The 57,336-nt window shown below is 55.6% G+C and carries 59 protein-coding genes (2 of these 59 cut by a window edge); 19 read left to right on the plus strand and 40 right to left on the minus strand.

Going from position 1 to position 57,336, the window contains the following annotated elements:
- Positions 1–977 carry the 3' portion of a tyrosine-type recombinase/integrase gene (locus FY550_RS08125; protein ID WP_084388002.1) on the plus strand. Its footprint begins 232 nt before the window's first position, so the window shows 977 of its 1,209 coding nt (coding positions 233–1,209); the start codon falls outside the window, past its left edge; it ends in the stop codon at positions 975–977.
- A 28-nt stretch (positions 978–1,005) separates the two neighbouring features.
- Complete coding sequence (locus FY550_RS08130; protein ID WP_070977457.1) at positions 1,006–1,416, plus strand: SufE family protein; 411 nt, start codon at positions 1,006–1,008, stop codon at positions 1,414–1,416.
- An 18-nt stretch (positions 1,417–1,434) separates the two neighbouring features.
- On the opposite strand, the gene yidD is transcribed toward FY550_RS08130, so the two are convergent.
- The 7 genes from yidD to FY550_RS08165 all read right to left on the minus strand — a co-directional run bounded on the left by yidD (position 1,435) and on the right by FY550_RS08165 (position 5,983).
- A complete protein-coding gene (yidD, locus tag FY550_RS08135) occupies positions 1,435–1,770 on the minus strand; it encodes a membrane protein insertion efficiency factor YidD (RefSeq protein ID WP_325062984.1) in 336 nt (111 codons plus the stop codon).
- Positions 1,703–2,155, minus strand: a complete 453-nt coding sequence (gene hisI, locus FY550_RS08140) for a phosphoribosyl-AMP cyclohydrolase (protein ID WP_070977458.1) — start codon at positions 2,153–2,155, stop codon at positions 1,703–1,705. Before hisI ends, yidD begins: the two co-directional genes overlap by 68 nt.
- On the minus strand, positions 2,152–3,012 hold the full coding sequence (locus tag FY550_RS08145; protein WP_070977459.1) for a metal ABC transporter permease: 861 nt from the start codon (positions 3,010–3,012) through the stop codon (positions 2,152–2,154). The genes hisI and FY550_RS08145 overlap by 4 nt, the downstream gene beginning before the upstream one ends.
- Positions 3,013–3,021: 9 nt before the next feature.
- The gene (locus tag FY550_RS08150) at positions 3,022–3,747 is read right to left on the minus strand and encodes a metal ABC transporter ATP-binding protein (protein WP_070977460.1); all 726 of its coding nucleotides are present in this window, start codon (positions 3,745–3,747) and stop codon (positions 3,022–3,024) included.
- A 22-nt stretch (positions 3,748–3,769) separates the two neighbouring features.
- Positions 3,770–5,104 carry a dihydroorotase gene (locus tag FY550_RS08155; protein WP_070977461.1) on the minus strand — a complete coding sequence of 445 codons (1,335 nt, stop codon included), beginning with the start codon at positions 5,102–5,104 and terminating at the stop codon, positions 3,770–3,772.
- Positions 5,105–5,177: 73 nt separating this feature from the next.
- Positions 5,178–5,615, minus strand: coding sequence for a Fur family transcriptional regulator (locus FY550_RS08160; protein WP_070977462.1), 438 nt, complete (start codon positions 5,613–5,615; stop codon positions 5,178–5,180).
- Positions 5,616–5,785: 170 nt separating this feature from the next.
- Positions 5,786–5,983, minus strand: coding sequence for a hypothetical protein (locus FY550_RS08165; RefSeq protein WP_070977463.1), 198 nt, complete (start codon positions 5,981–5,983; stop codon positions 5,786–5,788).
- Positions 5,984–6,555: 572 nt separating this feature from the next.
- Between FY550_RS08165 and FY550_RS08170 the strand changes: the two genes are divergently transcribed.
- Positions 6,556–7,068 carry an acyl-CoA thioesterase gene (locus FY550_RS08170; protein ID WP_070977464.1) on the plus strand — a complete coding sequence of 171 codons (513 nt, stop codon included), beginning with the start codon at positions 6,556–6,558 and terminating at the stop codon, positions 7,066–7,068.
- Positions 7,069–7,129: 61 nt separating this feature from the next.
- Here the strand turns inward: FY550_RS08170 and FY550_RS08175 are convergent, their stop codons facing one another.
- From FY550_RS08175 to gorA, 4 genes are all read right to left on the minus strand, one after another.
- Entirely contained in the window at positions 7,130–7,525 is a 396-nt protein-coding gene (locus FY550_RS08175; RefSeq protein ID WP_070977465.1) for an ectoine synthase, read from the minus strand.
- A 111-nt stretch (positions 7,526–7,636) separates the two neighbouring features.
- Positions 7,637–8,902, minus strand: coding sequence for a diaminobutyrate--2-oxoglutarate transaminase (ectB, locus tag FY550_RS08180; RefSeq protein ID WP_070977466.1), 1,266 nt, complete (start codon positions 8,900–8,902; stop codon positions 7,637–7,639).
- A gap of 20 nt (positions 8,903–8,922) precedes the next feature.
- Positions 8,923–9,498: a diaminobutyrate acetyltransferase gene (ectA, locus tag FY550_RS08185; RefSeq protein ID WP_070977467.1), complete on the minus strand. Its 576-nt coding sequence runs from the start codon at positions 9,496–9,498 to the stop codon at positions 8,923–8,925.
- Between the two features lie 321 nt (positions 9,499–9,819).
- Entirely contained in the window at positions 9,820–11,181 is a 1,362-nt protein-coding gene (gene gorA / locus FY550_RS08190) for a glutathione-disulfide reductase (RefSeq protein ID WP_070977468.1), read from the minus strand.
- 192 nt (positions 11,182–11,373) lie between these two features.
- On the opposite strand from gorA, the gene can reads away from it, so the two are divergent.
- Together can and FY550_RS08200 are read left to right on the plus strand one after the other, a co-directional pair.
- Positions 11,374–12,033, plus strand: a complete 660-nt coding sequence (can, locus tag FY550_RS08195) for a carbonate dehydratase (protein WP_070977469.1) — start codon at positions 11,374–11,376, stop codon at positions 12,031–12,033.
- 141 nt (positions 12,034–12,174) lie between these two features.
- Complete coding sequence (locus FY550_RS08200; protein WP_070977470.1) at positions 12,175–13,197, plus strand: hydrolase; 1,023 nt, start codon at positions 12,175–12,177, stop codon at positions 13,195–13,197.
- Between the two features lie 27 nt (positions 13,198–13,224).
- Here the strand turns inward: FY550_RS08200 and msrA are convergent, their stop codons facing one another.
- The 4 genes from msrA to FY550_RS08220 form a co-directional block, all read right to left on the minus strand.
- Positions 13,225–13,860, minus strand: a complete 636-nt coding sequence (gene msrA, locus FY550_RS08205) for a peptide-methionine (S)-S-oxide reductase MsrA (RefSeq protein WP_070977471.1) — start codon at positions 13,858–13,860, stop codon at positions 13,225–13,227.
- A 23-nt stretch (positions 13,861–13,883) separates the two neighbouring features.
- Positions 13,884–18,035 (minus strand): autotransporter assembly complex protein TamB, encoded by a 4,152-nt coding sequence (gene tamB / locus FY550_RS08210; RefSeq protein WP_149054469.1) that lies wholly within the window; start codon positions 18,033–18,035, stop codon positions 13,884–13,886.
- A complete protein-coding gene (tamA, locus tag FY550_RS08215) occupies positions 18,035–19,957 on the minus strand; it encodes an autotransporter assembly complex protein TamA (RefSeq protein ID WP_084388005.1) in 1,923 nt (640 codons plus the stop codon). The genes tamB and tamA overlap by 1 nt, the downstream gene beginning before the upstream one ends.
- Before the next feature lie 83 nt (positions 19,958–20,040).
- Entirely contained in the window at positions 20,041–20,823 is a 783-nt protein-coding gene (locus FY550_RS08220; protein ID WP_070977474.1) for a hypothetical protein, read from the minus strand.
- A 250-nt stretch (positions 20,824–21,073) separates the two neighbouring features.
- Between FY550_RS08220 and FY550_RS08225 the strand changes: the two genes are divergently transcribed.
- Positions 21,074–21,655 (plus strand): superoxide dismutase, encoded by a 582-nt coding sequence (locus FY550_RS08225; RefSeq protein ID WP_070977475.1) that lies wholly within the window; start codon positions 21,074–21,076, stop codon positions 21,653–21,655.
- 72 nt (positions 21,656–21,727) lie between these two features.
- On the opposite strand, the gene FY550_RS08230 is transcribed toward FY550_RS08225, so the two are convergent.
- Positions 21,728–23,026, minus strand: coding sequence for a nucleotide sugar dehydrogenase (locus tag FY550_RS08230; RefSeq protein ID WP_070977476.1), 1,299 nt, complete (start codon positions 23,024–23,026; stop codon positions 21,728–21,730).
- Between the two features lie 2 nt (positions 23,027–23,028).
- Positions 23,029–23,919: a UTP--glucose-1-phosphate uridylyltransferase GalU gene (gene galU, locus FY550_RS08235; RefSeq protein ID WP_070977477.1), complete on the minus strand. Its 891-nt coding sequence runs from the start codon at positions 23,917–23,919 to the stop codon at positions 23,029–23,031.
- A 169-nt stretch (positions 23,920–24,088) separates the two neighbouring features.
- On the opposite strand from galU, the gene FY550_RS08240 reads away from it, so the two are divergent.
- The 3 genes from FY550_RS08240 to FY550_RS08250 are packed head-to-tail and all read left to right on the plus strand — an operon-like array spanning position 24,089 to position 26,903.
- On the plus strand, positions 24,089–25,513 hold the full coding sequence (locus tag FY550_RS08240) for a TRZ/ATZ family hydrolase (protein ID WP_233350303.1): 1,425 nt from the start codon (positions 24,089–24,091) through the stop codon (positions 25,511–25,513).
- An 11-nt stretch (positions 25,514–25,524) separates the two neighbouring features.
- Entirely contained in the window at positions 25,525–26,229 is a 705-nt protein-coding gene (gene ubiG, locus FY550_RS08245; protein WP_070977479.1) for a bifunctional 2-polyprenyl-6-hydroxyphenol methylase/3-demethylubiquinol 3-O-methyltransferase UbiG, read from the plus strand.
- Entirely contained in the window at positions 26,226–26,903 is a 678-nt protein-coding gene (locus FY550_RS08250; protein ID WP_070977480.1) for an HAD family hydrolase, read from the plus strand. Before ubiG ends, FY550_RS08250 begins: the two co-directional genes overlap by 4 nt.
- 64 nt (positions 26,904–26,967) lie before the next feature.
- Here FY550_RS08250 and ybgF read toward each other — a convergent pair whose 3' ends face one another.
- The 13 genes from ybgF to FY550_RS08315 form a co-directional block, all read right to left on the minus strand.
- Positions 26,968–27,768 carry a tol-pal system protein YbgF gene (ybgF, locus tag FY550_RS08255; RefSeq protein ID WP_070977481.1) on the minus strand — a complete coding sequence of 267 codons (801 nt, stop codon included), beginning with the start codon at positions 27,766–27,768 and terminating at the stop codon, positions 26,968–26,970.
- Positions 27,769–27,786: 18 nt separating this feature from the next.
- A complete protein-coding gene (gene pal / locus FY550_RS08260) occupies positions 27,787–28,308 on the minus strand; it encodes a peptidoglycan-associated lipoprotein Pal (protein WP_070977891.1) in 522 nt (173 codons plus the stop codon).
- Between the two features lie 48 nt (positions 28,309–28,356).
- Entirely contained in the window at positions 28,357–29,652 is a 1,296-nt protein-coding gene (gene tolB, locus FY550_RS08265; protein ID WP_070977482.1) for a Tol-Pal system beta propeller repeat protein TolB, read from the minus strand.
- Positions 29,652–30,824, minus strand: coding sequence for a cell envelope integrity protein TolA (gene tolA, locus FY550_RS08270; protein ID WP_149054470.1), 1,173 nt, complete (start codon positions 30,822–30,824; stop codon positions 29,652–29,654). Before tolA ends, tolB begins: the two co-directional genes overlap by 1 nt.
- A gap of 3 nt (positions 30,825–30,827) precedes the next feature.
- Positions 30,828–31,271, minus strand: a complete 444-nt coding sequence (gene tolR / locus FY550_RS08275) for a protein TolR (protein ID WP_070977484.1) — start codon at positions 31,269–31,271, stop codon at positions 30,828–30,830.
- 10 nt (positions 31,272–31,281) lie between these two features.
- Positions 31,282–31,956 (minus strand): protein TolQ, encoded by a 675-nt coding sequence (gene tolQ / locus FY550_RS08280; RefSeq protein WP_199287864.1) that lies wholly within the window; start codon positions 31,954–31,956, stop codon positions 31,282–31,284.
- Between the two features lie 37 nt (positions 31,957–31,993).
- On the minus strand, positions 31,994–32,401 hold the full coding sequence (ybgC, locus tag FY550_RS08285; RefSeq protein WP_070977486.1) for a tol-pal system-associated acyl-CoA thioesterase: 408 nt from the start codon (positions 32,399–32,401) through the stop codon (positions 31,994–31,996).
- Complete coding sequence (gene ruvB / locus FY550_RS08290; RefSeq protein ID WP_070977487.1) at positions 32,398–33,438, minus strand: Holliday junction branch migration DNA helicase RuvB; 1,041 nt, start codon at positions 33,436–33,438, stop codon at positions 32,398–32,400. The genes ybgC and ruvB overlap by 4 nt, the downstream gene beginning before the upstream one ends.
- Positions 33,435–34,064, minus strand: coding sequence for a Holliday junction branch migration protein RuvA (gene ruvA, locus FY550_RS08295; RefSeq protein WP_070977488.1), 630 nt, complete (start codon positions 34,062–34,064; stop codon positions 33,435–33,437). Before ruvA ends, ruvB begins: the two co-directional genes overlap by 4 nt.
- A gap of 119 nt (positions 34,065–34,183) precedes the next feature.
- Complete coding sequence (gene ruvC / locus FY550_RS08300; protein ID WP_070977489.1) at positions 34,184–34,720, minus strand: crossover junction endodeoxyribonuclease RuvC; 537 nt, start codon at positions 34,718–34,720, stop codon at positions 34,184–34,186.
- A gap of 35 nt (positions 34,721–34,755) precedes the next feature.
- Positions 34,756–35,511, minus strand: coding sequence for a YebC/PmpR family DNA-binding transcriptional regulator (locus FY550_RS08305; protein ID WP_070977490.1), 756 nt, complete (start codon positions 35,509–35,511; stop codon positions 34,756–34,758).
- A gap of 86 nt (positions 35,512–35,597) precedes the next feature.
- Complete coding sequence (gene aspS, locus FY550_RS08310; protein ID WP_070977491.1) at positions 35,598–37,370, minus strand: aspartate--tRNA ligase; 1,773 nt, start codon at positions 37,368–37,370, stop codon at positions 35,598–35,600.
- A gap of 111 nt (positions 37,371–37,481) precedes the next feature.
- A complete protein-coding gene (locus tag FY550_RS08315) occupies positions 37,482–37,742 on the minus strand; it encodes an FmdB family zinc ribbon protein (protein WP_084388006.1) in 261 nt (86 codons plus the stop codon).
- 229 nt (positions 37,743–37,971) lie between these two features.
- On the opposite strand from FY550_RS08315, the gene FY550_RS08320 reads away from it, so the two are divergent.
- From FY550_RS08320 to FY550_RS08335, 4 genes are all read left to right on the plus strand, one after another.
- Positions 37,972–38,922, plus strand: coding sequence for a D-2-hydroxyacid dehydrogenase (locus tag FY550_RS08320; protein ID WP_070977492.1), 951 nt, complete (start codon positions 37,972–37,974; stop codon positions 38,920–38,922).
- A 125-nt stretch (positions 38,923–39,047) separates the two neighbouring features.
- Complete coding sequence (locus FY550_RS08325) at positions 39,048–39,998, plus strand: nucleoside hydrolase (RefSeq protein ID WP_070977493.1); 951 nt, start codon at positions 39,048–39,050, stop codon at positions 39,996–39,998.
- 93 nt (positions 39,999–40,091) lie between these two features.
- Positions 40,092–40,853: a trehalose-phosphatase gene (otsB, locus tag FY550_RS08330; RefSeq protein WP_070977494.1), complete on the plus strand. Its 762-nt coding sequence runs from the start codon at positions 40,092–40,094 to the stop codon at positions 40,851–40,853.
- A gap of 73 nt (positions 40,854–40,926) precedes the next feature.
- Positions 40,927–42,324, plus strand: coding sequence for an alpha,alpha-trehalose-phosphate synthase (UDP-forming) (locus FY550_RS08335; RefSeq protein WP_070977892.1), 1,398 nt, complete (start codon positions 40,927–40,929; stop codon positions 42,322–42,324).
- A gap of 31 nt (positions 42,325–42,355) precedes the next feature.
- Here the strand turns inward: FY550_RS08335 and yccX are convergent, their stop codons facing one another.
- The 7 genes from yccX to FY550_RS08370 form a co-directional block, all read right to left on the minus strand.
- The gene (yccX, locus tag FY550_RS08340) at positions 42,356–42,673 is read right to left on the minus strand and encodes an acylphosphatase (protein WP_233350182.1); all 318 of its coding nucleotides are present in this window, start codon (positions 42,671–42,673) and stop codon (positions 42,356–42,358) included.
- Complete coding sequence (locus tag FY550_RS08345) at positions 42,663–43,580, minus strand: LysR family transcriptional regulator (RefSeq protein WP_070977496.1); 918 nt, start codon at positions 43,578–43,580, stop codon at positions 42,663–42,665. Before FY550_RS08345 ends, yccX begins: the two co-directional genes overlap by 11 nt.
- 33 nt (positions 43,581–43,613) lie before the next feature.
- On the minus strand, positions 43,614–45,035 hold the full coding sequence (cls, locus tag FY550_RS08350; protein ID WP_149054471.1) for a cardiolipin synthase: 1,422 nt from the start codon (positions 45,033–45,035) through the stop codon (positions 43,614–43,616).
- A 97-nt stretch (positions 45,036–45,132) separates the two neighbouring features.
- Positions 45,133–45,960, minus strand: coding sequence for an endonuclease VIII (gene nei, locus FY550_RS08355; protein ID WP_070977497.1), 828 nt, complete (start codon positions 45,958–45,960; stop codon positions 45,133–45,135).
- Between the two features lie 36 nt (positions 45,961–45,996).
- Complete coding sequence (uvrB, locus tag FY550_RS08360) at positions 45,997–48,027, minus strand: excinuclease ABC subunit UvrB (protein WP_149054472.1); 2,031 nt, start codon at positions 48,025–48,027, stop codon at positions 45,997–45,999.
- Positions 48,028–48,162: 135 nt separating this feature from the next.
- A complete protein-coding gene (locus tag FY550_RS08365) occupies positions 48,163–48,570 on the minus strand; it encodes an OsmC family protein (protein WP_070977498.1) in 408 nt (135 codons plus the stop codon).
- A 59-nt stretch (positions 48,571–48,629) separates the two neighbouring features.
- A complete protein-coding gene (locus FY550_RS08370; RefSeq protein ID WP_070977499.1) occupies positions 48,630–48,830 on the minus strand; it encodes a heavy-metal-associated domain-containing protein in 201 nt (66 codons plus the stop codon).
- Between the two features lie 148 nt (positions 48,831–48,978).
- Between FY550_RS08370 and ygfZ the strand changes: the two genes are divergently transcribed.
- Entirely contained in the window at positions 48,979–50,028 is a 1,050-nt protein-coding gene (gene ygfZ, locus FY550_RS08375) for a CAF17-like 4Fe-4S cluster assembly/insertion protein YgfZ (RefSeq protein ID WP_084388007.1), read from the plus strand.
- A 1-nt stretch (position 50,029) separates the two neighbouring features.
- On the opposite strand, the gene FY550_RS08380 is transcribed toward ygfZ, so the two are convergent.
- The 3 genes from FY550_RS08380 to FY550_RS08390 all read right to left on the minus strand — a co-directional run bounded on the left by FY550_RS08380 (position 50,030) and on the right by FY550_RS08390 (position 53,008).
- Positions 50,030–50,794, minus strand: coding sequence for a TatD family hydrolase (locus tag FY550_RS08380; RefSeq protein ID WP_070977500.1), 765 nt, complete (start codon positions 50,792–50,794; stop codon positions 50,030–50,032).
- 10 nt (positions 50,795–50,804) lie between these two features.
- Positions 50,805–51,299, minus strand: coding sequence for a large conductance mechanosensitive channel protein MscL (gene mscL, locus FY550_RS08385; RefSeq protein WP_070977501.1), 495 nt, complete (start codon positions 51,297–51,299; stop codon positions 50,805–50,807).
- A 122-nt stretch (positions 51,300–51,421) separates the two neighbouring features.
- A complete protein-coding gene (locus FY550_RS08390) occupies positions 51,422–53,008 on the minus strand; it encodes a peptide chain release factor 3 (protein WP_070977502.1) in 1,587 nt (528 codons plus the stop codon).
- A gap of 240 nt (positions 53,009–53,248) precedes the next feature.
- Here FY550_RS08390 and FY550_RS08395 point away from each other — a divergent pair, with 240 nt between their 5' ends.
- From FY550_RS08395 to FY550_RS08415, 5 genes are all read left to right on the plus strand, one after another.
- Positions 53,249–53,434 (plus strand): hypothetical protein, encoded by a 186-nt coding sequence (locus tag FY550_RS08395; protein WP_070977503.1) that lies wholly within the window; start codon positions 53,249–53,251, stop codon positions 53,432–53,434.
- 185 nt (positions 53,435–53,619) lie between these two features.
- Positions 53,620–54,900 carry an ATP-binding protein gene (locus FY550_RS08400; protein ID WP_070977504.1) on the plus strand — a complete coding sequence of 427 codons (1,281 nt, stop codon included), beginning with the start codon at positions 53,620–53,622 and terminating at the stop codon, positions 54,898–54,900.
- A gap of 22 nt (positions 54,901–54,922) precedes the next feature.
- Entirely contained in the window at positions 54,923–55,462 is a 540-nt protein-coding gene (locus tag FY550_RS08405; RefSeq protein ID WP_070977505.1) for a response regulator transcription factor, read from the plus strand.
- A 38-nt stretch (positions 55,463–55,500) separates the two neighbouring features.
- A complete protein-coding gene (locus FY550_RS08410) occupies positions 55,501–56,319 on the plus strand; it encodes an inositol monophosphatase family protein (protein ID WP_070977506.1) in 819 nt (272 codons plus the stop codon).
- A 78-nt stretch (positions 56,320–56,397) separates the two neighbouring features.
- A protein-coding gene (locus FY550_RS08415; RefSeq protein WP_070977507.1) for a monovalent cation:proton antiporter-2 (CPA2) family protein crosses the window boundary here: on the plus strand, positions 56,398–57,336 show its 5' portion. The gene runs 882 nt beyond the window's last position; 939 of the gene's 1,821 nt are visible here — the first part of the coding sequence; its start codon is at positions 56,398–56,400; its stop codon lies beyond the right edge, outside the window.

Here is a 57,336-nt window from a genome sequence, read left to right on the forward strand (position 1 = left end):
GGCAGCATCTGAATGAACTGCGCCGGGATGAGCTTGATGCCTTCGAAGCCTTTCTCGCCGATCCTCAGCCCAGGCAACACTGGATAGGCCCACCCCGACCGCGTCACAGCCCGGAGTGGCGTCCATTTCGACAACCGTTATCCGCAGCCAGCCGTCGACAGTCACTGGTTATCCTGCAGGGCATGATGAGCTGGCTGGTTGAAGCCGGGTGGCTGACCCACAATCCTTTCAGGCTGATGCGCAACAAGCGCCAGCGCATGGATAATCGTCATGAGCGGGTTGAGCGCTATCTGGAGCGGCCCCTGTGGCAATGGTTCTGGGGGTATCTGGACACACCGGAAGTCGAACAGAGCAGGCGCCAGCACTATGAGAGGGCACGTCTGCGTTTCATCTTCGCCTTCGCTTACCTGTTGGGACCACGGATCAGCGAGATGGCCGCTGCACGCATGAACGACTTCATGCAAAGGGAAGGACAGTGGTGGTGGCAGGTCACGGGCAAGGGCGGGCGTACCAGTCGCATCCCTGTTACGCCGGCGTTAATGGACGCACTGATCGAATGGCGAAAAGTACTGAAGCTGTCGGAGTTGCCACAGCCGGAAGAAGCGACGCCCCTGATCAGAGCACTTGATGGCCAGCGAGGCATTACGGATAACCAGCTCTATCGGCTGATTCGAGCTACCTTTTCCCGGGCGGCGGAAGCACTGGCAGGCGATCATGCAACGTCATTTTCCGAGACAGAACGTTCACGGATGGTCGTCCAGCTGCGTCAGGCAACACCTCACTGGCTGCGTCACACGGCCATCACCCATCAGGCACAACAGGGGGTAGAGCTACGCTACCTCGCCAGTACGGCGCGGCATGCCCGACTGGAAACCACAGCACGTTACCTGCATGAGGAAGATCGTGAATGGCACGCTCAGATGCAGCGCCACACTCTGCCATCCATCACCGACGATGAGGGTAATGACGCGTTATAATGAGCCGTTCACCATTTCAGGAGGCGGAATGACCCCGCAACAGGAGCAAGCCGAACTCATCGACGAGTTCAACATGTTCGACAACTGGATGGACCGCTACCAGTACATCATCGACATGGGTCGTCAACTTCCGGAATTCCCGGAGGAGTGGAAAAACGATCAGACCCGGATCGAAGGCTGCCAGTCCAGAGTCTGGATGCATCATGAGCGTCAGGGAGAGCAACTCCATTTTCAGGCTGCTTCCGATGCTGCCATCGTCTCTGGCCTGATCGCCGTACTGATGCGTATTTATAATGATCGCACTCCTGGCGAAATTCTGGAGACTTCCACGGACTTTTTGGGCGAACTGGGGCTGGATAAGCATCTCTCGCCAACACGCAGCAACGGTCTGCATGCCATGCTGGAACGTATCTATACCACTGCCCAGCGCCACGTCTGAGCAAGTGGGCAACGACATTCAATCGCGCCGGTCGCGAGGTGGGGGGACCGGATCAACGCCGCCTTCATGCCAGGGGTGACAGCGGCTGATTCGGCGCAATGCCAGCCAACTGCCACGGCATACGCCATGAGCCTGAAGAGCTTCAACGGTGTATTGCGAGCAGGATGGCCAGAAGCGGCAGCGGGGCCCCATTAACGGGCTGATACCATACTGATAGAGTCGAACAACGCCTACCAGCAGCAGGATAACTCCTCGCCGTATCAGCCCGGCGCACCTGCGAAGCAGGCTACTTCGAGTTGCCATAAAGGATCTCGGGATCCACCAGCGGCGCGTCAACGACTTCACCCTTCTCATGGGTAAGCCGCGTATAGAAGCAGCTGCGTCGCCCGGTATGGCAGGCCGCACCCTGCTGATCCACCAGCAGCAGCAGGGTATCGCCATCACAGTCGAGCCGCATTTCGATCAATCGCTGCTGCTGGCCCGAGGATTCTCCCTTGCGCCAGGGACGATTGCGCGAGCGCGACCAGTAGCAGACACGCCCGGTCGATAGCGTTTCATGCAGAGTCGCCTCATTCATCCAGGCCATCATCAGCACCTCGCCACTGTCATGCTGCTGAGCAATAGCCGGTACCAGCCCCAGATCATTCCATTTCATGTTTTCCAGCAGATGGGGCAGTTGTACCGTTGTACCCGGTGAGGCAGTTTCCAGCTCTCGGAATAATTCAGCTCCATGACTCATGATTGGCTCCGCTCGGATTTGGAAATTGCCTGACGACGTCTGATCATTCGATGCAGGCGATGGCCGGCCAACGAGACGATATAACCGATGCCGGTCAGCAGTACGATAGTAGCCCCCGCAGGCAGATCGACCTGCCACGCCACCCCCAGGCCAGCGCTGATGAAAGCCATGCTCACCAGTGAAGCCACCAGCATCATTCCGGCCAGCGAACGCACATGGTGTCCCGCCAGTGCCGCGGGCAGCGTCAGCAAGGCGATCACCATGATCAGCCCTACCGCTTGCAACAGTAACACCACGGTGATGGCGACCAGACATAGCAGCAGCAGATAGAGCGCTCGGGTCGGTATACCGCGTAACCGGGTGAACTCCTCATCGAAGATCACGGCCACCATTGGTCGATGTATCAGCCAGAGAATGACCGCCAGTCCGGCCACAATACAGCCCAGCCCAACTACCATAGCGTGGGTCGACAGCATCAGGTTGCCGAATAGAAGGCTCATCAGATCGCTGCGATAGCCTGGGGTCTGGCTGATGAATAAAAGCCCGACGGCCATGCCGATCGCCCAGAAAGCGCTGATTAATGTATCTTCCTGATCAATACCACTGAGACTGATGCAGCCAATCAGTAATGCAGCGATGATGGCGCAGACAAAGGCACCAACCAGCGGGGCACCCCCCAGAAAGGACGCGATTCCCAGACCGGCTAGTACTGTATGGGCAATACCACCGGCCATGTAGCCAATGCGCTTGACCACGACATAAGGGCCGATCAGCCCGCCGGCAACGCCAGCCAGAATTCCTACCAGCAAGGCCTGCTGCAGAAAGGGCTGCTCAAGCAGGGCGGCAAAAAAATCCATGATATGAACTCAATGATGATGGTGCACCATGCGCACCTGCTGACCGTAAAGCTGGGCAATGGTGTCAGCCGTAATGGGCTCGGCCGTATGATCGACCAGGGTGCGGTTGAGGCAAACCACACGATCGACATGATCGCTGACGAAGCCGAGATCGTGTGAAATCAGCACAATGGTCATGTCCTGGCGAAGGCGAGCAAACAGATCGAAAAGCGCGCGCTCCCCATCGGTATCAACGCTTGCCGTGGGCTCATCGAGAAGCAGGATGGAAGGCTGACAGGCGAGGGCCCGGGCGATCAGCACACGCTGCATCTGACCACCGGAGAGTCCCTCGATGCGCCGATGACGAAGCGATTCGATCTCGAGGGTAGCCAGAACGCCATCCACGGCCCGCCGATCGCGCCGTCGCCACGGCCCCCACCAGCGTCCATGGCCCAGTTGTCCCATCAGCACTACATCTTCCACCGAAATCGGGAAGGAGCGGGTAAAGCGAGTGAATTGAGGCACGTAACCCACCGAGTGCGCTGCCTGCCGCGGTGAGCGCCCCAGCAGACGCACCTGACCGGTATCAGGACGCAGCAATCCCAGCATCAGTCTCAGCAGGGTGCTTTTGCCACCACCGTTGGGGCCGATCAGCCCCAGAAACTGCTTGTGAGGAACACTTAACGAGACATCCTCGAGAATCGACTGCCCCTCCAGGGCGAGGCTGACATGCTCCAGATCAATGGCGGACTCCATGCTACTGCTCTCCGTCAACGGTTCAGGAACGCCGATAAGTGAGACGCTGACCAGCCGGTACGCCGACCAGCTGCTGGCCATCCCATACACGCTGACCGTTGACAAACGTCGCCTCGATTCGCGCCCGGAAAGTCGTCCCCTCAAAGGGACTCCAGCCACACTTGTAGAGCAGGCTCTCTCTTTCAACATGGGTGTCGCGTGTCATATCAACCAGTACCAGATCGGCAAAACATCCTTCACGGATGAAACCGCGATCGGCCACTTCGAATCGACGCGCAACATTATGACTGGTCTTCTCGACGACGGTCTCCAGCGTAAAATTCCCCTGATGAACCTGCTCGAGCAGGGACAGCAGGGCGTGCTGAACCAGTGGCATGCCGGAAGGCGCAGCAAAATAGGAATTGTTTTTCTCACTCAGGGTATGCGGGGCATGGTCGGTCGCAACGATATCGATGCGGCCTTCATTGACCGCAGCACGGATGGCATCACGATCGGCAGGCGTCTTGATTGCCGGATTGCACTTGATGAAAGAACCCAGGTGATCATAGTCTTCGTCACTGAACCAGAGGTGATGCACACAGGCTTCTGCCGTGATCTGCTTGTTCTCCACCGGGCCAGGTTCGAAAAGAGCCATCTCTTCGGCCGTGGTGAGATGCAGAACATGCAGTCGGGTCCCGTGCCGACGTGCCAGGTCAACGGCCATGCCTGAACTCTTCAGGCAGGCTTCGCGCGAGCGGATTTCGCCATGCAGTCGAAAGGGAAGATCTTCACCGTAACGCTCCCGATACGCCTGCTCACGTGCCTGAACCATCGGCGTATCCTCGCAGTGCGTTACGACCGGGATGGATGCGTTGGCAAAAATCGATTCAAGTGTCTGCGGCGCATCTACCAGCATGTTACCGGTCGAAGCTCCCATGAAGATCTTGATGCCACAGGTCGTTGAAGGGTCCAGTGCCTTGATGGCTTCCAGATTGTCGTTACTGGCGCCGTGGTAGAAGGCGTAGTTGGCCCAGGCCCGCTCCCTGGCAAGCTCATATTTGGCTTCCAGAGTAGCTGCATCCAGCGTCGGTGGCCTGACATTGGGCATTTCCATGAAACTGGTAATACCACCTGCTACTGCGGCAGCCGACTCGCTGGCCATATCGGCCTTGTGGGTCAGTCCCGGCTCACGAAAATGCACCTGATCGTCCATCATACCAGGCAACAGATGCCGACCATTGGCATCCAGCGTTTCTCGTGCCGGCTGATCGATGTGTGATGCCAGGCGTTCAATACGGCCATCCCGGATACCTACATCCAGGGTCTGTACCTGACCCTCATTGACCACGCGGGCGTTGGTAATCAGCAGATCCAGCACGCCAAACCTCCTAACTGAATGTTATATTATAACTTTTAAAACCGAAAAAACAGCTGTCTGACATGATAAGGAGCTATTCCCGGCACTCATGGCAAAGACCTGACAGTTCAATGGTCTGGCGCTCAATCCGGAAATCATGGCGAGCTGCAATCTGCTCAAGCAGATTGACGACCTCATGCTCATGCAGTTCTTCCACGCGCCCACAATGGCGACAGATCATCAGTTGGAAGCCGCGCGCATGCTCCGGACAGGGGCAGGCAATATAAGCGTTGCGAGACTCTATACGATGAATCAGTCCCTGTTCGCTCAAAAAATCAAGCGCCCGGTAAACCGTGGGAGGCCTGGCTGAAGCATGCTCGTTCGACAGCCGATCCAGCAGTTCATAGGCCTTGAGCCCACCCGGACTGTCGCTGATCATTTCAAAGACACGTCGACGAATCGGGGTGAAACGAGAGCCATTATCCTGGCAGCGCTGTTCGGCTATTCGGACCAGAGTATCCGTATCGCTCATAATCACTCATCACAGAAGGGCCACCCGACACATGCACGGTGAGCATGAATTCTATCATACAGCACCGACTCTTCGGCTTCGATGCGACTGATCGGCTGGAAGCGGGGCCAGACTCGAAATTGAGCAGGTGAGCTCAACCACTGCACCGGAGAGTCAGCTGGCGAGGCACTTCATTGTCTGTCATCCGGCAGGGAATCACGTATGGCGCGTTGAGCCGCGCCCGGATCGGTGATCCGTTCGATTTCCAGGCGAAACAGCTGGCCATCATAAAGGAATGTGCGCGCTACACGATGCCGATCATGGAGCAAGAGCCTGACCAGCACCGAGAGGGTATCCGGTAGTTTTTGCTGTCGGTTTTCCTGCATCATGATGACACCTCCCGCGTTCGTTAAGCTGTCATGCAATGGACTCGGCTCCTGAATAAAAGACAGGTTTGCTCCCCGGGCCGGTCCGAACCTGCTCCGTTACAGCATGCAGCATGATGGTCTTGATGCGCTTGCTGCTGTGCCGGTTCTGTTATTGTTATCTACCAGTTTTGACATCACGACTATCAGTAAAGCAATCAGGGCCGACCTTGATTTGAGACAAAAGCGCTTTCGGTCACAGCGACGGAGCGGAGTTGATGGGGATCGCGCAAACACTACTGGGTGATGTCGGAAGCCAGCGATGGCATATCCCTGGGGGTTGCTGGTAAATGTAAAACAGGCTCAGCGTGATAGTGCCGGGCTTGTCATCGCGCGCCTGTCAAAATACACGGGAGTGGACACGCCAGTGAGTTCAACACTGGCCAAACGCTGCATTTAACATAATATATATTATGCGAAATAGAACAGCAGCTTACCTGACGCATTTGCTCCAGCAAGCCCTGGCATCTGATGTCCGGTCCATAGAGCATGTTTTACTCTGATACCTGACGAGCCATCTCATCAGGAGCTTTCGCATGTCACAGACCCATGAAGCATCACATGAAATAACGCTTCGCTTTCTCGCCGAGCCCAATGAAGTCAATTTCGGTGGCAAGGTCCATGGCGGTACCGTCATGCGCTGGATTGACCACGCCGGCTATACCTGCGCCTCGGGATGGAGTGGTCATTACTGCGTCACCATCTATGTCAGTGGTATTCGCTTTCTTTCGCCTATCGCCATTGGCGACCTGGTGGATGTACATGCCCAGCTGCTGTATACGGGTCGCAGCAGCATGCATATCGGTGTCGATGTCCGGGCGCGCAACCCGCGCGGTGCCAAAAGCCGTCTGACGACACACTGTATCGTGGTGTTCGTAGCCCTGGATGAGAGTGGTAACAAGGTAGAAGTTCCTCATTGGGAACCGGGTACCGAACGGGAAAAAGCCATGCAGGCTTATGCCATGCGCCTGATTGAGCTGCGCGAAACCATCCAGGAAGAGATGTCGGAATTCCTGACTGATGATTCGGGTATTGTTCCGGGCAATTGATCATGTATCACGACATCAGGCCGCATGAAAGCGGCCTGAGAAAGGTTCAAAACCCTTCGAATCAATCTTCGGGCGGTGCGTAGGAGCCATCTGCCTGGTGCACTTCCCGACCGGTCAACGGCGGATTGAAAACGCAGGCTACCGTCATGCCCTGCTCCTTGCCGCGCAGCCAATGTTCATCATGCTGATCAAGCAGGTACATATCACCAGCGCGAATGGTGTATTTCTTGCCATCGGCAATGGTCTCCACTTCACCTTCACCTTCATAGCAGAAAACTGCTTCGATATGGTGCTTATAGTGAATGTGCGTTTCCGTGCCGGGCCGAATGCGTGTGATATTGAAAGAAAAACCACACTTGTCATCTTCCAGCATCAATCGAGTGCTATCCCAGTTACCGTTCTCCGCTTCGACAAAACGGTCCGTCTTGCGGCACTCTTCCAGATTACGCACGATCATATTGCTTCCTCACTTGCTGCTGTCGGTATCAGGGGCTCGCCAGGAACCCGATAATCGGAAAAAAAGTGCCGGCTGAAACCGGCACTTCATCAGCTTGAATCGCCTGCAGTATCAGCTGCCTACAACTTCCCGGACACTGGCTTCGAGCATGTCGAGGCCTGCGTTGAGCTCTTCATCAGTAATCGTTAGCGGGCAAAGGCACTTGACTACTTCGCCTGCCTGACCACTGGTTTCAATCACCAGGCCGCGCTCGAAAGCGCCATGGGTGATGCGATCGGCCAGATCACCGTTATCAACGTCAAGGCCTCGCATCAGGCCACGGCCACGCTCACTGGCGTTATGGCCAGCCTGATTGAGCATTTCAGCCATCTGCGCAAAGCGCTCACGCACGATTTCACCCTTGCGCTGCACTTCGCGCTCGAATTTGTCGTCGCTCCAGTATTGGCGTAGCGCTTCGGCCGCCGTCACCATCGCCAGATTATGGCCGCGGAAAGTGCCGTTATATTGACCAGGCTGCCAGATATCCAGATCGCGTCGCATCATCAGCATGGCGAACGGCAGACCATAGCCGGACAGCGATTTCGAATTGGTCACCATGTCCGGCTTGATACCGGCATGTTCAAAGCTGAAGAACTTGCCGGTTCGCCCACAGCCCGCCTGGATATCGTCGGCAATAAACAGAATGTCGCGCTGCTTGCAGATATCGTAAAGACGCTTGAGCCAGGCGTCGGAAGCGGTATTGATACCGCCCTCACCCTGAACGACTTCGACAATGACCGCTGCCGGATGATCCAGCCCGCTGGAACCATCATCAAGGGCTTTCTCGATGTAATCCAGCGTATCAACGCCCTCGCCCATATAGCCGTCATAAGGCATGAACTGTGCGCCTACAGCCGGAACACCAAGATTGTTGCGGAACTTGGCGTTACCGGTTGTCGCCAGTGCTCCCATGGTGACGCCATGGAAACCATTGGTGAACGACAGGATATTGTGCCGGCCGGTCACCTTGCGAGCCAGGCGAATGGCAGCCTCGACAGCGTTGGTGCCCGTCGGACCCGGCAGCTGAATCTTGTAGTCCAGCCCGCGCGGCTCAAGAATCAGCTGTTCGAGCGTACGATAGAAATCCTGTTTGGCATCCGTCCAGAAATCGAGTCCATGAACGATTCCATCCCGTTCGATGTACTCCAGCAGTTTGCCTTTCAGATTCGGGTTGTTATGGCCGTAGTTGAGCGTGCCGGCACCCGCGAGAAAATCGATGTATTCAGTGCCATCGGTCGTCCAGAGCTTTGCCCCCTGAGCCCGATCAAAAATCGTCGGGAAGGATCGGGAATAGGTACGAACCTCGGATTCAATGTGTTCGAAAAACTGGGTATCCATTTGACGTACAGCTCCCGTTTTCAGATGTTTTGAGGATCGAACGGTCCAATGCGGACCAGATTTTCCGGATCGTGCTCACCGCCGAGCTGCTCTTCAGAGAAATACTCTCGACTGTTGAGCGGTGCCTGCCAGCGCTGGGCGAGACGGCGAAACAATCCCCATGAAGCTTCGTTATCCGGCGTAATGGTCGTTTCCAGATGACGAACATCAGCCTGATGTTCGCGTTTGAGTACCGCCTCCACCAGGCGTCGTGCCATGCCCTTGCCACGCGCCTTTTCGCCTACGGCAACCTGCCAAAGGAAGTAAGTGTCCGGGGCATTGGTTTTCACATAGCCCGAAACAAAACCGACAATTTCGCCGTCAGTAGTGGTGGCTACTGCGCAACGATCACGAAACTGGGTTGCCAGAAGGAGATAGGCGTAGGCCGAATTGACGTCCAATGGTGGACAGGATTTGATCAGTTCATAGATACCCCACCCGTCATCCGTACTGGGGGGTCGGATGAAAAGCGGGATGTCGCCTTCGACCATGGACTCTGCCATGACCTGATGTGCCATCTCCGAAGACGATGTAAATGTCTGATTGGGTGTACTCATGAACACTTCGCTATCGGCGAATTAGTTAATAACCATAACAACGCCCGGGATTTTGCGCAAACCCTTGTTTTATCGAAACCCACAATTCCCATAACCTTTATTTATGGGAAGATATGGCGCTGCGACGATTGGCAAATGCCCTCGGTAACCACTGAATGCATGGCTATGCCATGACAATATAGTCAGTCTTGTCGAATTCAGCCCGGGAAATCCCGGCCAGGCAGACGTGGATGTATGCCACCCTGATGAAAAGACATGAAAAAAAGGCAGGGTGCCAGGCGCCCTGCCTTTCGGATCATGCTGCTCTCTGCCCTGATGCGTTCAGGTGCGTGTTACCTGCCTCAGTGTCACGAATTCTTCAGCACTGGTGGGATGCACACCAACCGTCGCATCGAAATCATGCTTGGTCAGACCGGCCCGCACGGCAATCGCCAGACCCTGAATCAGCTCACCGGCTTCCTCGCCCACCATGTGGGCACCAAGTACACGGTCACTGTAATCATCGACGATCAGTTTCATCAGACAGCGTTCGTCGCTACCCGAAAGAGTATGGCGCATGGGACGGAAATTCGTCGTATAGACACGGATCTGCTCATGCTGCTCACGCGCTTCTTCTTCGCTCAATCCCACCGTACCGATGTTGGGATGGCAGAAAACCGCCGTAGCGACGCTGTCATAGTCGATGGGCTCAGCTTCGCCTGAGCCGAAATGAAGCTCTACCAGCCTCATGGCATCTTCAAGAGCTACTGGCGTAAGCTCCGGACCTTCAGTGATGTCTCCCAGCGCCAGGATGGAAGGTGTAGCGGTCTGATAGCGATCGTCTACACGCAGCTTGCCGTTGGTTTCGAATTCTACCTCGACATTTTCCAGCCCGAGTCCCTCGAAACGTGGGCGCCGCCCCGTAGCCCCCAGCACTACATCCACTTCAAGGGTCTTACCATTACTGAGCGTGACGTCATAGACGTTATCCCGCGCCTCAACCTGATCAATAGTGGTTTCGAAGTGCAGGTTGACGCCTTTCTTGAGCATCTCGTCACGGGTGAACTCACGGATCTCGTAGTCGAAGCCGCGCAGGAATAACGGGCCGCGGTAGACCAGGTGGGTCTCGGCGCCAAGCCCATTGAAGATACTGGCAAACTCGACGGCAATATAGCCGCCCCCCATTACCAGAAAACGTTTGGGGAAGCGCTCGAGGTTGAAGATACGATCGGAATCGAGCAAATGATCGCGACCTTCAAACTCGGGGATCCAGGGTTGCCCACCGGTGGCAATCAGAATTCGCTCTGCACTATAACGCTGACCGTTGATTTCGATCCCGTGCGCATCGACGATTTGTGCACGACCTCGGATCAACTCGACGCCGGCATTAACCAGCAGCTTCTCGTAGATGCCATTGAGACGCTCGATTTCACGGGTCTTGTTATCGCGCAACGTAGGCCAGTGAAACGTCGGAGCCTGCTCGAATTGCCAACCAAAGCCGGCACTATCGTGAAAGGCATCAGAGAAATGAGCAGCATATGAATACAGTTTCTTGGGTACACAGCCGACATTGACGCAGGTGCCGCCCAGATGGCGATCTTCGGCAATGGCAACACGCTTGCCATGCTGCGCTGCCGTTCGGGCCGCACGCACTCCTCCGGAGCCCGCACCAATGACAAACAGATCGAAATCATGATCCGACACGCTGATCTCCCGCTATCAGTTGCATGCAATAATGAGTTTGAAATGTCTCCAGGCTTTCATGCATGGAGACGAAACATGGGTGCCTCAATGTTATCAGGGCGCACCAGGTTACGTGGGCAGCCTTGACGCATCAGGGCGGTCGGATGATAGTAGCTGACGCCAATTGTCATAGCGGAGCTCAGTCTCAGTCTCATGCACTTTTCCGATGATCCCGATATCCAACAGCTACTGGACCAGAATCGTCGCTGGTCAGAAGCGATGCAGGCCGAAGATCCCGAGTTCTTCAGCCGCCTCTCCAGTCAACAGAATCCCGACTACCTCTGGATCGGCTGCTCGGACAGCCGGGTACCGGCCAATCAGATCATCGATCTTCCGCCCGGGGAAGTCTTTGTCCATCGCAATGTCGCCAATATACTCCACCACAATGATATGAACGCCCTTTCCGTGGTGCAGTTTGCCGTCGATGTATTGAAGGTGCGGCATATCATGATCGTGGGCCATTACGGTTGCGGCGGCGTTCGTGCAGCGCTTTCCGAGGACGATCACGATAACGGCCTTGTCGACTACTGGCTGCACTCGATTCGAGCGCTTTATCAGCATCATCACGATCAACTCGCCCACCTGACCATGGACGAACGTGTTGATCGTATGTGTGAGCTGAATGTGAAGGCTCAGGTCCGCAGCCTCTGCTCAACGCGTATTCTACAGCGTGCCTGGCAGCGCGGTCAGTCAGTGGCCGTCCACGGTTGGTGCTACAGTCTTGCGGATGGGTCCATCCGTGATCTGGACTTCAGCGTCAATGATCAGCATCAGGCGGCTCGACTGTGGCAGATTGAAAGCCTGACCGGCTGAGACCTCTCCAAAGCGTCTCCGATTCCTGACAGCCATGACAGCGATAATCAAGGACGTGATCGCTGTCATGGCTGTATCATGTCACTATAATCCTCGATTCTGCTCACGCCCGGTCACTCGGGGGAGTCGTTCGGATACCCTATGCTGTTCGCTGCCGATTTCCATGCCCCTCATGGTCTGAGCAATCCTCATGTTCAGACCCTGCTACCGCAGCTGATGCCGCGAGCTTCACTGCGCTATGAAACCGAGCTGGTCAATTTACCGGATGGCGATTTCGTGGAACTGAGCTGGGCCCTGCCCGCTCCGGAACACCCGCGTGCACCGATCTGCCTGCTCTTTCATGGACTGGAATCCTCGGCTCAGTGCCCTCGCGTGCGCACATTGCTGGCTACAGCCTCGCGCATGGGTTGGCGGGCCGTAGTGATGCATTTCCGTGGCTGTGGCAAGGTGCCTCATCGTGGCTCACGTACCTACCACGCTGGCGCAACTGCTGATGCTTACTGGGTAATCAGCCAACTGGCCAGCCGCTACCCGAATGCACTCAAGGTGGCTATCGGCATTTCATTGGGTGGTAACATGCTATTGAAGCTGGCCGGCGAACAGGGCGGCGATGGGCTCGATCTGGCGGGCGCGATCGCCATCAGCCCACCTCTTGATCTGGCAGCTTCCGCTGACGCATTGAACATCGGTTTTTCCAGAGTCTATCAGCGCCGAATGCTGACGAGCCTGAAACGCAAGCTGGCACGTTTCGAATCAAGCCATGACAATAGTGACCCTGAGCCTACTGGCAACAAACGGCGACGACTCGATACCTTCTGGGCATGGGATAACGAGATTACAGCGCCCATGAACGGTTTTGAATCGGCAACCGATTACTACCAGCGCGCCTCTGCGGGACGCTGGCTCGATCGGATCGAGCTGCCGACGCTGATCCTGCACGCCGAAGACGACCCTTTCATGCCCCGTCAGCTTTTTACCAGGCTACCTGATCCTTCCGCCTGTGTGCGGGTAGAAATTGCAGAGCATGGCGGTCATGTCGGTTTTGTCGAGCGGCGTGGCGGGCTACTGCGATCATGGCTGGCACACCGAGTCGGAGAGCAACTCAGGTCATGGTCCCGTGTCCCTGCCCTGAGCGCTCTTGATTACCGCGTGCCCCGCACCTGATCATAAAGCGGGAATGCACCTACCCGCTCAGAAGATCGGGCAACTGACTCCTGTTCCGCGGAGACCACAGTATCCGGCCGGATTCTTGCTCAGATACTGCTGATGGTACTCTTCTGCGTAGTAAAAGGTTTCAAGATCGTGAATTTCGGTGGTAATGGTACCGTTTCCGCTCGCCTGAAGCGCTCGAGCATATTCATCACGACTCTGTTCGACCAGCTGACGTTGTGCCGGACTGGTAGTCAGGATTACCGAGCGATACTGAGTCCCGAGATCATTTCCCTGACGCATTCCCTGAGTCGGATCATGTGACTCCCAGAACAGCCGCAACAATTCCGGTGTGCCGATCACGGTAGGATCATAGATGATGCGTACTACTTCGGCGTGTCCGGTCATGCCGGAGCATACCTCTTCATAGGTCGGATTGGGCGTTATCCCGTCGGCATAACCGGCAGCCGTGGCATAAACTCCCGGCAACGACCAGAACAGCCGTTCTGCCCCCCAGAAGCACCCCATGCCCAGCACCAGTTCCTCACTGTGAGGTGGGAATGGAGGGACAATGGAATGCCCCGTAACATGATGCTCTCCACTGATATCAATCGGCCGATCGCGACCCGGAAGTGCCTGACTGGCATCAGGTAGGCGAGTTTTATCTCTTCCCAGCATGAATCGGTTCTCCCGGAGAATAACTACTCTCCATTATTGCGGTTTTGAACATCTTTTGCCCTGGTATGGCCAAGGCTGAAGGTATACAGAATATCCAGCGCCTGATTGGCTCCGGACACAGCCTGCAAATACAGGTTCTGTACCAGCTTGTAGCGCAGGGTCAGTTCGGCGATGGGAGAAAACAGACCTACGCCATAGCTGATTTTAAGACGGTCGAACAGATAACCACTGACCTTCACCTGACTCTCTTCACCACTACCACTGCTTTCCAGAGAGAGGTCCTGTACCCCAAAGGTTTCGCCCAGGGCTCCGATGGCTCGACCGCTGCGTGACAGTGACAGGCCTACCAGCGCCGAGGTCAGTGCATCACTGCTGGAACCTCCCTCAGCGTCCGGTGCGCGCCCACGTAACAAATACGAAAGCGCACTGGATTCATCCATGGTCGGCTCAGAGAATATCTGCAACTCAGGGGCTGATGCAGGCCCTTTGACACGCAATCCGGCGATGACATCGTCTTCGGTATTCTCCGGATTACGAATGGCCTCGAACTGCAGATAAGGCTGCGAAGGCGGCCCGCTGAAAATGACCTTGCCCTGACGAATGACCAGATCCTGGCCAAAGGACTGAAAGCGACCATCAACCAGTGAAACATCACCGAACACCTGCAATGCCCCTGCATTCTGCCGCACATTGAGCGTGCCTTCCAGGTTGGTCTTGAGACCATAGGCTTCCAGATGCACGTCATCGCCTATGATCACTCTGACATCAATATTGACTGCCATGCCCGCCTGTTCCAGTGACTGGGCACTGGTACTGGCCCATTCCGGAGTTGCGGATGGCTTCCCGGTAGCGGCATCGCGAGCAGCCTCGTCTTCTTCACGCGTAATGATGATAGCGTCGGAAGAAGGTTTGATCGCTGAAGGAGGCACCTGGCTGACTTCAAGACGCGCCCAGGGGAGCCGAACACGCCCCCCGATATTGAGCTGCGAAGGGTCAGCAGCGACCTCGATATGGGGTGCTACTCTCAAGCGCCCATATTCAGGCAATGCAATTTCCAGGGGTGAACCACCACCATCAAGCGTCAATCGTGCCTGCCAGTCAGCAGTAGTAGGCCAGCTGGCATTGCCTGACAGGGCCCAGCGAGCTTCCCCGGAATCGAGATGGCCTTCAAGGCTCCCCTGATCTCCATTCAGATTCAAAGTAATACGCGCATCGTCCAGACTCACCGGTAATTGCGAGCCACTGGCACGTACATCCGAAAGTGCCAGTGTGCCATTCAGCAAGGGCTGACGCAGATTACCCGACAGGGAAATATCACCATTCAGCGCCCCATTGAGTTGTTCCAGTCCCAGGACCAGTGGGCGATAAGGTGAGAGAATAATCTCGTTGATCTGCAATCGCCCTGTGATTCGGCGATCCCCCAACGGGTCTTCTACCCGTGTTTGCAGCTGAAGAGTACCAGCATCATCCAGTGCCAGTCTGACCCGGGCCTCGGCAGTCTCGGGAGAGAACCGGGCATCAAGCTTCAGGTCGGCCGCTGGCAGAGACAGAGGTTTTCCTCTGGCATCCTGACCCTGCACCCTGGCAGTACCTTCAAGCTGCAAATCAGCCTGCCAGCTGGTGCCCCCTGCTGACCAACCTGCATCCAGGTGTGCATCACCACGGCCACTGACCTGCCATGGTCTGGGCAAATAATCATCAAGCAGCGCCAGTGGTAAATCACGCAGGGCCAGTGAGGCCTGGCCGGAAGCGGCACTCGCGCGAAGCTCACGAATCGAACACAATTCACCGCCCTGCTGTCTTGTCAGGCAGAAAGGTTGTGCTACAACCCGGCTATTGGTGAGATCAGCGGAAAGGGACAGCGGCTCCTTGAGCGCTATCTGACCCACCTGACTCAGATCGGCAGAGAGATGCGTCAGCTGTCCCTGATAGCGTTGTGTGACACGATTGAAATTTCCATCCAGCACCAGCGCAGCCTGCTGAAGAGGCATTGCCTCACCCCCGGTAACATCCAGTGTGAGATGATGCTGACTGAGTCTTCCTGTCAACGTCAGACCCAACTGTTGAAGCTGCTGGCCGGCGGCTTCCAGGGCGCGGGCATCGAGTTTCAGATCAAATCGTGGATCTTCCAGCCCCTGACTTGTGGCTTTCAGGGAAACAAGCCCGATGCGGTTATCAGCGTAATGAACATGACGGCCGTCCAGGGCAATGTCGGCATCGGGCTGTTTGAGCGTGCCATCCAGCCTGATGTGACCACGCAGACTTCCCCCCAGTTGCGGTAGTACGGAATTCAGCTGAGGCGCATCGATATCAGCCTTCAGCGAAAGGTTCTCGCCCACGCTACCCTGGGCAGACACATGGTTGCGTCCCTGCCGCAGATCCAGTTGTCGGATATGCCATACCATGTCGCTGTTACCATCCAGCTGCGCCCGCATGGACAAACTGCGTCCCTGCAGCGTGCCGTTGATGGCCAGATTCGGCACAGCCAGCGCCCAGCCACGCTCATTCTGATCGAAACTACCCTTGAGAGTGCCATTGAATGTCCCCGAGATCTGATCAGTTACATCCTGCAAACGGAACTTCTCCAGGGTCAGCTCGGTCTGTGCCGCCACCCCATTTGTCCAGGTGACATTACCCGTGCTGGTGAGACGGCCGCCATGGGTTGTACTGACACTAAACGGCGCCCAATTGAAGTGACGCATATCTCCCACGCCCTGAAGCGCCAGGTCCAGTGGGCCGAATGAAGGACCGCGCGCCTGCGCCTTCATTGTCAGCTGATAATCGGCGAGACTACCGGTCAGATCGACACCGAGATCACGTACATGATAGGCGGCCTCCTCACGGCTCTCCAAAGGCCATTTCAATGCTGGCGCATCCAGATGCAGCGCCAACGGAAGATCAGGTGCCAGTAAATCTGCATTCACACTGAGTGATGCCGCTACCGTACCTGAAGCATCCAGTTGCAATACAAGCTGACTCAGCGAACCAGTCATGCTCAAGGCCAGTTTCTCCCGCCCAAGAGGAGCTCGCTGCATGTCACCATTGAGTGAAAGTGACAGTGGATAATCGCCCGACAGTGTGACCGAGGCGGCCAGGTTCAGATGCCCATCGGGCGAGTCGACCTTCAGCTCGGAGAGTGTCACCTGATCATCCCGCAGGCTGGCCGCAAGATGTACATTGTTGACCTTCAGGGGATTGGGGCCGACCAGGCGAAAGTCATCGATGACGACATTCGGAATATCGACATTCAATGGTAACTGAATGGCCGGCATCCTGATCCGACCTTGCTCATCGGTTTGGCCAAGCAGCGTGGCCAGGGGGTTGGCCGGCCCCTGACCATCCAGCATGGCAATCAGCAGAGGGTTGCGTGACGCGCCTGCATTGCCCTCCTGGGCGTTCAGCTCGATGATCCCCGGAGCCAGCACGCTCTGTTCGATGATTGAGGCACGGGCTGCCTGTTCGGCTAACCGAGTCATGACATCATCAGAACCTTCGGCTGCCGATTGCGCAGCAATTTCCCGGGCACTCTTGATTGCTTCAAGCGTCACGATATCGACATTGACCACCCGCCGCGCCGTACGGACATCCACGTCGCTGCTCAATGGATCAGGAGTATCCAGGCTCGCCGGCACTGGCAGAATGACATAAGGCGACTGCCAGTGGAGTTGTCCCAATTGCAGTGTATGACCGCTGAAACTGAAAGCTCCCTGTAATGTCTGCCAACCTGCCCGAGTCCCGTCCGGCAGGAACAAAGTGACATCATTCAGGGCCAGGTGGCGCAGCTCAAGCGGAATGGGGGTCTCGATCCGGGGTATGCTGCCATCCGGCTTGGCTGTCTGCTCCGGTTGCGCATCACTTGAATTCAGCTTGAGGTGTATGCCCCTGCCTTGCAGCTGATCAATACAAAGGCGCCCTCGATAGAGACAGTCACTGGCCCAATTCAGCTCGATCTCTCTGGCATCAAGTGTCATTGCAGGCAGTTCCAGATGCAGCCCACTGATATGAAGGTCGTCCAGCGGCGCTCCAGTCACTCTTTCGAAGCTGATCAGCCCGCGTGATTGGGCCTGATCCATCAACCAGTGTGTTCCCCAGGGGGAGAGTGCTACCCCCGAAAGGATCATGACCACCGCAACCAGCCATGCCATCAACCAGAAAATGAAACGCAAGAGCCTCATCAGAATTCTGGTCCGATGCCGAAATGCAAACGCCAAGATTTTTCCTCGTCATCAAGGGGATGGGCAATGTCCAATCGAACCGGCCCTACTGGTGATATCCATCGCACACCTGCGCCAACACTCTTTTTCAGCTCGTTGGGCCACCAGTTGTCAAAGGCATTACCGGCATCAAGGAAGGTAGCCCCCCACCATTGACCGACAACACGCCTCTGATACTCGATGGACCCCACCAGAAGATGGCGCCCACCCAATTGATCTCCATCGCTGTCTTCCGGAGAGAGGCTCTCATACGAATAGCCTCTGACACTGCGGTCCCCACCGGTAAAAAAGCGCAGTGAAGGCGGCATGTCATGAAAATGGGAAGTGGCAGTCGCCCCAATGGTACTGCGAGCCACAAAGCGGTTGTCATCGCCAATACTGTCAATCCATTGAGTATCCAGGCGTGTGCGGGCAAAGGTGACATCAGAACCCCAGCGTTTATCCGACACTTCGACCAGCAGGTCCTGTCGGTTACCGTGCATGGGCAGGGTGGGATCATCGGTTTGTGAATGCGTCCAGCTCATGCCGGGTACAAACAGTAATGCGGTACCACTGTCATTACCCTGGGTGAAATCTTCATAGGTGGTACGTAAATAGGCATTCTGGGTCCAGCCATTTTCAAAGTTCCACTGCCGGCCGAACTGCACCGAACTTTCAAAACTGTTGGTGTCGCTGGTGTCCTGGTTGGTCTGGCTGAACCCATACTGGATGTTGTAATTACCCCGCTGAGGATTGGCCAGTGGCATATTGTATTTGCCACTGAATTCCTGCTCCGGCCCGGAGAGCGTCAGGTCATTGGTCAGGCTGTCACCCTGGTCATTCAGCCAGGGCATATTCACCGAGAAGCGCACTCGCGGACCAAGGTCAGTGGCATATCCGACACCGGTTTCGAACTGATAACGGTCGGCCGGGATGACATGCACATCGATCGGCACCCATTTCAGCTGCTCAGCAGCTACTTCGTGATAGATATCCGCGATTTCTGCGGGCGCATCATGCTTATCTCTACTGCGTTGAGCCGATGCTTCGGGGACGTTTCCATTCGGGGGAGTCTGCGGTGAAGTCCGATCGGCTACCCTGGCGTCCGGTGAAGGCGCCTGAGCACTGATGCGGTCAATGCGGGGTTGAACACCGATACCACGAAACCAGTTGGAAGAACTCAGACGCTGATTATAGGTGGCCAGCTGGCCGGCGTCGTAGTAATCCCCGGGTTTGAAAGGTGCCATGTTACGCAAGCGATTATCGCGGATCTGACTTCCTTCGAACCGAATCTGTCCAAACCGATAGCGTTCGCCGCTGTCCATGACCAGAATGATGCGAGCACTGCTCTGCCAGGGGCGCACTTCAATGCGGTGGGTCCTATAGCCAGCGTCGAAATAACCCCTTTGCAATGCCAGTGAAGTCAGGCGCGATTTCAAGGCTTCATAACTGGCATGCCGCAAGGGCTCACCTTTCATCTTTTTCAGAGCGCTGTCATTGATCGCCTGTTGAAAGACATCGTCATCCCCGGCCCCACCCGTAACCCGGATATCAAGTGATTTGACAAGTACCGGCTCGCCCGGCTCGATAGTAACGTCCACATGCTTGCGATCGCGAAATCCCAGCGCAATGTCGGCGTTATAGTAGCCCAGTGCGCGAAGTGCTTCCGTGACTCGATGTCTGACATCCGGTGCATAGCTTTCGACATCTGCACCCGCGGGGATCGAAACCGGCTGCAACCAGGTCGTCACATTCCTGCTCAGCTCCCCTGAAACACCACTGACAGAAGCTTCAATGGCCAGTGCAGGTGGTGGCATAAGGCTCAGAATCACGCCAAAGGCAATCAGCGAGATCGCTGCCGGTAACTGCTTTTTTACCGGTGGTGCTCCGAAGCGTGATTGCATCCATGTCAATTTGGAGGGAGTAGCCGGCCCTCTCACAGGTGCTGTCCTGTAGGCAAGAGCACATCCATGTCATTCTCCCGCATCTATTGTGCATCCCCGCTATTGATCAGCCCCTGAATGGAAGCCTGAGTGGCCTCAAGTGAGGTCTGACGCTGTTTCAGGTCGCCAAGCTGGCGGTCCTGCTTTTGCACATGATCTTCCAGTTGACTCACCCGATCAGACAATTTAGCCAGCTGTGACGGCAATTGATCCAGCTGATCAATAGTCGATTGCTGCTGAGCCATTCGTTGATTGAGGGCATCCAACCGCTGATCCCGGCTATTGGCAGCACTGGAGAGCTGCGATATTCCATTTTGCAGGTCCCCTAACTGATCCTGAGTGCCCTGCTGTCTTCCCTCCATGAGGTCATGAAGCTGACTGATACTCTTGTCCAGCGACTGCTGGGATTGCTGCAGGGCATGTAATGTTTTATCGCGTTGCGCGCCGGCCTGTTGCAGCTGTTTCAGCTGGCCGGGGTCAACCTCGGGTTGGGATTGTTGTGCCGCAGCCAGGTTGGACAATTGCTGGCGCTGCTGCTCGACCTGCTGCGAAAGTTGATCCAGTTGCTTTCCAAGACCGGTTCGAGTGCTGCTTTGCTGGCTCAATTGCGCATGCAGGCTCTGACGATCCTGCCAGTAGAGGTAGACACTGCCACTCAAGGCCAGGGCCAGCAGCAATATCAGAAAATAAAGGGGCCAGAGAGGACGTCGACGTGTCATGGACATGCGTTGGCGACCATGCCGTGATGATTCGGAATCATGGCTCGTCAAGTGATCGTCCTGACCGGGCACAATGGCTCGGGGGTTGCGATAGCTGTCATCAGACATGGGATTTTCGAATCCGAATTCGCGCCTCAGCGGCTTGCAGATAAATGATCATCGCGTACTCAAGGCGAATGCTACGATGCAATCCACCCTCGAGACCAGTCCGGTTCGAGCACAACCAGGGGCAATGCCCCAATGATGCCAAAGCGCGCACTCTGTTCCAAAACGGGTCCATTCGTTCCAATCGCCTGATATGCTGGGGTCTGCGCGATAAAGAATCGATTCCTCGTCTCATCATCAGTTGGAGACCCAAGTGGCGTTCGAGCTACCTCCATTGCCCTACGCTTACGATGCATTGCAGCCCTCCATATCGGAAGAAAACCTGCGTAGCCATCATGAAATATATCATCGTGATCTTTTAAGGCGTCTTGATCGACTGACTGCAGGGACACCAGCCGAATCGCGCTCTCTTGAAGAACTGATGCTTACAGGCACCGGGGAAATCCAGGCCTGCGCCTCTCAGGCATGGAATCATACCTTCCTGTGGCAATGCCTTTCGCCCTGGGGAGGTGGAATGCCAAAGGGGCAATTGGCCGAAGCGATCAAACGGCAGTGGGGAAGCTTTGAAGACTTTCAGAATGTTTTCGAACGTAGTGCCCTTGCCCATTTTCAATCCGGCTGGACATGGTTGGTCAGACGCGCCGATGCGCAGCCCGATATTGTCAATATCAGTGACGCAGGATCACCTTTGCTGCGGGGATTGACCCCATTATTGGCGATAGACATGTGGGAACATGCTTATTATCTCGACTATCGCATGGACCGGTACAAGTACGTTCAGGGCTTCTGGAAGCTGGCAAACTGGGCATTTGCCGAACAGAATCTTGGGGCATGAAAGATGTTGAACCGAAGAGGATCGCCTTGACGATCCTCTTCGGTTCATGTCGCGCAAGAAAGCACACGATACCTATTCCGATTCGGAAACAGGATCAGCCTTGCGCCCCACCCCCCGGTAAACCAGTCCATGACCGGCAACGAAGCCGGGATCGTAAATGTTACGACCATCCAGAATCAGAGGGCTGTTCAAAAGCGTTGCCAGGCGACGCCAGTCCGGATTCCAGTAACATTTCCACTCGGTCACCAGCATTAACGCATCAGCGCCCTCACAGGCCTGGTAATTGTCATCAACCAGTGTCAGCAAGGGGTGTTCGCCGTAGTAACGCGACAGCGAAGGCAATGCTGCGGGATCATGTACTCGAACATGAACATTCTGTGCCCAGAGTGCCTCGATCAATCTCAGCACGGGCGCCTGGTCAATTCTGGCGGTATTGGGCTTGAAGGCTGCGCCCCAGATAGCAACGGTCAGATTATCGATCTGACCATCATGGTACTGCCAGAACCTGCGAAACAGGGTTTCCTGCTTTTGCGCATTAACATCGATAACCTGCTTGAGTAGTGCCGAATCACGATTGCTCTGTTCGCCAATACGAGACAGCCGATGGAGATTACGAGCAAAACTCGGCCCACCGAAGCCACTGCCGGGATAAAGATACTCATGACCAATACGGCGATCGGCCCCCATACCCTGGCGAATGGTTTCGATATCGACCTCAAGATGATCCGCCATATCGGCCAATTCGTTCATATAGCTGACTCGAGTAGCCAGCATGCCGATAATGGCCAGTTTGGTCAGCTCGGCTGCACGCCGCGGCATCAGCTGGAAGACATCTTCGCGCCGATTGAAGGCCCGCAGCAGCTCACGGATCTGACGTTCCGCCCACTCATTTTCGCTGCCCAGCATCCAACGCTCGGGACGCATGAACATGCCAAGCGCCCTGCCCTCCTCGAGCATGTCAGGCAGCGCTACGGCAACCTGTCGGTCACGACGAACCAGTTCCTCGAGCTTTTCGGTATGCCCAATGGGAAAAGTGCTGTTGTTCACCAGGACGAAATCGTGGGATTCCTTGCTCAGCGTACTCTCTACCCATTGATCGGCATCATGGCGCTGATCAGCCGATAGACCAAGCCAGTAGATATCAGCTGCTGGCAGCGAACGTGGAGAGTCACAAAGCTGAAGCGTGCCCTCAGCAATATTCTGCTGCAGCTGATCAAGCAGGCCAGGCTCACTTTTCAGCCAGTCCGACTCACTCAGTGCTGACCAGGGCTGTGCAGGATGAGGCCACCAGTAAACCTGGTGGCCGACGGTTGCAAGAGCAGCGGCCGCAGTAGCCGCGCTCAGTTCACTACCATGAACGACAACCTGCATGCTCAGGCCTCGCCGCTGTAGCGTTGCAGCAGTTCACGAAAGCCTTCACCGAATTTGGGATGCCGCTTCGCGAAGGATATTGTGGCTTCCAGATATCCCAGCTGATGGCCACAATCATAGGTGTCGCCCTTCATCCGGTAGGCCGCCACGTCCTGTTCTTCGCGCAGCCTATCGATGGCATCAGTAAGCTGAATTTCATTACCAGCACCCGGACCGGTTTCGGCCAACAGCGGAAAGATGCGGCCCGGCAGCAGGTAGCGACCAATCACGGCCAGTGTGGAGGGCTCTTCACCGGTTGCAGGCTTTTCTACCATACCGGTAATACGGGCACTCTTGCCTGCTTCCGGGGTTTCACCTTCCAGTGCCACGATGCCGTACTTGTAGGCCACGTCTCTCGGAACATCCTCAACCATGATCTGGGCATGGCCAGTGTCCTCGTAAGCTTTGATCATGCCTGCCAGATCATTTTGCGAGAGCCCATCACCATCGACCAGCACATCTGGCAACAGGACGGCAAATGGTTCGTTGTCACCCAGTACGGGGCGTGCACACATGACCGCATGTCCCAAACCGAGCGCTTCATGCTGGCGAACGCTGACAATCGATACATCATTCGGAATGATGTCCCGGATTTCGCGCAGCAATTCGTCCTTGCCCTTGGCTTCCAGCTGGGATTCGAGTTCGTAATGTTTATCGAAATGGTTTTCGATCGCCGCCTTGGACGAATGAGTCACCAGCACAATTTCCTTGATGCCTGCTGCGACCGCCTCTTCAACAACATATTGAATGACCGGCTTGTCGACGATCGTGATCATTTCCTTGGGAATGGCTTTGGAAGCTGGCAGGCAGCGTGTTCCAAAACCTGCAACAGGCAATACGGCCTTACGAATCATTCCCTGAATCCTTTTTCAGCTTGGTGTACGTCTATCGTAGTATTGAAACGCTGATGATTACTGCTTGAAAAGCAGTTTCAACCTTTCGATTTGTGGTGTTTTGTATCCAATTTGATGTTTCGTTGGCTTTCAGATTTCAAAATCTAAAAAGATAACGGTATAAACATCAATGGCTATCCAGCCAGGCAGTCAGCATCCATACCTGACGACACGTTACTATCAGGTTAGGATAGCTGAATTTTTCAGGGAGTTTTACATGTCTGCCAGCTATTCCGTCTCTGCTGATCTGCTTATTGAATGTCGTTGGCTGTTACCCATGACTGACGATCTGCCGGTGAAGGAATGGCAGGCAATTGCCCTGCACGATGGCATTATCGTGGGCATCTGGCCCATCGAGGAAGCCAGAATCAGGGTACATGCACAACAAACCCTGCGTCTGACACAACATGCCCTGATGCCAGGACTGGTCAATGCGCACAATCATGCAGGCATGACCATGATGCGGGGCTATGCCGATGACCTGCCTCTGATGACCTGGTTGAACGATCACATCTGGCCGGCCGAAGCCGCTTTCATGCAGCCGGAATTCGTGGCTGATGGCACACGCCTTGCCATCGCCGAAATGCTGCGTTCAGGCACTACCCTTTTCTCTGACATGTATCTGTCGCCAGAGACAGCCGCAGAGCTGGTGGCAAGCTCCGGCATCAGGGCCCAGATCTGTACGCCATTGATTGATTTTGCAACGCCCTGGGCCAGAGATTTCGCCTCGGGTATTGAATTAAGCGAGGCCCTGCTGGCTCGATACCGGGGACATGATCGTATTTCCATCGCACTTGGCCCTCATGCGCCTTATACGGTCGGCGATGAAAGTCTTGAACAATTATGTCAGGCCCGTGACCGGCTGAATGTCCCAATACAGATGCATGTCCACGAGACACGTGATGAAGTGGATACAGCTGGCATTCGCCCCCTTCAAAGGCTGCACGCTGCCGGGTTGCTGGATAACCGCTTCCAGGCCGTCCATATGACCCAGCTAACCGATGAAGAGATTCAAATGGTGGCCGATAGCGGTGCCTCCGTGATTCATTGCCCTCAGTCCAATCTCAAACTCGCCAGCGGCTTTTGCCCAGTGGCTCGACTCCTCGACGCAGGCATTCCTGTCGCTTTGGGTACTGATGGCGCCTGTAGCAACAATGATCTCAACCTGTTCGATGAAATGCGTCAGGCCGCCCTGCTGGCGAAAGGATTCAGTGGTGACGCAGCAGTACTTCCAGCCATGGCGGCGCTGGCCATGGCAACCATCGAAGGCGCTCGAGCCCTGGGGGTGTCAGATCGGACAGGATGCCTGCAGACAGGCATGGCAGCTGACATAATTGCCGTAAACCTGGACAGCCTGGAAACCCAACCCGTTCATCATCCCGAATCTGCTCTCGTCTATGCTGTGAACAGCCGTCAGGTATCACATGTCTGGGTAGCTGGCCAACTTCTGCTTGAAAATGGAGTGCTGGTTAACGAGGACGAGGATGAACTGCTTCAACTGGCACGGCATCGCCAACGACAAATGGCCGATGCAGCGCCTCATTATTCATCATGAAGGAGTCAGCAATGCCCAATGTGGATCAGGGCGAAATCGCCAAGTTCGAGTCACTGGCCAATCACTGGTGGGATCGAGAAGGCGAATTCAAACCGCTGCATGATATCAACCCTCTGCGACTGGATTATATTGATGAGCATGCGGGCCTGGTAGGGAAAAAGGTTATCGATATCGGCTGTGGTGGCGGAATACTGAGTGAAGCCATGGTTCATCGTGGCGCACGTGTTACCGGAATCGATCTGGGCGAAACACCTCTGGCAGTTGCTCGTCTTCACCAGCAGGAAAGCGGTGTTGATGTGGATTATCAGTGCATCAGTGCCGAAGACATGGCACATGCTCATCCCGGGGAATTCGATATCGTGACCTGCATGGAAATGCTGGAGCATGTACCGCGGCCCGAGAGCATTGTGGAAGCCTGTGCCCGGCTGGTTAAACCTGGCGGTCATGTTTTCTTTTCAACCATCAACCGTTGCCCGAAGTCGTGGTTGCTTGCAATCTTTGGTGCGGAATATGTTTTAAAGCTTCTACCCCGCGGTACACATGAGTACAAACGCTTTATTCGGCCATCCGAACTGGCACGCTGGGCACGCACCAGCGAACTCCAGGTTCGTGATATTACCGGTATGATTTATAACCCGGTAACGCGTCATTATCGACTTTCGGCAGACGATACCGATGTCAATTACCTGATGCACACACGACTGGATAACGCATGACCTCACACCCGTGCATTATTCCTGTTCCACGGGCCGTGCTATTCGATCTTGATGGCACACTGGTAGACACCGCTCCGGATCTGGCCCATGCCACCAATGCCTTGCGTCAGGCGCATGCCTTGCCCCCACTCCCCTATGACGTTATCAGGGCCGAGGTTTCACACGGGGGTAACGCACTGGTCACACTGGCACTCGGCTACTCGATCGAGCATCCCGAGCATGCAGTCGCACGCCACTGGTTGCTCGAAGCCTATGGACGCAATGTTGCCGAGGCGAGTCGTATATTCGAAGGGCTTGAAAGTGTTTTAAAGCGCTATACCGAGCAGAGTCGCCCCTGGGGCATTATCACCAACAAGCCCCGGCGTTATGCCGAGCCATTACTCAAGGCACTGAAACTCGTACCGGATGTACTGCTCTGCGCCGACGATTTACCAGTCAAAAAACCCGACCCCGAACCTCTACTGGAGGCAGCAAGACGCTTGAATGTCTTGCCGGAAGAGTGCTGGTATATCGGCGACCACCAGCGAGACATGGAAGCTGCCATGGCTGCCGGAATGACTGCTGTAGCAGTGCATTACGGCTATCTGCGAGACGGCGATGATCCCATGCAATGGCCAGCGCATCAGCATTTTGATACGCCTTCCGAGCTGGCAGCAATGCTACTCAGTCATTGAACATGACTCTGAGGCAGCCTTGTACATGAGCGCGTGCCAAAGACATCACGCTCTGGCCGGATTGTCAGCCACTGGTCTTGTCCAGAAAGTCCTGGGCAAGGCCGGCAGCATTGCTATCAGGATACTCCTTGATAACACGCTGTAATAATTTCTGCGCCTGATCACTCTCTCCCTGACGAGCCCGAACAAGCCCCAGCTTGTAGATGGCATCTGACACCTTGCTACTTTTGGGATAATCATCGATGACCGTCTGGAAGGCCCGAGCTGACTTGTCCAGTTGAGACTTGGCCGAATAAAGCTCTCCCAACCAGTAGTATGCATTGCCTTTCAGCGGCGTATCACTGTACTGCTGATTGAATTTTTCGAAAGCATCGATGGCCTGATCGAACTGGCGTTGTTGTACCAGAGCAAAGGCATCCTGATAAGCTTCTCGAGCATCCTTGTTATTGTCCCCTGCTGACGCATTACTACTGTCACCGGAGGAAGTCGGCACATTTCCGGCGCCAGACTGAGCGGCACGCGTAATGGGGTCATTACTGGTACTATCGTTTTCGTCATTACCAGCACCGCCTGCAGTCCCCTTGCTACTGGAGATGCGCTCTTCCAGATCAAGATAGCGCTGCTTGGAGAGCTGCGTCTGCTGGGCAAGATCATGTTCGAGCTTCTCGATTCGACCGCGTAATTCATTGATCGCCTGCTGCTGATCCTGCAGGCGATTGAACAGCATCATGGTGCCGCCACCGGTAGATGTCTGGTCATAAATCGAGTTGCTCTGTGCGGAAAAATCCGTCCCGGACTCGGCCATAACGGACAGCGGGAGCACCAGGGCTCCCGCGCCGCACAGTCTGATAAGACTGTGTTTCATCAGTCGTCTCCGAAGCTATCAGTAATCGATGACGACGCGACGGTCCTTGGCGTAGGCCTGCTCGGAATTACCCTGCATTGCCGGACGCTCTTCGCCGTAGCTGACGACTTCGATCTGGGAAGCAGAAACACCCTGAATGGTCAGGTACTGCTTGACGGAATTTGCACGTCGCTCACCCAGAGCCATGTTGTACTCACGAGTACCACGCGGGTCAGTGTGACCTTCCAGCACCACATTGGTGTCCGGATGCGACTGCAGATAGCTCGCATTGCGGTTGAGAACCGATTCATATTCCGAACGGATATTCGAGCTATCAAAGTCGAAATAGACCGTGGTTTCACTGGGCATCTGGTCGTTCTGACCCATGCTGCTACCCTGAGCGCCCTGGCTGCTGCTCATCCCTTGAGCATTTGCACCGGTATTACCGCTGCTCATGCCACCCATTTCGCCGTCCTGAGTACCGCCGCCACTGGAACAACCTGCAATGACAGCCAGCGAAAGTGCGGCAGTCAGTGTCTTGGCGTAATTGGTGAACTGCATGATCATCTCCTTGCTCATTTTTACGAATGACAATTGCATTCTATAGGTTTAGTTCAAAAACGGCGACCAGGCCGGTTCGCGCACATTCCCGCTGGGGGAAGGTATGACAAATTCGGCCCGACCATCCGTTGAAGCAGCACCGAGAACTCCCTGGTTCCCCTGCTGAGTGGCATATACCACCATAGTGCCATTGGGTGCAACGGCCGGCGCTTCATCCTGACCTGTTGAAGTCAGAACAGTCACACGATTGCTCTCCAGATTCTGCTTGGCAACCTGAAAACCCTGATCGGTTCTGGTCGTCATATAGACCGCTTTGCCCTCCGGCCCATATTGGCCGCCGGCATTATAATTACCCGTAAAGGTCAACCTGGACGCACTACCGCCGCTGGCTGGCATGGTATAGAGCTGAGGCTGTCCGCTACGATCGGAGGTAAAGAGCAGCGTTGAGCCATCAGGGCTCCAGTCCGGTTCCGTTTCAATGGCGCTGGATTGAGTCATGCGTGTCAAGGATCGCGAAGCTACATCCATGACATAAATTTCCGGTTGACCATCACGCGACAGCGACATCGCGAGTTTACGGCCATCCGGTGACCAGGCTGGAGCACCGTTAATCCCCTTGAACGAACTTAATTTGATGCGTCGTCCCGTCGAGAGCTGCTGCACATAGATGGCCGGACGACCGGACTCAAAGGAAACATAGGCCAGCTTCTTGCCGTCCGGTGACCATGCAGGCGACATGATGGGCTGATCGGAGGTTAAAATCTGCTGTGTATTGTGACCATCCTGGTCAGCAACATAGAGCGCAAAGTGCATATTCTTGTCCACGCCAGTCGCTGACACGTAGGCGATTCGGGTCTGAAAAGCGCCTCGAATACCTGTAATGGCCTTGAAGATGCGATCGGCAATATAGTGGGCACGAGAGCGTAGCTGATCTGCGCTGGATGTCACGCTCTCGCCAATCATTCGCTTATTGCCATAAACGTCGTGCAACTCCCAACTGATTTTGTAGCCATTACCCGAACGATCGATTTTGCCGACTACCAGATAATTGGCTTTGATCTGTTGCCAATCAGCATAGTGGATCTGATCACCACTGGTAGGCGTGGATATCAGCTCATTGCGTGCAAGGGGCGAAAACTGACCACTGTGCTGTAAATCATCGCGGATGATTTGAGCGATGTCCTGGGGAGGATTACTACCATTCGATTGAAAGGGAACCACGGCAATCGGAATGGCCTGATCATTGCCCTTGGTAATTTCAATGGTCAGATCACCTTCGGCTCTCGCCATCATGCTGACCATTAACATCATGACCATGCCCGTCAGGGCCACCAAACGTTTCATCAGTGCACATCCTCGGGGTTAAAGCGGAGATTGAATTCACGAAACTGCCGTTGTTGTGCTACCGGAAGCTTGCTCAGTTCGGTAAACGGTGCTGCTTTCTGCACCGCCTGAAGAGCTGAACGATCGAAGCTGGCATTACCACTACTGTCAATGACACGAGCATCGACCAGCTCTCCGGTCGGAAGCAAGCGAATCCGTATAGTGGCCTGAATACCCGGAGAGGTTCCGGGCGGCTGCGCCCAGTTCTGTTCAACATAGTGTCTGACCAGATTCATGAACCCATTGGCGGCCTCTTTCGCCTGGCGAGCATTCGCTATGGATTGCTGTTCACTGGATATCTCACTACCCAGGTCACCGCTGGCTTCAGCAGCCGCCTGAGCCATGCGCTTCTGCTCGGCCTTGCGCTTCGCTTCTGCAGCTGCCTTTTTCTTCGCTTCCTGTTCGGCCTTGCGCCTCGCTTCAGCGGCTGCCTTTTTCTTCGCTTCCTGCTCGGCCTTGCGTTTCGCTTCTGCAGCTGCCTTTTTCTTCGCTTCCTGCTCGGCCTTGCGTTTCGCTTCTGCAGCTGCCTTTTCCTTCGCTTCCTGCTCGGCCTTGCGTTTCGCTTCTGCAGCTGCCTTTTTCTTCGCTTCCTGCTCGGCCTTGCGTTTCGCTTCTGCAGCTGCCTTTTCCTTCGCTTCCTGTTCAGCCTTGCGCTTCGCTTCAGCGGCTGCTTTCTGCTCTGCCTGAGCCTTGGCACTTGCCTGCTGTGCCGCTTTCTCACGCTCAGCCTGTGCTGCGCGACGTTCAGCTTCGGCCTTCTCCCGCTGTTGAGCTTCCTGTTGTTGCTGCTGAGCCAGCGCCTGAGCCTGCTCGGCACGAGCCCTGGCATCCTGCTCTGCCTGACGAGCCTGATCGCTCGATTGCTCTTCCTTTTCCTGCACAGAGGAATTTTCCTGCGAAGAGGATTCAGTCGGCTCGGGAGCACTCGAAGCCGAAGGTGCAGATTCCCGGGACTGCTGCGCCCGATCAGTGGCCGTTTCCAACTGAACAAGCCTTGCATGTACTACGGAGCTGGAGGTCTTCTCGGAAGAGCTGAACGATAGATTCAGCATGGTCAACACAAGCGCACCGACATGGACCAGTACAGCAAGAACAATAGGCAGGGTATAACCAACGCGGCTGTTGCGTTTCATGCTCTAGCCCTGACTTTGACCGCCCTGAGGCGGCTCCGAAATCAGCCCGACATTCGGCACCCCGGCGCCCTGCAGTGTCCCCATCAGGGAAATAACCTGCCCATAGGAGACATTTCGGTCACCTCGAACCATGACTGGCGTATCAGGATTCCGGCTTAACACCGTTTTCACCTGACTGGCGATGTTATCGAGATCTACCGTCTTTTCCTGATCCCCAAGGCTGATGTAATAGTTTCCTTTCTGATCAACGGTCACGATCAGGGGCTTGTTATTATCCTCGATCGGCTGGGAAGTCGTCTGTGGCAGATCCACTTCCACACCCTGATTGATCATGGGGGCCGTGATCATGAAGATCACCAGCAGAACCAGCATGACATCGATAAAGGGTACGACATTCAACTCACTGGCCAGTTTACGGCGCCCTTTTCTTCGATAGGGAGATGACATGGTGCGCTCCTCAGGCAGCTTCTTCCGAGGTTCGACCCTGGAGATTACGGTGCAGGATGGAGTGGAACTCCTCGGCAAAGTTCTCCAGACGTGCCATCAGGTCGTCAACACGACTGACCAGTCGGTTATAGGCAATGACCGCCGGTATGGCCGCAAACAACCCCATCGCAGTCGCGACCAGAGCTTCAGCAATGGAAGGTGCAATGACGCCCAGCGTCACCTGCTGAACGCTTCCCAGACTTTGAAAGGTGCCCATGATGCCCCAGACAGTACCGAACAACCCGACATAAACCGCCGAGGAGCTGATGGTAGCCAGAATAGCCAAGTGCCGCCCAAGACGCGTTTCCTCTCTCGAGAGCGCCACCCGCATTGCCCGCTGCATCCCATCAAGAATGGCATCGTTACTGCGTGCCTTTGGAAGCAAACGATTGAATTCCCTGAAACCCGAGCGGAAGACATGTGCCGCCCCCGTGGGTTGAGCAGAAGGCAATTCACGATAAAGCTCATTGAGATCAACGCCCGACCAGAAATGATCTTCGAAATCCTCGATTTCACGGCGATCGCGGCGCAATGACATGCCACGCTGAAAGATAATCACCCAGGAGACTATGGAGGCCGCCAACAGGATCAGCATGACAATCTTCACAACAATGCTGGATTGCCAGAACAGGGAAATTATCGACATCGAATCACTCACTGGTAAACCTCATCATGACATTCGATTATTGGTTGGCAACTGTCTGATCCAGTGCCAGACGCAAGGGCATGGGCCAGCGCACAGGCCGGGAGCGAGTGGCCTCGATACAGGCAATGTCGACCCGGGCGCTGAGAAGCAGAACATCCGAACGCATCACCTGTTGCTCGAAAGTGGCACTGCAATGAGACACTGCCGTGACGGCAGCCGTAACGGAAAGCTGCTCATCAAGACGCGCCGGTTGCCGGTAGCGACAACTCAGGCCACTGACCACAAGTTGAATATTCCGTTCCATGAGGGCCTGCTGGGTAAAGCCGTGCTTACGCAGCCACTCGGTGCGCGCCCGCTCCATGTAGTGGAGATAGCGGGCATGATAAACAATGCCACCGGCATCGGTATCCTCGATATAAACCGTTAGCGGAATTTCAAATGTCATGGTGCCGCTCTATCGCTTTCGGATTCAGGCACGTCATCGCCGGGCGATAGACCGAAGTGCAGATAGGCTGAACGGGTTACAATACGCCCACGAGCGGTACGCATCATGAAACCCTGCTGAATCAGATAAGGCTCCAGCACATCCTCGATGGTATCGCGTTCCTCACTGATCGCTGCCGCCAGACTTTCAACACCCACCGGGCCACCGTCGAACTTTTCGATCATGGTAGTCAGCAGTCGTCGGTCCATGTGATCGAGCCCACATCGATCAACATTGAGCATATTGAGTGCCTGATCGGCAATATCGCGATTGAGCTTTCCATCGCCTCGAACCTGAGCGAAATCGCGTACGCGACGCAATAGCCGATTAGCGATCCGGGGAGTACCGCGTGAGCGACGCGCTATTTCCCGAGCACCACTCTCGTCTGCTTCCAGGGAAAGCAGACGAGCGCTGCGGGACACGATTTCCGTCAGCTCATCAACACCATAAAATTCAAGGCGCTGCACAATACCGAAGCGATCACGCAGTGGCGAGGTCAGCAGTCCGGCCCGCGTCGTTGCGCCGACAAGAGTAAAACGTGGTAGATCCAGCTTGATTGAGCGGGCTGCGGGCCCTTCGCCGATCATGATGTCGAGCTGGAAATCTTCCATGGCGGGATAAAGAACTTCCTCGACCGCCGAGGAAAGCCGATGAATTTCATCAATGAATAATACATCGCCCGGCTGCAGATTGGTCAGCATGGCGGCCAGATCACCGGCCTTTTCAAGCACCGGCCCTGAAGTAGACTTGATATCCACGCCCATTTCGCCGGCAATGATGTTGGCAAGCGTGGTTTTTCCCAGACCGGGGGGGCCAAAGATGAGCGTATGATCGAGACTGTCCTGGCGTTGACGCGCTGCCGTAATGAAAATTTCGAGCTGTTCGCGGGCACCTCGCTGGCCGATATATTCATCAAGTCGATCGGGCCGAATGGTCTGATCAAGCCGGGTGTCGTCGCCCTGAATGGCTCCCCCGATCAAGCGCTCGGTTTCAATCATCCCTGCCTGCTCCCTCGCCCGGTCAACTGTTGCGACAGAGCAGATTTGATCAGAGCTTCAGTAGGCTGAACGGTATCCAGCCCTGTCAGCATGCGTGCCGCATCGGTAGGCTTGTAACCCAGCGCAATCAGAGCTGCCTCGGCATCAGCATAATTGTCTGTTTCCAGTGGCAAATTCTGATCTGCTGAAGAAAGGGCACCTCCTCTCTGGCTGAATTCCGGCCAATGCCGAAAACGATCACGCATCTCGACAATCAGACGATCTGCTGTTTTGCGCCCCACTCCCGGCAAGCGCGTCAACGCCTTGCTATCTTCATCCGAAATACAGCGCATGAACTGCTCACGTTCCATTCCGGATAGAATGGCAAGCGCCAAACGTGGGCCCACACCGGAAATCTTGATCAGTTCGCGAAAGAGATGGCGCTCGGCTTCATCAATGAAGCCATAAAGCAGATGTGCGTCTTCACGCACACTGAGATGCGTATAAAGACGCACGGCTTCTCCCGGGGCCGGAAGCGCCAGTAGCGTATTCATTGAGGCCTCGATCTCATAACCCACGCCATGTACATCGATGACCGCCAGCGGTGGCTGCTTTTCCAGCAGTGTGCCCGAGAGCCTTCCGATCATGCTGCGGAATTCTCCAAATGATGCTCCATATCAATGTTCGTCACTATACTGATCGACCGCAGTGGTGAACAGGCGCGACACCTTCGCTTACATACTGAATGACAGCTGCCTTCAAGAGTTCACTGAGGTCGGAACTGACGCCAGCTGGTACGCCGTCCAGCCCGCCCGTTGCCCATACCCCGGGCACTCATTCCCCGCTGGGTATAACAGTGCGTCAGTGCAATGGCCAGGGCATCGGCAGCATCACTGCGCGGTACCGAGGAGAGTCTCAGTGTCGCGGTGACCATCTGCTGAACCTGCTGTTTATCAGCGCTGCCATTACCAGCTACCGCCTGCTTCACGGCACGTGCTGCATATTCGAACACTTCCAGCCCATGATTGGCTGCACAAACGATAGCACTGCCTCGTGCCTGCCCAAGTTTCAGCGCCGAATCAGCATTGCGTGCCATGAAAACCTGTTCGATGGCTACTTCAGCGGGTCGATACTCGGCGATAACTTCTGCGATTCCGGCATATACCTGTGCCAGTTTCTGAGCCAGCTGGTCACCATCAATGCGGACACAGCCACAGGCAACATAACCGGGTGTGGCAGCTGAGGTATCAATTACACCGAACCCGGTAAGTCTGGAACCAGGATCAATACCCAGAATGATCAATCGACCTCCCGCGATGACGGGCCAACCCTTCTCTCTCAGGCACTTTCGAGTTCCACCATGACCGAGTCTGCAAAATCAGCATTGGAATACACATTCTGGACGTCATCCAGATCTTCGAGCATATCGAACAGCTTGATAATCTTGCGGGCAGTCTCGGTATCATTGATGGTGGAATAACTGTCCGGATACATGCCTACTTCACTGCGCTCGGGTTCCAGTCCCGCATTAACCAGCGCATCCTTGACTGATCCGAACTGTCCCGGACTGGTGATGACATCAATCGAGGTATCCTCGTTGGTAACGATATCATCGGCGCCCGCTTCCAGCGCCACTTCAATAATCGCTTCTTCACTACTGTCGGCCGGGAAACTGATATAGCCCAAATGACGAAACATGAAAGAAACTGATCCCGAAGTGCCCATATTACCTCCCTGCTTGTTGAAGGCATGACGAACTTCGGAGGCAGTTCGGTTGCGGTTATCGGTCATGCATTCGACAAGCATCGCTACACCATCCGGCCCATAGCCTTCGTAGGTCAGCTCTTCCATGTTATCGGTATCGGTATTGCCTGCGCCCCGATCGACTGCACGCTGAATCGCATCCTTGGTCATGTTATTGGCAAGTGCCTTGTCGATGGCAGCTCGTAGACGCGGATTATCGTTGGGTTCGCCCCCCCCCTGCCGCGCTGCCACCGTCAACTCACGGATCAACCGGGTAAATACCTTGCCCTTTTTGGCATCCTGCGCAGCCTTGCGGTGCTTGATATTGGCCCATTTACTATGGCCTGCCATGACATCGCCCCCTGTTGCACAAGGGCGCCGGCAGATATAGATCGGCCGGCGCCCGGTTATCGGCTTTGATACTCGTGAGAGTCGAATCAGGACTGTTCGCTCGCCTTCGAGCGCAGACGGATATGCAACTCGCGAAGTTGCTCGGCGCTGACTTCGCCGGGTGCATCGGTCATCAGATCGGCAGCACTCTGCGTCTTCGGAAAAGCGATAACATCCCGAATCGTACGTCCCCCCGTCATCAGCATGACCAGTCGATCCAGACCAAAGGCCAAACCACCATGCGGCGGTGCGCCATGCGCCAGCGCATCAAGCAGGAAGCCAAACTTTTCACGTGCTTCAGCTTCTCCTATACCCAGCGCCTCGAACACCCCCTGCTGCATGGCACTATCGTGTATACGAATCGAGCCGCCACCCAGTTCAGTACCGTTAAGTACCATGTCATAGGCTCGTGACAGCGCCCCTGCCGGATCGGCCTTGAGCTCATCAGCACTACATGCCGGTGCTGTAAAAGGATGATGAAGTGCTGCAAGGCGCCCATTGTCATCACGCTCGAACATGGGAAAATCAACCACCCAAAGGGGAGCCCAGTCGCGTGTATAGAGCGCCAGATCTTCACCAAGACGCACCCTGAGCGCACCCAGTGCCTCATTGACAATACTGGCTCTGTCAGCACCAAAAAAGATGATATCGCCATCTTCAGCACCCACCCGATCCAGCAGTTCGTCTACCACGCCTTCCATGAACTTGACGATGGGGGACTGCAATCCTTCGAGCCCGGCACTCCGATCGTTAACCTTTATCCAGGCCAGACCGCGTGCGCCGTAGATACCCACGAACCGGGTATACTCATCAATTTCCTTACGAGTAAGACGACTACCACCCGGCACGCGTAGTGCTGCCACACGCCCTTCACTATCATTGGCAGGGCCGGAAAACACCTTGAAATCGACCGAAGCCATCAGATCATCGACATCCACCATCTCCAGCGGAATACGCAGATCAGGCTTATCCGAGCCATAACGCTGCATGGCTTCAGCCCAGCGCATACGAGGAAATTCCGGCAGTGCTACATCAAGTACATCACTGAAAAGCTGACGAATCATGGTTTCAGTAATATCCATGATGTCCTGCTCTTCAACGAAGGAGGCCTCGATATCAATCTGGGTAAATTCCGGTTGTCGATCGGCTCGCAGGTCTTCATCGCGAAAACACTTGGCAATCTGATAATAGCGATCGAAGCCGGACACCATCAGCAACTGCTTGAACAGCTGAGGAGACTGGGGCAGCGCAAAGAACTCACCGGGATGCGTACGACTTGGCACCAGATAATCCCGGGCGCCCTCCGGCGTTGCTCGAGTCAGCACCGGTGTTTCAATATCCAGAAACCCTTGCCCCTCCAGATACGCCCGAACGGCGTGCGTGATTCGGGAACGTAACTGCAAACGTTCGATCATTTCCGGACGGCGCAGATCGATGTAGCGATAGCGCAGTCGCACATCCTCTCCCACCTTGCCATGCTCATCGAGCTGGAATGGCGGCGTCACCGAAGTGTTCAGCACTTCGACATCCAGTGCCAACACCTCAATCAGACCAGTCGACATATGAGAATTGCGCGTTCCCTCGGGGCGCATGCGCACACGGCCCCGAATGCGCAGGACATATTCGTTGCGGGCATTATCCGCCCGGGCAAAGGCTTCGGGCGTATCCGGATCAACTACAACCTGAGCAATGCCCGCCCGATCGCGCATGTCGAGGAAGATGACACCGCCATGATCGCGCCGCCGATGCACCCATCCGCATAACGTGACTTCGTGATCCACGAAGGTGTCGTTCAATTCGCCGCAATAGTGGCTGCGCATCCTGGTTCCCACCAATTTTGTATCCTGATCACACGCCCCGAGGTGACGCGCTGAAGCTGTCTTTGAATCGTCGACGCGACTGTTGGCCTCCCGGCCGAGAAAGATGGGAGGTTACTCCGCGCCGCCCTTTCCAGTACTGCCGCTCGAACCGCCGGAACCACTACTGTCACCTGCAAGGTTGCGACGATTACCGGCCTTGAAGTCGGTCTCATACCACCCCTGCCCTGACAGACGAAAACCCGCTGGAGAGATCAACCGCTCCAGGGTTTCCTTATGGCAGGAGGGACAGGTCGTCAGTGGCGAAGCACTGATCTTCTGGATTTTCTCAAGCCGGGCACCACAGTCCTGACACTGGTATTCGTAAATAGGCATGATCTTCGAATCACACTCTGCTGATAACAAGGACGTAGCAGGTCATCCGACCGCCGGACGCCCACCTGAGCATGACAGCCACTGTTGTCCATGACTGTCTCGATTGATGATGCCACATGCGACATCATCGATAATCGAAGCGCATCATTATAGCGTGGAGCTGCCTGCCGTGAGCAAGTTATGACAACAAGCAGGCTTCGAAAACCCTTGATATACCGCCGGAGGGCTCATGAAAGCCGTCATCCTGGACGCCGATTCATTGGGAGAAGGCGTTGACCTTACGCCTTTGCGTGCTCGAGTCGATCAGTTGGAAGTCTGGCCCTCGACGGCTCCCGAACAGGTCGGCCACCGACTACAGGCAGCGGATATCGCACTGACCAACAAGGTGGTCCTTGATGCAACTACCATCGAAACACTGCCAAGGCTGAAGCTGATCTGTGTGATGGCTACGGGTACTAACAATATTGATACGGAAAGTGCTGTCAGGCATGGCATTGCCGTACGCAATGTAGCAGCATATGGCACCGAAAGTGTTGCCCAGCATGTCATGATGATGATGCTGTCACTCGCCGTTCGGCTGCCCCTGTATCAACAGGATGTAAAACAGGGGCAATGGCAGCAGGCCCCCTTTTTCTGCCTTATGCACCATCCGGTCATGCAGCTTTCATGTCGCCACCTGGTACTGGTTGGTCAGGGAGAGTTGGGGAATCGTGTAGCCGAGCTGGCAAAAGCATTCAATATGAAGGTCTCTTTCGCGGCGCGTCCGGGGAACGAGAAAAACGATAAACGTCCTTCCCTTGCAGAGCTCGCTCCGCAGGCCGACGTTCTCAGTCTGCACTGCCCTTTAACCCCACAAACGACTCATTTGGTGGATAAGCACGTGCTGGGTCAGTTAAAGGACCACACTTTACTGATCAATTGTGCCCGCGGTGGCATCATCGACGAAGTGGCGGCGCTTGAGGCCCTTGAAGCAGGCCGTTTGGGAGGGCTGGGCGTCGATGTCCTGCCCGAGGAGCCCCCTTGTCATGGCCATCCCTTGCTGGAAGCATCCGGCAGGGAGAATCTGAATCTGATCGTCACCCCGCATAATGCCTGGATTACGCTTCAGGCTCGGCAGCGAATCATTGAACTCAGTGCTGACAACATTGATGAATTTGCTGTCGGTATGAAACTTCAATAAAGATAACGGTATAAACCATATACAAGAGACATTATCGACAGCACTGTTCTTTTTGCTTAAGTTGAAATGTACACATCAGTAGCCTTTCCTTGTCAGACTTTTATCAGGGTCCTTATACATCAGTCATGTCCTATTCCATTATTTTTGATACTGACCCCGGCGTTGATGACGCTCAGGCCATCGCTCTATTAATGGCCGATCCGGATATCGAAATCGTGGGTTTAACCACGACCTTCGGTAATGTTCCGGTTGAGGTGGCGACTCGCAATGCTCTGCTGCTCACCGAACTGGCTGGACGAGATGATATCCCTGTAGCACAGGGGGCGGCTGCCCCTCTGGTCAAGCAGCCACATCCTGTTCCTGCGCACATACACGGCAAGGATGGCCTTGGTAATCAAACATTGGCCGAACCTCGGCGGTCTCCTCTGGATGAAGATGCTGCCCGTTTCATCATTAATAAAACCCAGGAAAGACCTGGCGAAATTACACTGGTCTGTGTAGGACCGCTGGGTAATCTCGCCAATGCCCTGCAGCTCGATCCAGATCTACCCGAACGGGTCGCCCGGGTCATTGTCATGGGGGGCAGCATCCACGAAGGTGGCAATGTCACACCGGTGGCAGAAGCCAACATCTTTTCCGATCCTCACGCTGCCTCGCGAGTGCTGAAAGCGCCCTGGCCGCTCACCATGGTAGGTCTGGATGTCACCCACAGGACAGTACTTGCTCCGGATCGCATGGAACGCATTTGCCGTGCCCAGGGCAGACTTGGTGAGGTATTGGCCGCCAGCTATGCTTTCTATCGACAGTTTTACGGCCAGGCCCGTGGTATTGAGGGGTGCTGCCCGCATGACAGTTGTGCGCTGGCATGGCTCAAACAGCCCGAGCTGTTCGAGAGCGTCTCGGGCCATCTGCATGTGGTGACAGAAGGAATAGCAGAAGGTCAGACGCTATTGGCCAGGAAGGAGCGTCAGTATGTAGACCAGCGTTGGCAGAATGAAAGTCAGGCAGAGGTTTGCCTTCAGGTCGATGGTGAATCCGTTGTCGCCTGGATGGAATCACTGCTGACTCGCCAATGATCCCGTAACGGCCGGCGATTCCGGCCGACATGGTCGTAAAACGGGACCATACTATCAGAACCGATGCCTTGCGATGACAGGAAAGAATTCTTCATGACCGATGCTACCCATGCGCGCCCGCCTCTTCCGCCTTCGCAACATGAATGGGCGCTATTTCTCGATTTTGACGGCACTCTTACGGCGCTGGTGGATCACCCGGATAATGTTTCGGTTGATCAGCCCCTGCGCGATCTGCTGCTCCAGCTATCGGATAGCCTGGATGGCGCCCTTGCCATCGTCAGCGGTCGCAGTATCAGCGACCTCGATCGCCACCTGGCGCCGCTGAAACTTGCCTGTGCCGGTCAGCATGGCGCAGAGAGGCGTGATGCTCTCGGACGTTACCAGAATGCCATGGATAGCGGCCCTCTGGAGAGCGTCAGAAAACGGTTGCACGAATTCGCCGATGCTCATCATGGCCTGATGGTAGAGGATAAGGGAGCCAGTCTTGCGGTACATTATCGCGGCGCTCCCGAACTTGCTGATACTGTCGTACGTCACAGCCAATCCATGGTTGATGAACTGGGCAGCGACTTCGAACTCCATCAGGGCAAATGTGTGGTCGAAATCAAATCGTCACGCTGCCACAAGGGGCTGAGTGTTGAAGCGTTCATGCACACCACTCCGTTCAGCGGTCGTCAACCGATATTCATGGGCGACGATGCCACTGATGAAAATGGGTTCGCCAGTGCACAGGCACTTGGCGGTTTCGGCATCAAGGTAGGCGAAGGTGAGACCCGAGCTGATTATCGACTGGCCGGCACTGAACAGGTCCGCCAATGGCTGGAGGAGTGCCTGGCCAGTCTGAGACACTATTAACGTACTGGTACAGTATCGCCATGCGTTATCACAGACAGTGATGATCGATTCCATCATGGACGAGGGAGGAAACTTGAACTCATTGATCGTGGCTTCCAATCGCGTGCCCTCACCCGACCAGGGCAGTGGCAGTCAGGGTGGTCTGGCTGTAGGCGTCATGAACGCCTTGAGCCGCACGGATGGGCTTTGGCTGGGCTGGAATGGCAATACCGAAGAGGCGCCATCGCGCGACATCGACCATTACGACTTCGATGGCGTTCGCTTTGCAACCTTTCCGATGTCTGTCGAGCAACATCGACTGTTCTACATCGGGTATTCCAATGAGGTACTCTGGCCGCTTTTTCACTATCGTCCGGATATGATCGAGTATAACCGTGAAAAGGAACGTGGTTATCTCGAGGTCAATCAGCTCTTCGCGGATAATATCCGCAGTGTGATGGACGAAAGCAGCCGTATCTGGGTTCACGATTATCAGCTCATCGCAGTGGGGCATCTGTTGCGCCAGTCGGGCGTCGAAGCACCGCTCGGTTTTTTCCTGCATACCCCTTTCCCGCCCTGGGACCTGCTGAGAATTCTGCCCGAATACGAAAATCTGCTGCACTATCTGAGTGCCTACGACACCATCGGCTTTCAGACCGATCTTGACCTTTACAATTTCCGCGACTGCATGAAACGCGGTATCGGTGCCGAAATCGAGGAAGATGGCACCATCGTCTTTGATGGGCGTCGCTCTCAAGCGGATGTCTACCCGATATCGATTGATATTGATACCGCCCGCGAGATGGCTGAACAAGGTGAGAATTCACCTACCGGTCAGCGTCTCAAGCGCTCGTTGAATAATCGCCCGCTGATGATCGGTACCGATCGACTGGATTACAGCAAGGGACTCTACAAGCGCTTTCAGGCTTATGAACGTCTCCTCGAACGATTCGAGGAACGGCGAGGCAATGTCATCTATATCCAGATCTCTCCTTCATCGCGTACCGATGTCGAAGAGTATGCGGCTCTACGTACCACCCTGGAGCGGGTTACCGGGCACGTTAATGGTCGCTTCGCGGAATATGACTGGATGCCGCTGCGCTATCTCAATCGTGGATATGATCGTGCTTCCATCATGGGCTTTCTACGTCAAAGCCGGGTGGCTCTGATTACCCCGCTTCGCGATGGCATGAACCTGGTGGCCAAGGAATTCATTGCCGCGCAGGATCCTGAAGATCCCGGGGTGCTGGTGCTTTCACACCTTGCCGGAGCTTCACGTGAACTCGCGGATGGTGCCCTGCTTTGCAATCCTTTCGATATCGACGGGGTCGCTGAAGTCATGGAGCGCGCCCTTTCCATGCCACTGGAAGAGCGTCGTGCCCGTTGGCAAAGCATGATGACGGTACTGCAGAATAACGATATCCACCAATGGAGCGAAAATTTCCTCGCTGCGATGAATCAGAATGCCGAGCAGCGCCGAGAAGATCAGTAGTAGCAAGACACTGATTTGGTTCCTGCTACGATCAGCGGGTCAGAAATCCATTCCATTGCTGTTCATCTGACAGCTCACGGGTCTTCACCTGCGTCACTGTTGCGCTGGGAGGACCCGTTTCAAGCCATTGCAGAACTTCATCCACGGCCTCTGACTCCCCCTGCAATACGATCTTGACGCTATCATCCGCCTGATTTTCGGCATAACCTGTTAACCCGAACTGTCTTGTCTGATATGCAGTAGACTGCCGAAAGCCGACGCCCTGTACTCGGCCTTCTACCCGCACTTCAACCGTGCGTTGAGTCATATCTGCCTCCTTTTGTGAAGCAAGCTGAATTTCATCCTTCAAGAAAATCCCGTGGCAGTTTCTGCAACTGACGCCATAACCGCTCGACCCCGGGCTTATGTACCAGAGCGCAGCGGTAAAGACGTATTTCCAGAGGAATATCCCAGCGCGACTCACCTGCTCGCACAAGATGTCCCTCCTTTAATTCCTGACGAATGCAGAAATCCGGAATCCAAGCCACACCAACACCCTGCAGGGCCATGCCCTTGAGACCTTCCGCCATGGCGGTTTCATACACCGTTCGCAGTCTCATACGCAGCGGGTCATGTCGTAACAGCATGCGCACGCTACGTCCCAGAAGCGCTCCCTGAGTGTAGGCCAGCAAGGGGATATCGCCTTCATGTGCGAGATTGTACTTCGGGCTGCCATCCCGCCCGGGTACGCTCACCGGCAACAGGCTGATCTGGCCTATGGAAAAGGAAGGAAAAACATCACTGTCGAGCTGCATGGTGGCATAGGGATCATGATAGGCCAGCATCAGATCACAATTGCCTTCACGCAGTAAATGAATGGCATCCCCGACATTCATTGCCAGCAGACGTGTAGGCAACTCCCCAACGCCTTTCTGCAAACGTGATATCCATCTTGGAAAAAACGCCAGTGCCAAAGAGTGTGCCGCGGCAATGTCGAGCGCTTCGTTGGCCATTCCAAGCCCTCGTAGATGCCCCAGACATTCGTTGAGCTGTTCCACAAGATGACGCGCGGTGACCAGAAACAGCTGACCTTCCGGAGTCAGGCTCACGGGCGTGGTCGAACGATCAACCAATGTCGCCCCTACTGCCTCTTCCAGTGCTCGAATGCGCCGACTGAAGGCAGGTTGCGTCACATGACGCTGACGCGCCGCGGCGGAAAAACTGCGTGTGCCATTGAGCGCCACGAAGTCCTCCAGCCATTTGGTTTCCAGATTCAAGACGGTTCCTCTTTGCTCCGGCGCGGGTGCCTGTTACTGGACCGGTGCCGCAAGATAAGCCGCACGAGCAGCCAGCTTGTGCCATAACGGACGTCCTGTGATCTCTTCAAGCGCCACCAGTCTGCAACGTTCAAGATCCGCCAGCAGCATGGCTTCGACTTCACTCGCAAACAATTGATCCGCCAGGTAAGCGGTCACCTCGAAATTGAGGCGGAACGAGCGATTATCGAGATTAACGGTGCCTACCGCCGCTGTATGAGCATCGACCAGAAAGACCTTCTGATGCAGGAAACCGGGCTGGTAACGATAAATCTGCACACCGGCACGAATCATGTCGCCCAGAAAGGAGAATGCCGAAAGAAATACCAGTAGATGATCAGGGCGTTCGGGAATGATGACCTTGACATCGACACCACGCAATGCCGCCAGTTTGAGCGCATCCTGCACCCCCTGATCGGGTACAAAATAGGGGCTGGTAATCCAGATACGCTTTTGTGCGCCATGAATAACATGCTGCATCAGCAGACTGGCCGTCTCCTGCCGATCGGCCGGGCCGGAAGGCACTATGACCGCATGTTGATCGGCCTCAAGTGAATCCGGTTGCCATCGCAGATTCAGAATATCCCCTGTTGCCCAGTGCCAATCTTCCCAGAAGGCTTCCTGGAGACCCAACACACTGGGCCCCAGCAATTTCAAATGCGTATCACGCCATTCACCATAACGCTCACTACCTTCGCGGTATTCATCCGCCACATTCAAGCCACCGATCCAGCCCTCGCGGCCATCCACGACTACTATCTTGCGATGATTGCGGAAATTGACCTGAAAACGATGTCGCCAGCCTCGTGAAGAACCAAAGTGATGGACTTCAACACCGGCTTCACGCAGTTCATCCAGGTAAGGATCAGGCAGTTTGCGACTACCGATTTCGTCGAAAAGAAAGCAAACCCTTACGCCTCTTTCGGCGCACCGGATCATGTGACGCTTGAATTCCCCACCCAGGCGATCATCGCGGACGATGAAAAACTGCACCAGCACATACTCACGTGCATTTTCCAGACCCGCAAAGATACTTTCGAACGTTGCCTGCCCATCGATCAACAATTGTGCCTGATTCCCACGAGTCATGGGCATCATGGCCAGACGTTCGACTGCACGCACCCTGGCGGCGGCTTCCTGGGGCACCGTAGCCCATGGGTCCACGCGCCGGCGATAGGGGATCAAGGCCCGGCGCAGTGTGGTATCACGCTCCTCTCGCGCCGAGACATATCCATAGAAACGGGGTCGCCCGAATATCCAGAAAGCAGGGATCGCAAGATAGGGAAAGGTGACCAGTGAAATGATCCAGGCGACAGCCCCCTGAGAAGTTCGACTGGACATCAGCGCCATCAGGCCGGACAACGCACCAAGCAGATGCAGCAGGACAATGAAGATACCACCCAATAATGCTGTCACTGCTTACCCGCCTCTGCCATGGCCATTGGAAATCCTGTCACGAATGCGCGCAGCATACCCTAACAGCCGGACTGGCATCGACTGCTTCTCTGGCTCTTCAGGTCGGTACAGGCTGGCAACTCGGGCATCGGTACAGGCGCCGCGATGCAACACTCTGTCGAACAATGGGTGTCCCACAGGCGAAACAGGGCGCCTGCTCGCGATTGAAGACAGCATGGCGCCATCGACAACGCGGCCAGCCTTGATCAATCAGGGGCTGACGCCATTGCGCATCGTTGGTCACACCCGCCAGCCGATAGGCACGCTGGATGAGCGTCAGCGTCCATGCCGCGAGCCCCTGACGCTGCTCAACTGACAGGTCACAGGGGCGCCACTCGGGAGCCAGGGCTGAAAAAAACAGTATTTCCGAGCGCAGATAGTTACCAACTCCGGCGAGGAAGCCCTGATCCAGCAACAGAGAGCCCAGCCTGCGACGAGCAAAGTGGAGGGCTTCCAGACGATCCACCACGTCTTGCTCGGTCACGGTATGTGTCAGGGGGTCCGGTCCCAGACGCGAAAGGAACGGATGCTGATCCAGCGTTCCAACCGACCAGAGGGAGACATCCGATGCACTGAACAGCCATGCAGAGTGAGATGACGTGGTCAGCCGTACTCGTGGTGAGCGTCGGGTTGTCGGATGACGCTCACGTCGCATGATGCGCCATACCCCATAAAGCTGATTGTGAGAATACAGCACGCTCTCATCATCAAAACGGATCAGCAGCGCCTTGCCCCAGCTATCCACCGATACCACTGTTCGACCGATCAGACTTTGTTCGAACGGGCGCAGAGACTCAAAAGCCAGCCATACAGAGTCGATTTGCCGACCCTTTAGTACCCGACCCAGCCGGTCAGCCGTGCGCCGGATTTCAGGTCCTTCGGGCATGACCGCTCCATCTCCGTTTCAACGACCCTAGCAAGATTACTTGAGCTCGATCAGGCGAGCATTAAGCGTCTGCATTTCGTCACGCAGTTGTGCTGCCGTTTCGAACTCCAGATTCTTCGCCGCTTCGTGCATTTCATCTTCGAGGCGCCTGATCTCGCGATTGACATCATCAAGTGTCATATTGCGCAGCTGCTCAGCGTCATAGCGCGTCCCCTGCTCAGCGGTCTGACGCTCACTCTTGCGCTTGCCACGACGGGTACCGGGGGCCTTGGAGGCTTCCATGATATCTGCCACGTTCTTGGTAATGGTCCGCGGCGTAATGCCATGCTCCTCATTAAAGGCAATCTGTTTGGCACGACGGCGCTCGGTCTCGTCCATGGCACGGCGCATGGAATCGGTAATGCGATCGGCGTAGAGCATGGCCTTGCCATTGGCATTACGCGCCGCACGCCCGATGGTCTGGATCAGTGAACGTTCAGCGCGCAGGAAACCTTCCTTGTCAGCATCCAGAATCGCGACCAGCGAGACTTCGGGAATATCCAGCCCCTCACGCAGCAGGTTAATGCCCACCAGCACATCAAACTTGCCCAGACGCAGATCGCGAATAATTTCGACACGCTCCACGGTATCGATATCGGAGTGCAGGTAACGGACCCGAATATCATGCTCATCGAGATACTCGGTCAGATCCTCGGCCATGCGTTTGGTTAACGTGGTGACCAGCACACGCTCACCCACGCTAACGCGCTTTTGCACTTCCGAAAGCAGGTCATCCACCTGAGTGGTCGCTGGTCGAACCTCGACTTCGGGGTCCAGCAAGCCGGTGGGGCGCACCACCTGTTCGACCACCTGGCCGGCATGCTTCTCCTCATAAGGTCCGGGTGTAGCGGAGACAAAAATCGTCTGAGGCAGGATCAGCTCCCACTCTTCAAACTTCATTGGACGGTTATCCAGTGCTGATGGCAAACGGAACCCGTATTCAACCAGGGTCTCCTTGCGCGACCGGTCTCCCTTGTACATGCCCCCAACCTGCGGAACGCTGACATGCGATTCGTCAATAAAGACCAGTGCATCGTCAGGCAGATAATCGAAGAAGGTCGGGGGTGCCTGACCGGGGGCACGACCCGAGAGATACCGCGAATAATTCTCGATACCGTTGCAGTATCCCAGCTCCAGCATCATCTCGATATCATAGAGCGTACGCTGCTCAAGACGCTGAGCTTCAACCAGCCTTTCATGGTGACGCAGCCACTCGAGCCGTTCGGTCAACTCGCCCTTGATCGACTCTACAGCCTCGAGAATGGTATCGCGTGGCGTGACATAGTGCGTCTTGGGGTAGATGGTCATACGCGGTACCTTGCCGCGGATCTCACCGGTCAATGGATCGAACAGGCTGATCGATTCGATCTCCTCATCGAACAGTTCGACCCGCACTGCCTCCTCTTCGGCATCGGCCGGAAAGATATCAATCACGTCACCGCGCACACGGTAGGTACCCCGCCGGAAGTCGGTATCGTTGCGGGTATACTGCAGCTCCGCCAGCCGACGCAGGAAGGCTCGCTGATCGATCAGTTCGCCACGATTGAAGTGCAACCGCATCTTCAGATACTGATCGGGATCACCCAGTCCATAGATGGCCGACACCGATACCACGATCAGCGCATCACGTCGCTCCAGCAGTGCCTTGGTCGCCGACAGACGCATCTGCTCGATATGATCGTTGATCGAGGCATCCTTCTCGATGAAAGTATCCGAGGAAGGCACATAAGCCTCAGGCTGGTAGTAATCGTAGTAGGAGACAAAATACTCGACGGCGTTTTCCGGAAAGAACGCCTTGAACTCACCATAGAGCTGGGCTGCCAGGGTTTTATTGGGCGCCATTACAATGGTGGGTCGCTGCAGCTGTTCCACCACATTGGCCATGGTGAATGTCTTCCCCGAGCCGGTCACCCCCAACAGGGTCTGATGGGCCAGACCGGACTCCACCCCACGCACCAGCCCATCAATCGCGGCAGGTTGGTCGCCAGCCGGCTTGTAATCCGAAGCAATGCGAAACTCTCTGGCCATGCAAGCCCTCCGCTATCGCCGTCCGGTTGGCTGCCCATCAACGATGGACCTACCGTAACGGGTATCAATGTGGACTGAATGCGGGCGCAGGCGTCAATTGCAAGCCCTGACGAGCTGCAATCTGCCTGCCGAATATCAGCTCAGGTGTGTTTCGGTGTTGATTTCGATGCTGGCCCCGGTCATGAGCTTGTGAATGGGGCACTGGTCGGCAATTTCATGCAGTCGCTCACGCGCCTGGGCGCTAAGCTCACCAATCAGTGCAATCGAAACATCCAGCCGATAATGCCCTTCCCGTTCACGTGAGGCGTCGCGCGTTACACGAACACTGACGCCATTCAACGGCATTTCCTTGCGCCGGGCATACATCATGACGGTGAGTGCCTTGCAGCTGCCCAGAGACATATCAAAGTAGTCATGAGGATCCGGAACGCCGCCTTCTCCGCCAGCGTTGGCGGAAACATCCGCATAAAGGTCATTGATGTCATCCAGCGTAATGCGCTGTCGCAGCGCGCCCTCACGTTCTGTTTCAATCAGAATGCTCATGCCGCTCTCCCATTGGACCACCCCTTATCTGTACCCCGGTCATGCACCGAGCCTGCCGATCAATTGCGGCGCACCCGGAATCCGGCCTTTTCCACTGCAGCGATCAGCTTGTCCATTCGCGCCGATCCATCTATCTCCGCCCATTCCCGGGCAACTTCGACGCTATCGACCCCATCCACTCCCATCAGGGCAGTCGTCACCCGATTGACATCCTCTACACTGGTCAAGCCTTCAAGGGTCAGAGATCGTGAGCCTGCCATCAGTTTTTCCTCAACGCTTATGATATGCCATGAGTCTGGCAGACGGTTGCAAAGGCCTGCCATAGCCCAAATCATACCAGGTTAGCAAAACGGCACTGGCCACGCACTCGACGCCTTCCACAAGGAGAGTCGAACACTGGAGACACTCATGAGCGCACTCTCTCCCACTCTTCCCGAAAGCTGGCAATCCCATCTGCGTGAAGTCGGTGGGCAGATCGATGACAGCCAGCGCTGGCAATTCAAAGCTTCTACAGAAAACCGCTGTCGGCTCACGCCCCTGTCACACCTGAGTGTGATTGAAATTGCCGGCCCCGATACCGCGCGATTCCTACAGGGGCAAACCAGCGCACAGGTAGATCTTGCCAATGGCGATATTGCACCGCCTACAGCGTTCTGTACGCCCAAGGGACGAATGATTGCCAACGCCCAGATTGTCAGAATCGAAACAGATCGCTACTGGCTGCTACTGAACAGCAGCGTCGCAGAGGCATTACGTCTTCATCTGGCCAAATTCGCCGTGTTCTACAAGACCGATCTGAATCACCGCAACGATTTGGTCACCATGGGCGTCAGCGGCGAGGCGGCAGAATCGACGCTTTCCGACTGCAGTATCAAAACGCCCCGGGACGAATGGTTCATGGCCCGAACCGATACTACCGTTGTCCTGCGTCATCCCCATCCACAACCCCGGTTTGTGCTGATTGATACCGCTGAGCCAATGATCGAACACTGGCAGACACTGAACACGCAGGGTGCCACCCCGACCTCCGAACGCTTCTGGCAACTGCTCGATATTCAGGCGGGACTGGTATGGGTCGACGAGAGCACACGCGAAAACTGGCTGCCACAGATGATCAACTGGGAAGCACTGGCCGGTATCAGTTTCAAAAAGGGCTGCTATACCGGCCAGGAAGTCGTGGCACGTGCGCACTTTCGCGGGCAGGTTAAAAAGCGCCTGATGCGTCTGACGATCAACGGCAATAGCCATCCGGAGATTGGCGCTATAGTCCGGGACGATAATGACAAACGCATGGGTGAAGTCGTCAGTCTTGCGCCTTCCAACGAGGGCAGTGAGCTGCTGGCAGTGCTCAACGTACGCGAAGAGATGCCTTCGATGACCGTTGATGGACAGCCTGTTACTCTTCAGCCGCTGCCCTATATCGTCGAACGTCGCGATCCGGAATCACTGGCCAGCTGAATCAGTCTGTCAGTCCAAAAAGTCGAGCCGCATTGGCGCTGGTGGTTGCCGCCAGCGCCTCTCGATCAACGCCACGCAACCGGCTGACCTCATTGATGACGCTTTTCATGCATGCCGGTTCGTTGCGCCCCTTCACGCCCTGTGGTGCCATATCCGGTGCATCGGTTTCCAGCACGAAGGTTTCTTCTGGCAGTTCGGCCACGATCCGCTTGAGCTTCTGCGCCCGATCATGGGTAACGGCGCCGCCAATGCCCAGCAGGTAACCGAGCTCAATGAAACGCCGCGCCTGCTGCTGACTGCCGCTGAAGGCATGAATCAACCCTCGTGCCGGCAGGGCCAGCTGTTTCAGACGCTTGCCTACTTCATCATTGAGATGCACGCAATGTACCACTACCGGTAGCTGCATGTGTCTGGCCAGTTTCAACTGAGCGTCAAACAACCGCCACTGCCGTGGCAGATCATCAAGTCGGGCATCCACCCCGCACTCACCCAGTCCCACGACCGGCTGATTCATCAGAGCATGTTCCAACGCCACAAGATCCCCTTCATCCTCATGCTCATCCAGAAAAAAGGGATGAAGACCGAGACAGGTGGCTACACCGGTAAAGCGATTCAATGCCATCACCGCTTCAAAGCGTGACCGACGGGTCCCCGGCACAATGAAGCGCTGAATATCTTCGGCCCGAGCGCGCTCAAGCACAGCCTCCCGGTCGGACTCGAAATCCTCGAAATCCAAGTGGCAATGCGCATCCGTGAAACGGCTCATGAGAGGATTGTTACGAAGCCGGCTCAGCCGACTCTTCCAATTGAGAGGTGCAGGCAGGGCAGCGTGTGGCAGCCACCGGAATCTTGCTGACACAATAGGGGCAGCTTTTGGTGGTAGGCGCCTCCGGTGCCTGAGCTTCTGCATGATGCAGATTTTTCAGGCGATTGATGCTACGCACCAATAAAAACGCAACAAAGGCAACAATCACGAAAGTGATGGCAGCGTTGATAAACAGGCCATAGTTGACGGTTACCGCACCCGCAGCCTGCGCATCAGCCAGAGTAGTGTAAGGCCCTGCCGTCGCCCCTTCACGCACCACCAGAAATAGATTGGCAAAGTTCATCCCACCAGTGATCAAACCGATCAGAGGAGAAAAGATATCCTTGACCAGACTGCTGACAATGGCAGTAAAAGCAGTCCCCACCACGATACCCACCGCCATATCGACGACATTGCCGCGTACCGCGAAATCGCGAAACTCCTTCAGAAAACCTGACCGGCCCATCAAGGCAACCTCCCGAGGTTGAAAACAGCATGGTGACCCGAGCAACAACGTCCCGTACCCGGGTTCATCCTGACCTGGCCATTCAACAAAGTCAGCAAATCCAGACAAGCAGAAAAATCATCTCAGTGTTCCCGGGTGGCGCTGAAGCTCAGATCCGGCCAACGTTCCTCGGTCAGCTGCAAATTGACCCGTGTCGGCGCCAGATAGGTCAGATAGCCACCGCCATCGAGCGCCAGATTCTCGCTGACACGATTGCGAAACTCATCGATCTTGCGTTCATCACCATGAATCCAACGAGCGTTCTGCACATTGACGGGCTCATAGATACAATCAACCTTGTACTCATCACGCAGACGATGGGCAACTACATCGAACTGCAGCATCCCCACCGCTCCCACGATCAGATCGTTGTTATTCAGTGGCATGAACACCTGGGTAGCCCCTTCTTCGGAGAGCTGCTGGAGACCCTTTTGCAACTGCTTGGTCTTGAGTGGGTCTTTCAATCTTACCCGTCGAAACAGTTCAGGCGCGAAGTGGGGGATCCCGGTAAAGCGCATGCTTTCGCCACTGGTAAAAGTGTCGCCAATCTGAATCGTGCCGTGGTTATGCAGACCAATGATATCGCCCGGCCACGCCTCCTCGACATGAGAGCGATCGGCCGCCATGAAGGTCAGGGCATCCGCTACCTTGACGTCCTTGCCGATCCGTACATGGCGCATGCGCATGTTGCGCTCGTAACGCCCCGAGCAGACCCGTAGAAAGGCAATCCGGTCGCGATGGCGTGGATCCATATTGGCCTGAATCTTGAAGACGAAACCGGTAAAGCGTTCATCGTCGGATGATACCTGACGCGTATCGGTCTCCCGAGTGCCAGGCGCAGGTGCATACTCGACAAAGCCATCCAGCATTTCGCGGACACCAAAGTTACCCATGGCGGTACCGAAATAGACCGGTGTCAATTCACCTCGCCGGTACGCTTCCAGATCAAACTCATGGGAAGCGCCACGAACCAGTTCGACTTCTTCACGCAGTTCACTGGCCTGGCTTTCGCCCAGGGCCTGATCGACCTCGGGATTATTGAGGCCATCGATACGCACATCTTCCGGGATACGATTACCCTGCCCCTGCTGATAAAGGTGTACCGTGTCATGCAGCAGATGGTAGACACCACGAAAGTGGCGGCCCATGCCGATCGGCCAGGTCATGGGCGCACAGGCAATGTTGAGCACGGTCTCGATCTCATCCATAACCTCGATCGGATCCCGGGTATCGCGATCCATCTTGTTGATGAAAGTCAGTATCGGTGTGGTACGCAGTCGGCAGACTTCCATCAGCTTGATAGTGCGATCCTCTACCCCTTTCGAGCCGTCAACCACCATCAGGGCCGAATCGACCGCGGTCAGTGTGCGATAGGTATCTTCGGAGAAATCCTCGTGCCCGGGGGTATCAAGCAGATTGACCATGCGCCCCTTGTAAGGGAACTGCATCACGGAAGTCGTCACGGAGATACCGCGCTCCTGCTCCATCTTCATCCAGTCGGAGGTGGTGTGACGATCATCACGTTTACTTTTAACGGCACCGGCCACCTGAATGGCATTGCCAAACAGCAGCATCTTTTCGGTAATGGTCGTCTTGCCGGCATCGGGGTGACTGATGATGGCGAAAGTCCGCCGGCTGGCGGCAGCGTGCGAAATGGCGTTGTCTGTCATACGGCCTGTCAGTCTGGATATGGCGTCGTACGCCGTGCGGGTCGAGCGCAAATGACGCGCTGAATGTCGAACATCATAACCGGTCGCCGGGGGTACAGGCGAATAAGGTGGTCAATGGGTGCGGCAAAATGTCATTACGTAGTAAAATTACTTCATTTAGCCTTTAGTCGTAGATATACTGTGATTGCAGATTCGGGAAACGACCGGAATCAGCCAGTCAAATATTTCGGGGAGGTTGCCATGAGTATCAATCAGCGAGGTGGTCACGACGTCATGCTACGCGAGGATGCTGCCATGCGCCGTCGTCGGAAACAGGATCAGCAGAATCGTGTTCATGCTCTCCAAACGCTCAAGTGCTCGCTGGCCCTGATGCCACAGCCTTTGGAAACCGGACGTCTGCAGCATAACGATCTGATCGCGCACTGATTCGCCCCTTCCGAAAAGGCGCAGCCCAGGCGCTTTTTGATAGTAAACTTACATTTTTTCAGACATCCAAACCCTCGCTCTTTCGGCGAGGGTTTATACGTTGGCGTATCGGACTCCATTCATCACGCCACGTGCGCTAACATGGCGTGCAGATCGCCAGCATCACAACGGCCGAGCGGATAACCATGCCACAGTCGCTACCCCTCTCCCTGCCGCTGACGCCTCCCAGCCGCAACCTGATTCGCTTGACCATTGCCCGGGGCATCACCTGGACGGGTTTTCTCGGTGCTGTCATTTTCGGTATCGAAGTACTGGGCTTTCAGCTTCATGTGCTGCCGATCATTGGCATCATAGTCGCCATGGGGCTTTTCAATATCGCAACCTGGTGGCGCCTGGGCCGGCCTCGTGCCGTAACCGATATCGAATACCTGGCACACCTTCTGGTCGACATTACCGGACTGACGGTTGTTTTCCATTTCACTGGTGGTGCAACCAATCCGGCCATCACCTACTACCTGCTACCCGTTTCCATCGCGGCGGCAACTCTGCCCTGGCGCCATACCTGGATTACGGCTGCAGCCGCCATGGCAGCCTATACTTTACTGATGGTGTTCTTTGAACCCATTCCGGAGCTGAGTCGCCCTGTACCGGGCACCAACGTCAGTCTTCGTGTACTCGGCATGTGGCTCAATTTTGCGCTCTGCGCAGGTCTGATTACCTGGCTGGCCTACAAGATGGCGCAATCGGTACGTCAGCGTGATCGGGCACTCTCGCGAACTCGTGAATCGGCCCTGCGCAGCGAACAGATCCTCGCGGTTGCCAGTCAGGCAGCTGGTACCGCGCATGAGTTGGGCACGCCACTTTCCACCATGGCGGTACTACTGTCCGAGATGCGGGAAGAAGCTGAAAGCAGCCATATGCGCGAAGACATTGACCTCCTGAGGCAACAGGTTGATACCTGCAAGGGCCATCTCAGAAGACTGGCCGCCAGCGCAGAGCGCCGACAGAGCGATCCGCCCGAACCGAAAGAGGCCAGACAGTGGCTTGGCGATGTTCTCGAAAGATGGCTCGTGATGCGTCCCGATGTCAGTTATCAGATGACTGTCTCGGGAGAGAATGAAGGGTGGCTACTCACGGATATCTCGCTTGACCAGGCAGTGATGAACCTTTTCAACAACGCTGCCGATGCCAATCCCGAGAACATCGAGATCACCCTTCAGCGTACGCGGGATGTCATCATCATTGATATCCGCGACCATGGTGCCGGCGTACCAATCGAAATCGCCGATCAGCTGGGAGACACCTTCATCTCAAGCAAATCCAAGGGTATGGGCATCGGGCTCTTTCTGACGCATGCTACCGTCAATCGGTTCGGTGGGAGTGTTACGCTCTATAATCATGAAGACGGCGGCACATTGACCGAAGTCAGCCTGCCCCGGACCGAGCGTCGCCCCCTTGAAACCTGATATCACCAAGGTGAGCCAAAGGATGACAGCCCATCAATCCACCTTTTTGATCGTCGATGATGACGAGTTTTTCTGCCGCGTGCTCGAGCGTGCCCTGACACGACGCGAATTCGATGTTCGAGTCGCCTACACGACCGAGCAGGCTTTACAGCTGGCCCGCGAAGCACCACCGGAATATGCCACCATCGACCTGAAGCTCAGTGAAAGCTCCGGATTAAAGCTGTTACCGGAACTGCTGGCCATCAGCCCGGGTTGCCGTGCCATCATCCTGACCGGTTACTCAAGCATCAGCACTGCTGTTGAAGCCATCAAACTCGGCGCCGTCAATTACCTCTGCAAGCCAGTCGACGCACCGGATGTACTGCATGCTCTTGATGCTGAAGAAGGCAATCCTGATGCCGAAATTCCCGACAATCCCCCTTCGGTCAATCGGCTGACCTGGGAACATATCCAGAAAGTACTGCACGAGCACGACGGCAACATTTCCGCCACGGCACGCAGTCTTGGCATGCACCGACGTACACTGCAACGCAAGCTGCAAAAACGGCCGGTCAAGCGCTGAGCATTATTGTATCCCGATTATCGCTGCAGGAGAGTTTCATGGATCTCGAGGCTCGACTCGAAAAGGCCGTCACCATTGCTCGCGAAGCCGGCAAACGCATTCAGAAGGCCCGTGAGCAAGCCAGCTTTGGCCGCGATTACAAACACGGCAATGAACTGGTCACCGATGCCGATATTGCTACTGATCAGTATATCAGCGACCAGCTGGAGCAACTCTTTCCCGGCGAACCCAGGCTGACCGAAGAACTTTCTCCCGGCAGGGAGAGCCTGACGGATGAAGGGCCGCTATGGGTGGTCGACCCCATCGATGGTACTGTCAATTTTGCTCATGGCCATGTCCATGTTGCAGTTTCGATTGCCTGGGTCGAAGACGGTCACATTCGTATCGGCGTCGTCCATGCTCCCTTCATGAACGAGACCTTTACTGCGATACGTGGCCAGGGCGCCTGGCTCAACGGCACCGCGATACAGTGCAGTGATACCCGGAAACTGCCTGAAGCCCTGGTAGCCACCGGATTTCCCTATGATCGTGATGCACGAACACCACTGGTGCGGCGACTGCATGCCGTCCTGCTCAACTGTCGCGACATACGACGCAATGGCGCCGCCGCTCTTGATCTCTGCCATGTCGGGTGTGGTCGACTGGATGCCTACTATGAAAGCTCCTCCCCCTGGGATTTTGCAGCTGGCCGACTGGTGGCCGCAGAAGCCGGAGCACGAATCAGCAATGTCTATCCCTGCCCCGATGGCATCCCACTGGAACTCTACGGCGAGAACCTGGTAGCAGCAGCCCCGGCACTACATGACCCACTGCGTCAACTGATTGAACGCGCCGATAATGGCCGTGTCGAGGAGTAACGGTTCCCTCCTCCTGCGTCTGTCACGGGAGTGACGGACACAGCGGCTTCCGGTTGATCCAAGTCGAGGAGAGCACTCATGCCCTTTCTGCTGGAGGCCGCCATATTACTGGGATCGGCGGTCATCGCCGTACCCCTGTTCCAACGAATGGGATTGGGCTCGATCCTCGGTTATCTCTTTGTCGGTGTTCTGCTTGGGCCCTCTCTGTTCGGTGTCATCGCCGAACCGGAAGCCGTAATGCATCTGGCCGAAATTGGCGTGGTTATGCTGCTGTTCGTCATCGGTCTGGAGCTGGAGCCAAAACGCCTCTGGTCATTACGCAAGCGCCTGTTCGGATTTGGCGGAATGCAACTGGCACTATGTGGCATGTTGCTGACCCCGCTGGGCTGGCTGCTGGGCCTCGAGACCAGCGATGCCATATTGCTGGGCCTTATTCTGGCCCTGTCTTCCACCGCTTTCGCCCTACAGGTCCTGACCGAGCATCAGCACCTGGCAACGCCACATGGCCAATTGGCCTTCGCCATTCTCCTGTTTCAGGATCTGGCCGTTATCCCCCTGCTGGCACTACTACCGGTGTTCGCTGGTGGCTTCGATGCCTCACCCGGTAACCCATGGCTGGTGGTAGGACGCGGTATCGGCATGGTCATGCTGGTCATCCTGGTAGGCCGCGTGGTATTTCCCAGAGTTCTCAAACTGGTTGCCCGCAGTGAGCTGCGCGAGGTTTTCACCGCGGCCGCGCTTCTGCTGGTGTTGGGCACCGCACTGATCATGGAGCAGGCAGGGCTGTCGATGGCGCTGGGCGCTTTCCTGGCGGGCGTACTATTGGCAGATACCCCCTGGCGACACGAGCTGGAAGCCAATATCGAGCCGTTCAAGGGCATCCTGCTGGGGCTGTTCTTCATTGGCGTTGGCATGTCGGTCGATTTATCACTGGTTGGGCATCAGTTACCTGCCATTATCGGCCTGACCCTGGCGCTGCTGTTGGCCAAGTTCCTGGTACTGACGCTGATCGGCTTA

The sequence above is a fragment of the Kushneria phosphatilytica genome (assembly GCF_008247605.1).
Lineage (GTDB): Bacteria > Pseudomonadota > Gammaproteobacteria > Pseudomonadales > Halomonadaceae > Kushneria > Kushneria phosphatilytica.

What these genes read in the sequence shown, in the direction of transcription:
- hisI (WP_070977458.1), bottom strand. Translation starts at nt 2,155, where the DNA reads ATGAGTCATGGAGCTGAATTATTCCGAGAGCTGGAAACTGCCTCACCG.
- mscL (WP_070977501.1), bottom strand. Translation starts at nt 51,299, where the DNA reads ATGGGCCGGTCAGGTTTTCTGAAGGAGTTTCGCGATTTCGCGGTACGC.
- FY550_RS08305 (WP_070977490.1), bottom strand. Translation starts at nt 35,511, where the DNA reads ATGGCAGGCCATAGTAAATGGGCCAATATCAAGCACCGCAAGGCTGCG.
- can (WP_070977469.1), top strand. Translation starts at nt 11,374, where the DNA reads ATGCACTTTTCCGATGATCCCGATATCCAACAGCTACTGGACCAGAAT.
- FY550_RS08315 (WP_084388006.1), bottom strand. Translation starts at nt 37,742, where the DNA reads ATGCCTATTTACGAATACCAGTGTCAGGACTGTGGTGCCCGGCTTGAG.
- FY550_RS08145 (WP_070977459.1), bottom strand. Translation starts at nt 3,012, where the DNA reads ATGGATTTTTTTGCCGCCCTGCTTGAGCAGCCCTTTCTGCAGCAGGCC.
- FY550_RS08365 (WP_070977498.1), bottom strand. Translation starts at nt 48,570, where the DNA reads ATGAGCATTCTGATTGAAACAGAACGTGAGGGCGCGCTGCGACAGCGC.
- FY550_RS08325 (WP_070977493.1), top strand. Translation starts at nt 39,048, where the DNA reads ATGTCCTATTCCATTATTTTTGATACTGACCCCGGCGTTGATGACGCT.
- FY550_RS08250 (WP_070977480.1), top strand. Translation starts at nt 26,226, where the DNA reads ATGACCTCACACCCGTGCATTATTCCTGTTCCACGGGCCGTGCTATTC.
- msrA (WP_070977471.1), bottom strand. Translation starts at nt 13,860, where the DNA reads ATGCTGGGAAGAGATAAAACTCGCCTACCTGATGCCAGTCAGGCACTT.
- FY550_RS08150 (WP_070977460.1), bottom strand. Translation starts at nt 3,747, where the DNA reads ATGGAGTCCGCCATTGATCTGGAGCATGTCAGCCTCGCCCTGGAGGGG.
- FY550_RS08390 (WP_070977502.1), bottom strand. Translation starts at nt 53,008, where the DNA reads ATGACAGACAACGCCATTTCGCACGCTGCCGCCAGCCGGCGGACTTTC.
- yidD (WP_325062984.1), bottom strand. Translation starts at nt 1,770, where the DNA reads ATGAGAAGGGTGAAGTCGTTGACGCGCCGCTGGTGGATCCCGAGATCC.
- FY550_RS08380 (WP_070977500.1), bottom strand. Translation starts at nt 50,794, where the DNA reads ATGAGCCGTTTCACGGATGCGCATTGCCACTTGGATTTCGAGGATTTC.
- otsB (WP_070977494.1), top strand. Translation starts at nt 40,092, where the DNA reads ATGACCGATGCTACCCATGCGCGCCCGCCTCTTCCGCCTTCGCAACAT.
- FY550_RS08170 (WP_070977464.1), top strand. Translation starts at nt 6,556, where the DNA reads ATGTCACAGACCCATGAAGCATCACATGAAATAACGCTTCGCTTTCTC.
- ubiG (WP_070977479.1), top strand. Translation starts at nt 25,525, where the DNA reads ATGCCCAATGTGGATCAGGGCGAAATCGCCAAGTTCGAGTCACTGGCC.
- tolA (WP_149054470.1), bottom strand. Translation starts at nt 30,824, where the DNA reads ATGAAACGCAACAGCCGCGTTGGTTATACCCTGCCTATTGTTCTTGCT.
- ruvA (WP_070977488.1), bottom strand. Translation starts at nt 34,064, where the DNA reads ATGATCGGAAGGCTCTCGGGCACACTGCTGGAAAAGCAGCCACCGCTG.
- tolR (WP_070977484.1), bottom strand. Translation starts at nt 31,271, where the DNA reads ATGTCATCTCCCTATCGAAGAAAAGGGCGCCGTAAACTGGCCAGTGAG.
- tolB (WP_070977482.1), bottom strand. Translation starts at nt 29,652, where the DNA reads ATGAAACGTTTGGTGGCCCTGACGGGCATGGTCATGATGTTAATGGTC.
- FY550_RS08400 (WP_070977504.1), top strand. Translation starts at nt 53,620, where the DNA reads ATGCCACAGTCGCTACCCCTCTCCCTGCCGCTGACGCCTCCCAGCCGC.
- FY550_RS08165 (WP_070977463.1), bottom strand. Translation starts at nt 5,983, where the DNA reads ATGATGCAGGAAAACCGACAGCAAAAACTACCGGATACCCTCTCGGTG.
- FY550_RS08405 (WP_070977505.1), top strand. Translation starts at nt 54,923, where the DNA reads ATGACAGCCCATCAATCCACCTTTTTGATCGTCGATGATGACGAGTTT.
- pal (WP_070977891.1), bottom strand. Translation starts at nt 28,308, where the DNA reads ATGCAGTTCACCAATTACGCCAAGACACTGACTGCCGCACTTTCGCTG.
- ybgF (WP_070977481.1), bottom strand. Translation starts at nt 27,768, where the DNA reads ATGAAACACAGTCTTATCAGACTGTGCGGCGCGGGAGCCCTGGTGCTC.
- FY550_RS08200 (WP_070977470.1), top strand. Translation starts at nt 12,175, where the DNA reads ATGCTGTTCGCTGCCGATTTCCATGCCCCTCATGGTCTGAGCAATCCT.
- ybgC (WP_070977486.1), bottom strand. Translation starts at nt 32,401, where the DNA reads ATGACATTTGAAATTCCGCTAACGGTTTATATCGAGGATACCGATGCC.
- FY550_RS08240 (WP_233350303.1), top strand. Translation starts at nt 24,089, where the DNA reads ATGGCTATCCAGCCAGGCAGTCAGCATCCATACCTGACGACACGTTAC.
- tolQ (WP_199287864.1), bottom strand. Translation starts at nt 31,956, where the DNA reads ATGTCGATAATTTCCCTGTTCTGGCAATCCAGCATTGTTGTGAAGATT.
- ectB (WP_070977466.1), bottom strand. Translation starts at nt 8,902, where the DNA reads ATGGATACCCAGTTTTTCGAACACATTGAATCCGAGGTTCGTACCTAT.
- FY550_RS08130 (WP_070977457.1), top strand. Translation starts at nt 1,006, where the DNA reads ATGACCCCGCAACAGGAGCAAGCCGAACTCATCGACGAGTTCAACATG.
- uvrB (WP_149054472.1), bottom strand. Translation starts at nt 48,027, where the DNA reads ATGGCCAGAGAGTTTCGCATTGCTTCGGATTACAAGCCGGCTGGCGAC.
- FY550_RS08220 (WP_070977474.1), bottom strand. Translation starts at nt 20,823, where the DNA reads ATGTCTGATGACAGCTATCGCAACCCCCGAGCCATTGTGCCCGGTCAG.
- tamB (WP_149054469.1), bottom strand. Translation starts at nt 18,035, where the DNA reads ATGAGGCTCTTGCGTTTCATTTTCTGGTTGATGGCATGGCTGGTTGCG.
- ectA (WP_070977467.1), bottom strand. Translation starts at nt 9,498, where the DNA reads ATGAGTACACCCAATCAGACATTTACATCGTCTTCGGAGATGGCACAT.
- FY550_RS08160 (WP_070977462.1), bottom strand. Translation starts at nt 5,615, where the DNA reads ATGAGCGATACGGATACTCTGGTCCGAATAGCCGAACAGCGCTGCCAG.
- FY550_RS08370 (WP_070977499.1), bottom strand. Translation starts at nt 48,830, where the DNA reads ATGGCAGGCTCACGATCTCTGACCCTTGAAGGCTTGACCAGTGTAGAG.
- FY550_RS08395 (WP_070977503.1), top strand. Translation starts at nt 53,249, where the DNA reads ATGAGTATCAATCAGCGAGGTGGTCACGACGTCATGCTACGCGAGGAT.
- ruvB (WP_070977487.1), bottom strand. Translation starts at nt 33,438, where the DNA reads ATGATTGAAACCGAGCGCTTGATCGGGGGAGCCATTCAGGGCGACGAC.
- FY550_RS08175 (WP_070977465.1), bottom strand. Translation starts at nt 7,525, where the DNA reads ATGATCGTGCGTAATCTGGAAGAGTGCCGCAAGACGGACCGTTTTGTC.
- FY550_RS08410 (WP_070977506.1), top strand. Translation starts at nt 55,501, where the DNA reads ATGGATCTCGAGGCTCGACTCGAAAAGGCCGTCACCATTGCTCGCGAA.
- FY550_RS08320 (WP_070977492.1), top strand. Translation starts at nt 37,972, where the DNA reads ATGAAAGCCGTCATCCTGGACGCCGATTCATTGGGAGAAGGCGTTGAC.
- nei (WP_070977497.1), bottom strand. Translation starts at nt 45,960, where the DNA reads ATGCCCGAAGGACCTGAAATCCGGCGCACGGCTGACCGGCTGGGTCGG.
- galU (WP_070977477.1), bottom strand. Translation starts at nt 23,919, where the DNA reads ATGATTCGTAAGGCCGTATTGCCTGTTGCAGGTTTTGGAACACGCTGC.
- aspS (WP_070977491.1), bottom strand. Translation starts at nt 37,370, where the DNA reads ATGCGCAGCCACTATTGCGGCGAATTGAACGACACCTTCGTGGATCAC.
- tamA (WP_084388005.1), bottom strand. Translation starts at nt 19,957, where the DNA reads ATGCAATCACGCTTCGGAGCACCACCGGTAAAAAAGCAGTTACCGGCA.
- ygfZ (WP_084388007.1), top strand. Translation starts at nt 48,979, where the DNA reads ATGAGCGCACTCTCTCCCACTCTTCCCGAAAGCTGGCAATCCCATCTG.
- FY550_RS08230 (WP_070977476.1), bottom strand. Translation starts at nt 23,026, where the DNA reads ATGCAGGTTGTCGTTCATGGTAGTGAACTGAGCGCGGCTACTGCGGCC.